We start from the raw sequence: 57,671 nt of genomic DNA, 5'->3' as shown, positions 1-57,671 counted from the left end.
AAAGAGGGTAAGATTGTAGCCCACCTTACCGATGAGTATTGTGGGTTGGGAGCCTATCTTTCTACATTTGCTCCTGCGGTGCCCACCTATTTGCATGGTACGTTATTTCAAGGGGTTTATACAACGCCATTGATTCACCTTAATGTGACTGCCCCATTTACACATACGGTGGCGGTTGATGCCTATCGGGGTGCGGGTCGTCCTGAAGCGACCTATTTGTTGGAGCGCATTATCTCAAAAGGAGCGCAGGAAATGAATATGGATCCTACGGAAATTCGATTGAAAAACTTTATTCCTCCGTTTGATGGTGTCGAACAACCCGGTTATCAAACTCAGGTAGCGTTACAATATGACAGTGGAAATTACCATGCCGTTTTAAAAAGAGGCTTGGAAATGCTCGGTTATGAAGATTTTAGAAAAGAACAGAAGGAGGCACGTGAGAAGGGAAGATTATTAGGGGTAGGATTCTCCACTTATATCGAAGGTTGCGGAATAGCCCCTTCGGCAGTTGTTGGTGCTTTGGGTGCTCGTGCCGGACTCTATGAAGTAGGGCAGGTTCGTGTGCAGCCGACCGGAAAAGTATCGGTCTATACCGGGGCCCATTCCCACGGTCAAGGCCATGAAACGGTCTTTGCACAGTTCGTAGCAGATAAGTTGGGCATTCCTATGGATGATGTTGAAATCGAACATGGCGATACCGAACAAGTTGCCTTTGGTATGGGTACCTATGGTTCTCGAAGTCTGGCCGTTGGAGGAAGTGCCATTGTAAAGAGTATTGAGAAAATATTAGAAAAAGGAGCGAAAATTGCAGCGCATAAATTGGAAGCCGCTGAAGGCGACCTGGAATACGCCGAAGGAAAGTGGACCGTGAAAGGAACCGATAAATCCGTTTCTTTTGGTGACGTATCGCTTACAGCCTATGTGCCCCATGATTATCCGGAAGGTTTAGAACCCGGACTTGATTTTTCCAGTTTTTATGATCCTAGCAATTTCACCTACCCTTTCGGTACTCATATCGCTGTGGTCGAGGTTGACCCCGATACCGGAAAAGTCGATTTAAAACGCTTTGTAGCCTGTGATGATGTGGGTAATGTAATGAACCCGATGATCGTCGATGGTCAAATACAAGGTGGTGTTGCCCAAGGAGTAGGACAGGCGCTACTCGAAGAAGTAGTGTACGATGAAGGCGGGCAAATGATAACGGGTTCGTATATGGACTATGCCATGCCAAGGGCCGATGACCTCCCGATGATAGAATCTGATCGTACGGTTACACCTTGTCCGCATAACCCGTTGGGCGTAAAAGGTGCAGGTGAAGCCGGTGCTATTGGGTCGACCCCGGCCGTAGTCAATGCGGTAGTCGATGCCTTAGCCCATTTGGGAGTTTCCGATTTGCAAATGCCGTTAACCCCACAGCGTGTTTGGAAAGCAATGCAGAATTAAAATAAAAATCTGAAGAAATGATACCATCTAAATTTAATTATATAAAAGCAACTTCGGTCAATGAGGCCGTTAGTTTGTTGGACGAGCACGGTTTTGATGCAAAAATTTTATCAGGAGGCCACAGTTTGATTCCTGCCATGAAATTGCGGTTGAACCGGCCTGAAGTGGTCATCGATATCGGGGGCATTCCGGGAATGGATGTCATTACCGAAGAGGGTGATGCCGTTGTTATTGGTGCCAATTGTACCCATCAACAGATTCTAAATTCTGAGATAATTTACAAAAATGTAAATATCTTAAAACAGACCGCAGCAACCATTGGAGATGTACAGGTACGAAATAAAGGCACTATTGGTGGAAGTTTGGCCCATGCCGACCCCTCGGCCGATTATCCCGCTACGGTGCTTGCCTGTGATGCCACAATCATCGTAGAAGGAAAAAATGGGAGTAGAACAATTGCGGCCACCGATTTCTTTCTGGGTATTTTTACCACGGCACTAGAAGATGACGAAATTATTACTGCTGTTCGCTTTCCGAAAATCGCACATGGCAATTATCACAAATTTTACCAGTCCGCATCACGATTTGCAGTCGTGGGGGTAGCGGTCGTTTTTGATGGTAGCGGGGTTAAGGTTGGCGTTACGGGAGTAGCCGACACTCCATATAGAGCCACAAAAGTCGAGGAAGCCTATAACGGCGATAGTAGTGCTGCCGAACATGCCGTTGATGGGGTAGCGGTAATGAGTGACCATTTTGCCGACGAAGCGTATCGATCACACTTGGCCAAGGTCTTTGTGAAGAGAGGGCTGGAAGCGTAACTGTCGAATAGAATTTGAAATAAAAAGGTGGATAAAAAGTCGAAACAAGCAGTCATTACGAACGCAGTGAAGTAATCTGTGTGTTGATTACTGGCAACTTAAAGATTGCTTCGTACCTCGCAATGACGTAATTCAAGACTTTTTATCCACCTTTTTAATGAACTTCTAGATTTTCCGGTTTTTTACTTTTGCATTTTCAGATAATAATCCGATGAATGTTTGCCAGACCCATAGAAAACAAAGAAGATACAAACCAATAATGTGACCGAGGCCACTAATAAATTGTTGAGGTTCATTTCTCCCAAAAAGTTAACCAGCACCGCTCCGATTAAAATAGGTAATTGGGCAATGACGGCCCAACGGGTCAATAAACCGATGACGATTAAAAAACCACCGACAAAATGGGCCGGGGCTACATAATGTAAAATTCCCATACCACCAGGCATGTTCTGAAAGGGTTTTATGACTTCTGCCAGTTGCGCCTGGTTTGACATAAAATCAACTCCTTTCATAAAGAGAAAAACGCCTAATGCTACGCGTAACAGATCAAGAGGGTAATACGTGTGGGCATTTGCCCACTTGTTTAAAGATTTAATTGTTGCCATGACGAAGAATGTATTGATTGTGCCTATTTAAGGTACTCATTTTTAGAATACTATGAAAATAAATTAAAGCGAAAAGAAGGGTTTGGCTTTTTATAAGTGATGAAGTATTCAATCATTTACCGTCTACAATTACATTATAAATGAAAAACGACTTCATTATTTCGAGTTGTCATAACTTTGGAGTAGAACGGTTTTAAAAATAAGGAAGGATGAAAGTTTTATTTGTTGGAGGTACGGGAAATATAAGTATGGCGTCAAGTCGCTTAGCTATTACTAAAGGAATCGACCTATACCATTTGAACCGGGGAAAGACAAAAGCAATCTTGTCAGGTGTGAAAACGATTCTTGGTGATATCACCAAACCCGATACATTAACTGAGTTAAAAAAACATGATTGGGATGTTGTCGTAAACTGGATTGCTTTTACAGCAGAAGATATTGAACGTGATATTTCGTTGTTTAAGGGCAAAACAAAACAGTATATTTTTATAAGTTCTGCCTCCTGTTACCAAACGCCCTTGCTTTATCCGGTAATTACGGAGTCGACCCCCTTGCACAATACGCTTTGGGATTATTCCAACGACAAGATTAAATGTGAAAATCGTTTGATGAAGGCCTATCGTGAAGAAGGTTTCCCGATAACGATCGTACGACCCTCCTTAACCTATGATACAGTTATACCTATTGCTATTGGAGGATTTAGGTATTATAACACGGCAGATCGTATACTCAAAGGGCAAGAAATCATCGTTCATGGCGATGGCACTTCGTTATGGACGGTCACCCATGCCGATGATTTGGCGAAAGGTTTTGTGGGACTCTTGGGCTTGACACAAGCCATCGGGCATGCCTTTCATATTACTTCCGATGAAATTTTAAGCTGGAATACCATTTATAAAATATTGGCCGAAAGCCTGGGTCGTGAAGCGAAAATGGTGCACATCGCTTCCGATTTTATCTGTAAAATCGAACCTTCGTACACCGGTACACTTTTGGCCGATAAAGGTGAAAGTGTCATTTTCGATAATACCAAGATAAAAACGTTTGTACCTAGCTTTAAAGCGACCATTCCATTTGCCGAAGGTATCAAAAGAACGTTGCGTTGGTTGGATGATCATCCCGAAAGAAAAATCATAGATTCCGATGAAGCTAAAAGGATTGAAAATATTTTAAGTGCGTATAAAGGGCTTTAAATATAAACTGAAAAGTATTTGATAGTTGTAAAATAATATGAAAAACACGATAGTAATCCTTATTGCCCTGATTTTTAGTGTCCAGTTAATTTTTGCTCAAAACAGTTCATTCGAAACGGAAAAACTTGCAATTACTGCTAAGATTTGGGGTTTTTTAAAATATTACCATCCTGAAGTGGCCGATGGGAAATTCAATTGGGACAAACATCTCTTCGAGATATTACCAAAAGTTAAAAGTGCTAGAAGTAAAGAACAATTAGCGCAAGTCTATTTGGATTGGATTGAAAGTCTAGGACAAGTTAAACCATGTAAAAATTGCAAACCAGCAAAAGACGTTACCTATTTTTATAAAAATTTCAATTTAGATTGGATAACGGATAACCAACTATTGTCAAAGCAGCTCTCTGAGAAGCTTAACTACATTGAAGAGAATAGGCATCAAGGGAAAAAACACTATGTAGATTATTACAGTCGCAACCTTAAAATTACCGATTTTACCAATGAGATCGACTATAAAGGGTTTAACTGGGAAGATGCAGACTTGAGGTTACTCTCATTATTTCGATATTGGAATATGGTAGAATATTTTTTCCCTGCCAAATATCAAACAGATATGGCTTGGGACGAAGTTTTAGTTAAAATGGTTCCGAAGTTTTTAAACCCAAAATCGGAAACAGATTATCATTTGGCAATGGTAGAATTAGCCGCTAGTATTGACGATGGTCACGTCAGGCTTAATACGCCAAAAACGTACCGTTATTTTGGTCATTATTATCTTCCAGTAGCATTTAAGTTAATAAATGATAAGGCAGTAGTTACCACAATTTATAACGATTCATTGGCAAAAGTAAATGATTTGAAAATTGGCGACATTATTACAAAGGCCGATAACAAGGCAATTAAAACTATATTCCAAGAGGAAGAAAAATATATAATGGGTTCAAATAGCGCTAGAAAAAGACTAAACGCCACCTACTATACACTTAATGGTGCAACGGATTCTTTGAACATAGAAGTTATAAGAAACGGTAAGAAGTATACGAAGCCGATAAAAAGGTACTTGTATAAAGATTTTAAGTACAAAAAAAATGAAGATGATACCGAAAAGTATAAAATTTTAGAAGGTAATATTGGGTATGTCGATATTGGGGCAATAACGAATGTACCTGAAATAATGGATGCTTTAAAAAATACAAAAGCCCTAATTGTTGATGTCAGGAAATCAACAAGCGAGACTCCCTACCATTTTGCAAGCTACATTACCTCTCAAAGAAGAGACTTTTACAAGGCCATATTTCCTGATTTGAATTATCCGGGTAAATTTATTTGGAGTAAAATTTATCAAAGTGGTACGAACAACAAACTAAAATATACCAAAAAGGTGGTTTTATTGGTTGATGAGAATTGTCAAAGCCAACGTGAATTTACAGCGATGTGTTTACAGGTTGGCGACAATGTTACTACGATAGGAAGCCAAACTTCTGGGGCAAATGGCAATGTAACCATATTTAATATGGTTGGCGATTACAAAACACAATTTAGTGGTGTGGGGATATTTTATCCTGATGGTACCGAAAACCAAAGAAAAGGGGTCAAAATAGACATAGAAGTTAAGAAATCTATTGAGGGGATTGCCGCAGGTCGCGATGAAATTCTAGAAAGAGCGATTAAATTTATAAATGAGTAGTGGTATTGTTGCACTACAACTCAAGAAACCAGGGTATTAGGGACTTTGTAAACGGGGTTTTGTATTTTTATAGCGTCCGAATAACCTTTGCTTGAATGTGTTGGAATAGCATTGAAAAAGAAGAAACTTAAGCATACCCTAAAAACTTATTGTTGACATCGGTTGCAGGTCGACCAGTTGAGGGGAGAGGTTATAGCCAATTAAAAAATATGGAATTAGGGTATCTAAATAGCGTTAGAAAGCAATTTGAATATTATAAATCTGTTGGAGAAAAAACATTCGATCAATTGGATGAAGGAGATTTTTTTTGGCAGTTTAATGAAGAATCAAACTCAATTGCTATCATTGTTAATCATTTATCGGGCAATATGAAATCGCGTTGGACCGATTTCCTGACTTCCGATGGGGAAAAGGAATGGCGGAATCGTGATTCGGAGTTTGAATCTGTAATACGTTCCAAAGAAGAACTTCTTATAAAATGGAATGATGGATGGAAATGCCTTTTTGAAGCATTGGATTCAATAAACCTAGAAAATTTTAAAACAAAAATTTTTATTAGAAACCAAGGCCATTCAATCGTTGAGGCCGTTAATAGGCAATTCGCCCATTACTCTTACCATATCGGACAAATAGTGTATATCGGTCGAATGCTAAAAGGCAATGCATGGAAAAGCTTGACCATACCCAAGGGAGAATCAGCGAATTTTAATACAGTAAAGTTTTCTAAAGGAAAACATGACGGACATTTCTCAGATGATTTAAAATAGAAAAAACAAACGAAAACCGTTAACGGCAAGTTTAGAATTTGTCTTGAATATGAACATTATAATTCAAAATGCGAGCTAGATTGACACAAATGGGAATCAAGATAGTCATATGCGCACAACAAAGATTGAGAACCGTTCTAAAAAAAATAAATATTTAAATATGACATTTTTCAAAACCGCTTGCATAGGTATAGCAGTTTTAGTTTTACATACTACGACTTATGCCCAAGAAAAGTACAATTTAAACTTTGATGATTTTGATTCCGAAAATGAATTTATGCCTGAAGGTTGGTTCAAATGGGGGAATTATGAAAATTTGAATGGTGAAAATTTAACTGGTGAAAAACTCGATGAAAATAATTACGTAGGAAAAGTTGTGTCAGACCAAAAGGGCAAGTTTGGATGTATCACCTATAAAATTCCTGCGCATTATGTGGGTGACACCATTCGACTTAGTGGTCGTATAAAGTACGAGAATGTAAAGGGTTTTGTTGGACTTTTGATGCGTGTTGATGGTAGTGGTAGCAATAAATCACTGGCATTTGAAAGCATGCAGAAATTGAAAATCAAAGGAACAAACGATTGGAAAGAATATACTATAATGTCACCCTATCCGGTGGGTGCCGAATCTATATATGTTGGTGGTATTTTAGCAGGAAAAGGAATAGCTTGGTTCGATGATTTTAAAATTACTATTGATGGTAAAGACATTCAAGAATTAAAGAAAACACCTAAGAATTATTTAAAAGATTATAATGCTGATAAACTTGACACGGCAATTCGAGATAATTCAAAACCTATAAATTTATCGTTGGCCGATAGTTTGTTCACCAGTTTAGACCCGTTAATAGAAAGACTCGGCAATAAAAAAATTGTCGCCATTGGTGAAAGTACCCATGGCACATCAGAATTTTATCAGATGAGGGAAATCATCACGAAGAGACTGATTGAAGAAAAAGATTTTAACCTCTTTGTGTTAGAGAGTCCATACGATGATATTGAACTTTTAAATAAAGATCTGTTAGAAAAGCCTTTAGATGGCTTGATCAAAAAACATCTGCTTTCAATTTACCAGACTAAAGAAATGAAATCGTTTTTACAGTGGTATAAAGAAAACTACTTGCGCAATGATATTAAGTTTAAGGGCTGTGACGACTCTTATTGGGTATTTTATGAGGTTTTGATTGATAATGTTGAGGATATAAATGACAAGAAATTAAACAGACTTCTGAAAGAACTAAAATCTAATATTGATAAAATCGCCATTGGTAATCTGAAGAAGGAGTATAAAAAAAATACTGCTATCTATAATAACATTTTAGATGTTGAAAGTCATTTAAAGGCTACCAATAATTTGAACGAAAAGATTGAAGAAATAATATTCAATGGAAAAAATACGTACATCAACTACGCAAACATGAAGAACAAAAAGCAATTTCAAAGTCGTGATGAAATAATGGCGGAAAGAATATCTTTTTTTGCAAAAAACAAGAGCAATAAAATCATTGTGTGGGCTCACAATGCACATATTTCGAACCAAATTATTGCAGATAACGAAATAGGGGTCATGGGTAGGGATCTAAAAAAAGAATTCGGAGAGGCTTATCATTCCATTGGGTTTTCAACACTAGAAGGTAGCTATTCTTTTATAGATGAGAAATTCATTAATGGAGACCATTTGTATACTGATGAACTTAAGAAGGCCACGCTAGAAACTACAGAAAACCATCTTTGGGAAAATGTGCTGGCTTTAAATGGAAGTGCTTTTTATTTGAATATGACAGCACTGAGAAAGGAGTCTAACCTTGATGCAGTTATCGGACCAACAAAATTGATTGGTTATAGCAAAGAAACAAATATGGATATTTATCAAACACCATTTATGAATATATTTGATTCATTGGTGTTTATTAAAAAAACAAGTGCAACGACACCGCTTGACGAATAAAAAGTGCAGTTGCCAACACCCATTAGGGCAGGGCGTTAAATGCCAATTAATAAGTTTCGGGCTTGTTCGTCAGATAATTAGTGTATGTCCTATTAAGTAAAAAACGAGCAACATCAAAACTGCAAAATACTTGCAAATGATAAAAAACTTAACGGTCTCTCTAATTGTTTTGATCCTAAGCTGTAACCACTCTATTTCTCAAGAAATAGCATCTCAAGGGCATAATCCCTACAAACTCTCACGGAAAGAAGTACAATGGATGCATCAAGCTACATTACAGCAATTAAAAGGGTGCCGGGTAAAAGGTACCAATGGCCTATGGTTGCATACTCCTGATGGGGTTGGCAATTATAAGGCCCTTTGGACACGTGATTTTTACTATATGGTCGAATATGCAGGAGATTTAATGGACCCAGCGGAAATTAGAGCAACGATTCACTACTTAATCAATGGGCAGCGCGAAGACGGTTGTATGCCCGACCGTGTGAATATTGATGGAAAGCCCGTTTACAGTCCCGGTCCGGATAATAACCCAATGGCGGACCATGCTTTGGACAACGGGCCTTTTATGGCGCTGCTTGTATGTTCTTACGCAAACCAGTTTAAAGATGGGGCTCTTTTTCGTTCGGTTGAGGAAAAGCTCCGAAAAGGTCTCGACTTTATAAATCGATCGGCGAGTGGTTTGGTGTACAATGACCCCGAAAATGCGCAGTGTGTTTACGGGTTTACCGATACTGTAAAGAAGACTGGCAACCTTTTGTTTTCATCACTGCTCTATTATAAGGCCTGTAAAGAAATGGCAGTATTATGTAGAACATACGATTTTGGAGATCCAGAGATTTACAAAGTTCGTGCTGAAAACATCAAAAAAAATATGTACACGCTGCTAGACGAAAAGTCGGGCATGTTCTGGGCCGCTGATAAAGATTGCAAACAAATTGATATTTGGGGAAGTGCTTACGCCGTTTCTATCGGAATAACGAACGGGGAACAAAGCGAAAGAATTTCGGATTACCTGATTCGGAATGCCGATCAAATTTTTATGAACGGACAAATCAGACATTTGCCCGGAAGTGATGCCGGTTGGCATAATTTATTTGTACCCATTGCAAAAGGAACCTACCAAAATGGTGCGTATTGGGCAACTCCGTTAGCGTGGGTCGTTCCGGTAATAGCTCAACAAAATAAGCCTTTGGCAAAGAAGATACTGCAAGATGTTATCGTCGATTTTCAACATAATGGAATCAACGAATGTATCAACTCCGACTATAAGAACATTCCCAATTATGTGGCCAGTGCCACCAATGTATATGGGCTTACCCGTTGATATGTATTACGTTAAAATGCCTAGTGACAAGTTATTCGGTATGGTTCAGGTCAATTGTAGAACTGGCAATTTTGACTTGATTATTTAAATAAAAAATAGATAAAGAACCTTTAAAAGGTATTCGCTATCATGAGTAAAGTAGCTATATTTATGAGTTAGTCTCAATTTTAACTACTTCTAGAATAATCAACAAAACATGACAATTCATAAATTTTTTCTTGTTATCTCGCTTCTTTCCACATTAAAATTGGCAAGTGCCTCTTTTCCTGATATTAAAACCTTTACTAGTGAGTCCTGTGATGCATTAAATCTTAGAAAAGGAGTTTACACCCACTCCTCTTTTCAAAGTAAAAGTAGGGGCAATGTAGATTTCAATGTCTATCTTCCTCCAACATGGTCTAAAGAGAATTCATCAAAATATCCGTTAATTTTATTACTTCATGGTCAAAATGGAAGTGAATATTCATTCACTAATGACCTTCCCGCAGACAGTCTGAACTATTGGATTAAAACTGATTCGATACCAGAAGTAGTTGTAATTGCATTAAAAGGTGGAGATGATACGAGTAGTATGCAATGGTATAGTGACGCTAACGTAAAGATGATTACCAGCGATGAGGACAGTGAGTTGAGGAAATATTGCAATGAAAATTTCAACACGTCAATTGAAAATTCTCAAATTTCCATAATGGGTCATTCCAGAGGAGCCGCAGGTGCACTTTATTTCGCTGTAAATTTCCCCACTAAATTTTCTTCGATTGTTTCCCTTGCCTTTGTTAGTGACTATATCATTGAAGATCTTAAACAATCTATTGATAAAAACCAGGAAAAGATAATTAGTAGTGGAATCAAGATTCAGATGTACATTGGTAATAAGGATCGGTTTGTTCTTAAGGGCAATAGAAGAGGTAGTTGGGTAATTAGTTCTTATTTAATGGAAAAAGGCATTGTGAACGAGTTAATAACATTTGAAGGAAAAACCCATGACATATGCGAGCTATTCGAATCTCCCAACAAATTGGATTATTTTAAGTTCTGCACGCAAATGTGGAAAAACCACAGCGACTAACACAACCTATAAACAATACGGGCTTCGGGCTTATCCCAGGGTTTGCGTATTTCTATGAAGTCGCAAAATCTTTTGGATTTTGCTTTTGAGCGGGACAAAGAAAATAAGAAAACAAAAAGATTTCGCCTTGTGCATGACGGAAAGCAAACGCTAGTTTGCTCCCGTAATGTTCATAGCTAAACAGTTGACGGAAATATAAAGAAACCGCAGAACACACAACAAACTTCCTAACTTCCATTAAAAAAATTGCGCAGTTAAATGATTGCGTTTATATTTGCAGTCAAATAACTGCATAATGAAATTAAGAAGAGACGTTTTCCAAGCCATAGCCGACCCAACAAGAAGAACCATTATCACATTGGTAGCGGCAAGTGCAATGACACCAAGTGCTATTGCCGAAAATTTTGATTATTCCAGACAAACCATTTCCAAGCACATTCAAATCCTTACCGAATGTGAGTTGTTAAAACAAGAACAAAAGGGAAGAGAAATATACTATGAGCTTAACCCTAATGGAATGAGACAAATAGCGGATTTTATTGAGCCTTTTAGAAAAATGTGGGATGACCGTTTCAATACACTAGAAGAGTTAATGAAATCGAAGGTTCACGAACACAAAAAATAAAATGAACAAGAAGTGAGTAAAAAATAGCAATCAAACACAAAATAATATATGGAACAGAAAACTAAAATAAATGCCCTAGAGGGCAAACAAGAATTATTCATTACTAGAGATTTTGACCTTCCAGTAGAATTAGTCTATAAAGCATATACCGAAGCAGCGTTTGTATCTCAATGGATGGGTACCAAAGTGATAAAGCTTGAAAACAGGAATCACGGAAGTTATGTGTTTGAAACCTCACATGAGGGAAAAGTAATGTTTAAGGCGAATGGAACCATACACAAGCTTATTCCCAACCAAGAGATGGTACGAACTTTTGAAATGGAAAATATGCCGATAGGCGTACAATTGGAATTCTTGAATTTTGAAAAAGTTACAGAAGACAAAAGCAAGTTAACCATTCAGATTATATACAAATCAGAAAAACACCGAGCAGAGCAGCTAAAATTACCATTTGCTTATGGCTTAAATATGGCCCATAGTAAACTTCAAGAAATCCTAGAACCTAAGATTTGATAACATAAAAATTGAAGATATTAAAAACTATCTACTTCAGAAATTTGATAAGTTACATTTAGTCGAAGCATAAAATGACCTTTTCTTAATGCACGAAAAGAATGATAAACTTCCGTTCGCAACTTTAATAACAAGGGATAATGAATATGATGCAGTATCCAATCTTAACAGAGAAGGTTTCCTTAGATTAAATTTTCCTGTTGATAAGCAGACTTTTGAATCGGTATTTAAAGAACTTCCTAACAGTAAAAAACTTGAAGCTTATATGCACCTTGGAATTGACTTCACCAATGAAGATACCCTAATGCCCCATCCAACTTATGGTTCTATGATTTGGGTGTGTATTGCTGACCCTTCAAGAAAAACGTTTGAAGCATGAATTAAGAAATATTTAAAGCAATCCTATCAAAAAATAAATTAAAATGAAAAAAAGAGACAAAATTATTTATTGGGTTCTTACCATTTTTCTTTCGTTTGGAATGTTAGCAGGTGGTATTCAGCAATTACTGCAAATTGGTGGCTATAATGAAATCATATCACAATTAGGCTATCCCTTATACTTGTTAAGTATTCTTGGCGCTTGGAAGATTTTAGGTGTAATCGCCATTTTAAGTCCGAAACAACCTTTGCTAAAAGAATGGGCGTATGCAGGTTTTTTCTTTGCAATGTCAGGAGCATTCATTTCGCATTTAGCAGTTGGTCAATCATTTGCAGAAGCAATACCTTCATTAATAGTATTGATTGTGACGGTTTTATCTTGGTATTTTAGACCTGCCAATAGAAAATTGGAAAAACAATAGATATGGCTGATTTAAAACCTAAGACTGTTGATGAGTTTATCGACATTTCACCGGAAGAATCTCGGGGAGTTATGATTAAGCTTAAAAAGTTAATTGAAGTCACAGAACCAAAAGCCGAAGGTGGCATTAGTTGGAATGTGCCAATTTATAAATACAACGGAATTCTTGCTGGGTTTTCCTTAGCTAAAAAACACGTCAGTTTTGGCATAGATTCATTAACCGAAGAAATGCGTAAAATATTGGAAGAAAAGGGGTATAAAACAGGAAAGAAAACCATTCAGATAAAGTTTGACCAAGATGTTCCTACAAAAGAATTTAAGCTACTGATTCAAGAACAGGCTAAGCTCAACGCATTATAAAATCAAATGGAAATCAAGGAACATTCAAAAAGCGGCATTAAAATCGCAGAAATTATTTCAAACGAAATTATAATTAAAACCACAGAAGATGCCTTGGATTTAATGGGAAACATCTATTATCAAGGTTTTGATAAAATCATTTTACATCAAAAAAATATTGCACCAGCATTTTTTGATTTAAGAACGAAGATGGCTGGAGATATACTTCAAAAATTTACGCAATACCGAATGCCTTTAATTATAGTAGGTGATTTTTCAATGTATTCGAGTAAAAGTCTGAAAAACTTTATCTATGAAAGCAACAAGGGTACACAAGTTAATTTTTTAAGTTCTTTAAATGAAGTACTGAACACATTGTAAACTAAAAATATGCTTAAATGGAAAAAGTAGACCAATACATCGAAAAGATAAAGAACTGGAAAGAAGAAACCATTCTCTTGCGAGAAATCTGTTTAGAATGTGGCCTCGAAGAGGATTTTAAATGGATGCACCCCTGCTATACATTTCAAGATAAAAACATTGTACTCATTCATGGTTTTAAGGATTATTGTGCCTTGTTATTTCATAAAGGAGCATTACTGAATGATGCTAATAGCCTTTTAATTCAACAAACCGAAAACGTTCAGTCAGCTCGTCAAATTCGATTCATCAACAAACAGGAAGTGATTGACTTAAAGACCATTATTAAAACCTATATTTTTGAAGCTATCGAAGTCGAAAAAGCAGGGCTGGAAGTAAAAATGAAAAAGACTTCTGAATATAAAGTACCTCACGAACTTGACGAAACATTTGAAAACAATCCTGAATTAGAAACCGCATTTTATAACCTGACCCCAGGAAGACAAAGAGGGTATTTACTCTACTTTTCACAGGCAAAGCAATCCAAAACGCGGATTTCAAGAATTGAAAAATCAATCCCTAAAATACTAGAAGGAAAGGGTTTAAATGATCGAGAAGTATAAAACATCCAATTAGATATGAAAAACTATCCTAAAGACAAATTAATACAAGCCACAACAGTTATTGAGTCGCTATTACATAAATGTGAAAAGTATATGCTAAAACTTACGGATAAAACGTCATAGCATACTTTACTAAAGAATAGAATCGAGGCTCTCAAAATTGCTTTAATATTTATAGAAAGTGAGGTTGAAAACAAATCGATAGCCAATGGAAAATAAAAAAGAACATATCAATCAAATAGACTTTTTAAGAATCCCATGTACAATTATTATTTTAGTTCTTATAAGTAGGATAGCATCAATGATTATATCCAATTGTTACCTGCAAGCTGAAAATACATCATACTAAACAACAAAATTAAAGTCTGAACAATGAAAGACATCAAATTTAATGGCGGAATTAATATCGCAATAAAAATCCCGAAATCTAAATATCAGGAAACTGTGAAATTTTATAGAGAAATCCTGAAATTGGAAGTGACCGAAAAAGAAATAAAGAACCCAACAGTTTCTAAAACTCACGAAGTGAAATTTGGAAATAATATAATTTGGTTGGATTGCGTGGACAATTATACTCATTCGGAAACTTGGTTGGAGCTGAAAACGCCAAATGTGGAAAAAGCAACAGAATATTTGAAATCCAACGGAATTGAAACTTGCGATGAATTGGAGGAAATACCAAAAGAAAACCATTGGATAATGGACCCAGCAGGAAGTGTATTTATAATCGGAAAAGATAATACGGAATATTCACTCGACTGAAAAAAGGCCAAGCAATGGCTTATATATAAACACGTTATCTGCAAACTGAATAAACCTTATGCGGATTATTCGATAGACAAAAAACATTAGTTTCGCCTAGTACCATTCCTCATAATTCTATTGGTAGGTTTTTACTTTGCCTCAGACTTAACAAATTTCTGGGTATCGCACTTTGCTCATCTTGGAGTAATGATAGTGGTCCCACTAGCGATAATTCAGTTCAATCCAAGACCATTTCCGGTCAAAAGAAAGCTTTCCTTCTCTGTTACTAATTTGTGGCAAGTTTAATGGGTGCCTTTGGACTTTTTGGACTGGGCAACTTCATTCCCGTACTTGCAACGAAGATTGCAGGAATTGATATTACCTTACCTTTAAACAGAACATTCGAAACCAGTTTTTTTGTGGCCATAATATCCCTAGCAATAATTGAAGAAATCTTGTTCCCGAGAATCTTGGCCCAAAAATTATACAACTGTCTAGGACTAAAAAAAAAGCAGTATGGACTTCTGCACTAATTTTTAGCTTGGCACATATTTTTTCCGAAACGGGTATTTTAAGTGCTTTTATCGAGGAGTTAGTTTTGCATATATTTACCTTAAAACCTACAACATCTATTCAAGTGTTATCGCCCATTTACTTTATAATGTAACCACATATCTTTTAAGCCCTTACATTGCGAACAACTATGCCATTATAAACGAATATCCGTTAACCAAATCCATTTTGTTCAGTGGCGCAGCACTTATATATGTAATGGGCAGGGTGCTGAATCAAGAAGTTAAATCAAAAATAGAAATAGCATCAGAAGATAACAAAGATGGTAATCGTTGCCCAAGCCGTTCATTCAGCAAAAGTGGATTCATATAAAACTCTTTATGATGCTTTTTTAATGCCAACTAAGAAAAGCTAATTTTATCAGCAGCTAACATTTTATAAATTAGATGCTTAAAACGTAGCCAATCTTATACAAACTCTTGTTTAGGAAGCTGAAACAACATAACTGGAATGAAAATACATACTACGAATTACGCAAATACATTTATCAAAATCGCTGAGGATTGTCCTGTGAGCAAGTCTGAAATTCCACCATTTAAAGGAGTTAAAAAATCAGTAGCCATTATGCAATTTGAAATGTTGGCTAAAAATCCATACAAATTTACTTCTGATGATGTTCTCTTTCAAGTCTTTGCGGACAGAAAAGACCTTACAAAAAAGGAATATGAAACAGAACGTGCCAAATTCTTCTCAAAAGGACAGCCTTGTTTTCGAGCCTCGCCATTGACTAAAAGATACGGCTTTGGAATTCACAGCGACGATAAAGGCAAAATTGCAATGTATGGAGTAGAAACCGAAGAATACGCGAAATTTGTAGCCGACAAATCCATCGAAAAAGTTAAGGCAATGCGCTCTAAAAGAGCTTAAACCCATCTAAACGAGATAGTGTCACAGGGTATTAAATACGGACAAAATACTTTTAAGCCCTAAAAATAGGGTAATAATCACGATGCAGATGCCCAGAACATTTTGAAACCGACCGTTGGCATAAGAGCCTAAAATCGATTTTTTGTTCGTAATCCAAAGTAAGAGTCCTGCAATTATGGGTAGCAATAGACCGTTGGTTACCTGTGCAAATTTTATAATCTCAATAGGCTTGATTCCCAACGAAGACAGTACGACCCCTAACCCCAGAATAAGCATCCAGACCCACCGAAATTTTTTTGATTTCATTCCACCGCTCCAGCCAAAACAGCCTTTGGCGACAAAAGCGGCAGCCAAGGGCGCGGTTATGGCACTTGTAACCCCTGCGGCGAATAAACCCATAGCGAGTATAAAAGTGGAATGCTTTCCAAACAGTGGTTCTAGTCCCTTGGCCAAGTCGGCAGCATCGGTAATGTTCGTTAAAGAGGTTGTTGCAGCGGTTATGATAATACTCATCGATACGATGCCACCTAAAAGTATGGCGGTAACGGTGTCGCGTTTGGCATGTTTTAAATCGGTAATTACGGTCCATTTTTCTTTGACCAGTGCTGCATGTAAAAATAGGTTATAAGGTACAACGGTAGTACCGATAAGTGCAATAATGGTCAAAACGCTCGTTTCGGGGATATTAACAAAAAACAACCCTTTTAAAATATCGGATAGGTTGGGCGTTGAAATAATAGCCGTAGTTAAAAAGGCGCAACTCATTAACATAACAAGGGCGATCAGTACTTTTTCCAGAATTTTATAGCTGCCTATATACAAGAGGATAAACGCTAGAACTCCAATGATCAGACCATAGCTATTGACGGAGAAAGTGGCTGTTTGGAACGTCAAAGGACCAAAAACTGCTTCCAATCCCAAAACGCCCCCAGTAATATTGCCGGCTTCGTAGGCTGCATTACCAATTACGATGGCCGATACAATTAATAGTAAGATAGTTGATTTTAGAATCGGGTTCTTAAGTTCCAATCGTATTATTTCCGATAGACCTTTTTGGGTAACTATTCCGAGACGGGCGGCCATTTCTTGAAGCGTAACGGTGGCCAAAATAGAGAGGGCCATTGCCCAAAGTAAGGCGTAACCAAAATGAACACCGGCCAAGGTACACACAGTAACGGTACCCGGCCCTATAAAAGCGGCGGCTATTAGCGGCCCGGGACCTATGTTCTTAAACCATTTTAACGGCAAGTAGCTATTCTTAGGGTTGTTAGGGTACTAAAATACGGTTTTACATGGTATGATTAAGTCTACCCTGTTATCAAAAATATTAATCCAAAAACTCCCTGTCAAATACAAAAGGTTGCTCCAAGTTTGGGTTTACGGTTACTTTGACAGCTTTAGGCCCAGAATCTACCTGTACGCGCAGTATGTTTCTTTCGTCATAGGGCCGGTTTTGAAACCAGATATGTCCGTCTCCCTGAACATACAAAATGGGTTTATTAAAATCTGTTGCCGTAGCCCGAAAAGAATCGGTAAAGGTTCTAAATTTCGCCGATCCGGCCTCTATCATGTTGGCATGGCCAAAAACGACCAGGGCCTCAATGTCATTTTTATGGGCATCTACCTGATCCTTGACCCAATTGGCATCATCGGTCAGGCGCTTTTCCCATTCTTCGGCGTCATGAACACTGCTGCCGACAATATTCACCCCGATAAACAGCACTTTTTTTGCTACCCAAGCAAAATTTTCGAGCCGTTCTTCCTGATAGGCCACGGTATACGGGAACGTCCAATTTTCATTGAGATGTAAAAAATATTGGTTCCATAAAGCGAAGCCTTGAACCGGGTCTTCGCAGTCATTGTATTCATTGTCGCCCAAAACAATAAAGGTCGGGGTTTCAAAGTCTTTTAAAATCGTACTTACATCTTCATAGACGCTTTCTTCACAAGGTAGGGCGCCCGGCTTAATATCGCCTACATGTACCACAAATTCTGAATTTGCCTTGGTATTATGGGTTTCGATCAACTCGATAAGGCCGGTACGCTCAGCATCATCATAGGGTACATCACCAATGACCGTAAATATTACAGAATCTAATGCTATAGCGGGAATGTCATCATCGGTGTTATCGTCATTCTTGGTTTTTGAATTGCTGGAACAGCAAACGATAAGTAAAAAGCCAAATAAGAAAATCAGCCTTTGTATGGTATTGTGATGATAAAGCGATAATGCCTGTTTTTCTTTAGTGTTTTTCATGATATTTTTTATGGGAGGTCATAACGATTGAAATTACGTTACAAATGGTAAAATAGGTTTCACATTGAGTGGAATACTCGCTAAATGTACTAAATTCTGTAGCTCTCTTGACACTGCCATGGCAAGATTGGACGAAATTCAAAAAAATCCGTTTAACACTCGTTTTTATAATTCAGGGAAAGTACATAGACGCACCCAAATTGCAGTAGGGGGCTGGCTGGTGTTAAAAGTAGCCTAAAAAGGTAATTGAACCAATAATTGTAGTAATAAAGGAAAGAACCAAACGGCTATTTTTTTAACTTCGATAAAAACTTAGAACATGCCATTTATAACAAATAAAACAGCAAAGAAGCAAGTAGATATTTTTTATGAAGATTATGGAACGGGGAAACCCGTTATCTTGATTCATGGGTGGCCGCTGAGCCGCAAATCGTGGGAACAGCAGGTCTGGAAAATCGTTGAATCGGGATTCCGCTGTATATCGTATGACAGACGCGGTTTCGGAATTTCCTCGGCACCTTGGGAATCGTATGATTATTCTGCCCTTGCAAGTGATCTTAATGAAATTATCGAGCAATTGAAATTGGAAGACTGTACCATCGTCGGGTTCTCGATGGGTGGGGGAGAAGTAGTACGATACCTAACCGATTTTGGTGACGGTAAGATTGCCAAAGCGGCCTTGATCAGTTCGATTATACCTTTGGTGAAAAAGAAAGACGATAACCCTAGTGGTGTTCCCGAAGAAGCATTGAATGGAATCAAAAAGGCATTGCAAGATGATCGTGTGGGGTTTTTAAAGAATTTCCACAAGGGATTCTACAGCTATGACAAAAATAAAGATAAAGTGAGCGAGGCCCAGCTCGACTATGATTTTAGCATCGCTTCACATGCCTCGCCGCGGGCAACGATACAAGCCGCTTTGGCGTGGATGCATACCGATTTCAGACCGGAACTGAAAAATGTGACGGTACCCACTTTAATCGTTCACGGTGATGGTGACGAAACAGTGCCTATGGCAACTTCCGCTGACCAGGCGGCCAAGGGTATTGCAGATAATATCTATAAGATTATCGAAGGGGGTCCGCATGGTTTGAATATCACACATGCCGATGAACTCAACGAAATTTTGATTGATTTCCTACAAGGCTAGGAAGTTAAGATTTAAATGATAGGTGTTTGAGAAGTGCTTTTATACGTCTTTGCGAGGTACGAAGCAAACTGTAACTTGGGGCAGTAAGCCCAGAGATTACTTCACTTTGTTCGTAATGACGTTTGGTGTGCCCTTCTCAAACACCCACTTGATACCACTACCACGAAACCTTGGCAAACACGGGTAAATGGTCTGAAATGTGTTTGTTATTTTCCATTCGGTCATCAATATGGATGTAACTTTCAACTTTAAAATTATTTACAAAAATATAGTCGATTCTACGTTTTAATTCCCTGTTGGGGTCAAAACCGTTGCTGGTACCCGTTGGTCCGTAAAAGGCTTTTCTGGTTGACATTTGCCCATCGGTCAATTGTTTTTGCAAAAATCGTATGGGTTCTTCTTCGGGAGCCAAATTAAGATCACCCATAAATGCTACAGGAAGGTTTTCCGTGTTGATGCCTTTGATTTTTTGAATGACCAATCTTGTGGAGTTCGCCCGGGCCTCTTTACCGCGATGGTCAAAATGAGTATTGAAGACCCAGAACCTTTTATGGTCTTGAAGATTCTCAAAAAGGGCATAGGTACAGATTCTTTCGAGGGATGCGTCCCAGCCTTTAGAAACTTTTTCCGGCGTTTCCGATAGCCAAAAGGTATTTGATTTAAGCACTTTTAATTTTCTTCCATCATAAAAAATGGGCGCATATTCCCCTTTGGTTTTCCCGTCGTCGCGGCCCACCCCAACATAGGAGTACTGATTAAGACTACTATCCAGATAAATGAGTTGGTTGCGTAATACTTCCTGCATTCCAACAACTTCGGCTTGGTAGTGTTTTACGAGGTCGACCATAGCTTCCTTTCGAAAATTCCAATTGTTGACCGTGTCACTTACATTGTCGTATTTGATGTTGTAGGTCATCATCTTAATATCTTGTCCGTGGCTTACGGTCAGCGTGAAGAAGGTCATTATTGCAAAAAGGCGAATGATCATATTGGATAGTGTTTGATTTGAATTGGTAATTTATGAATAATCATTTTGTCTGAATAACTTAGAATTAGAAGAAAGTGCGTGTTTGATAAGGGCATTTACCCGTTTTTGCGAGGTACGAAGCAAACTGTAACTTGGGGCAGTCAGCCCAGAGATTACTTCACTTTGTTCGTAATGACGTTTGGTGTGCCCTTCTCAAACACCCACTTAATACCACTACCACGAAACCCTGGCAAACACGGGCAAATGGTCTGATATGTGTTTGTTGTTGTCCATACGGTCATCAATGTGCCTGTAGGTTTCGACCTTAAGATTTTTTACGAAGAGGTAATCTATTTTATTGGTCAACGTGCGGTCGTCAAAGCCGTTAAATGAGCCAACGGGACCGTAAAAGGGTTTTTTGGTGATTTCTTGTCCCTCATCTAGATACTTCTTCAGCATTTTAATCGGTTCTTGATCAGGTGTAAGGTTGAGGTCGCCCATAAGCACCAAAGCTGAATTTTTGGTGTTTATTTCCTTTATTTTTTTTAGAATCAGTTTTACCGATTCTGCCCTCGCTTTTACTCCCCTATGGTCGAAGTGGGTATTGAAAACATATATTTTTTTCTTGGTTTGGAGGTCTTCGAACAGCCCATAGGTACAGATACGCTCTAAAGAGGCATCCCACCCTTTAGAGATTTTATCCGGAGTATCGGAAAGCCAGAACGTTTCAGATTTCAATAGTTTGTAACTTTTCGTATCATATAAAATAGGGGAGAATTCCCCTTTTTCCTTTCCGTCATCACGACCTACCCCTACATATTTATAAGTGGGTAACGCCGTGTCTAAATATTCCAATTGATTGATGAGTACCTCTTGCATTCCGATAATGGATGGTTCGTAGTGCTTTAAAAGTTCGACCATTTTCTCTTTGCGGTCGTTCCAATTGTTTATGGTGTCGCTCTTGTTATCATATTTGATATTGAAAGACATTAGTTCGGTCGTTTGGCCAAACGCAAAAACGGATAGGGAAAATAGGATTATAAGCGAAGAACATTTTTTAATCGGCATGTTAAGTGTTTTTTAAATCGGCCGTAATTTAGGAATAAACCTTTAATTTTAGGTTATGCAAACAAAAGGATATCTTCATCAAATACACCCCGTCTTGCCCGTTATGGACGTGGTCGAGGCGTTGGATTTTTATGTGAATCGGTTAGGGTTTAAAATCGCTTTTGCCGATGATAGCAAAAGACCCAAATACGCTGGGATTCTGAGGGACGGTATCGAAATTCACCTGCAATGGCACAATGCGACGGAATGGGAGGTCGAAGTAGATAGGCCCCTGCTTCGTATCGTAGCCCAAAATATCGAGTTGCTGTTTGAAGAATACTCGCAAAAAGATGTTTTTCACGCCCACACCTTGTTGCGTGAAACTGCTTGGGGCACCAAAGAATTTGCATTTTACGACCCGTTTAAAAATGGACTGACCTTTTATCGGGATGTGAAGTAATACGATTTGTAAATCGTTCTGTAGCCGAGCCTTCGGGAATGGTCAAATGCCATTATTACTATGACAACACCACTAAATAGGCCAAAGGATGCTATTCGGTTGGTTTTTGGTATCATTTTATTTACGAATTACAAAGGCATCCAGGTCACTAAAATGGATTGGATGATAAAAAACACGATAAACGGTATGACCAAATACCCTATCACATCGCGTGATTGAATTTTGATTCCGCTTCCCATAATCGGAAATACGAGTAATAGGTAAAAGGGCTGTAGTACATTTGACAGACTTTCGCCATACGCAATCGATAAAGAGGCTCTCGATATTATGGCCATGACTTCATTGGCTGGCAGGCCTTCGCCAATATCTTTGACGGCATTGATAATACTTGGTCCTACAACAGCAAATTCCCCACCTGCAGACGGAATGGCAAAATTCATGACTCCCCCAGTTAAATAGGCATAGAACGGATAGGAGTCAATTGTAGCAACCGATGCCAGGAGTTCTGCAAATTTTTCGCCCAAACCGGTATAGAGCATAATGCCCATAATACCCGCATAAAAAGGATATTGGTATAGAATTCCGGAGATATTATTGCTCGACCTTTTCATGGCAATCACATAGCGCATTGGTGTTTTGTGCAATGCCAATCCGAGAATCAAGAATATAAAGATCATGATGTTAAAATTCAATTGAAAACCATTGGTAAAAAAATGATAGATGATATAGGTCAAGCCCATGAGCACCATACAAATTTGAAGCAATATGCCATTATTCAATCTATCGGAAATTGATTCAACAGCTAAGTTCATGGTTGAGGCTTCATCTTTAATCGAAAGCTCAATTTTATTCGTTTTGTCGTCCAGCATATCATCCAATTGTTTGATGTGCTTCGTTTTCGGAATGAGCAAAAGTATCATCAAGGGTGAAAAGATGACATAGAGGACCATCATGGCAATGTTTAAACCAGATCCCAGTGTAACTGTTGTTGGAATAATTTCCGATAAGATTTCCGCCTCAATTAAATAATTTTTTTCCGTGCCCAACAGCAACGGAATGGAACTTGAAAGGCCTGTTACCCAACTGCCGGTGCTAAAATAGACGCAAGCCACCAAAAAAGGATAATTGACACCTTTAATACGAAGGGCCAATTCCCTTGCCAACACGCAGGTGATAACGAGCCATCCAAAACTAACCATCGCTAGTAAAACTCCGAAAAACACCACCCAAAAATACACCTGCCGCGGTGTTTTTATGTAATTGGTCAGTTTGTCAATAGCGCTTTTTACAATAGGCGAAAGAGCGATGGTAAAACCAGTGATGATGATCAATACGATTTGCATCCCGAACTCCAACAAAGACCAAAAACCGTTGTACCATCCTTTGATGATTTTCAAAGGTGTGGTATCTAACCATATCAATGCAATTAATCCAGTTAATAGCGTTAGTAGCATAGCAAAAACAAATGCATTGGGCATGTATTTTTGAAACAGGGCAGTGAATTTTTCTCCGAGTTTGGTGAGCATAATTTTTTTGGTTACTTCTTTGAGTAGGACCTAAATCGTTTCTTTATTTTCATCTTTTATAAATTTGATACCCCCGGAGAAATATGTTTCTGGGCCATCGAACCGCGAACAATGACTTCCTTTAATTTTTGTGATATCTTCTGGGTTTGACTTGACAAACAAACTTCTTTTGTCGAATTAGATAAAATAGGCTGTGCAGCGGGCATCAAAACCCAAAGCATGGCAAAGAAGGCGGGAATGTGGAAGTAAAAACTAAAATCTCCTGTACCATCAAAAAATTCGGTAAATGGTAAGGAGCATTTGGTTGGTTTCATTTTGGTTCGGTCGGTTCTCTAAATGTAATGAAATTGATTCATTATCAAGGTCTTAAATTCGATAAAAATGGAATTTAAAAGTTTCTTTAATCTTGTTTTTACCACTTGTTTTTTTACTTGGCTTTTGTTTGAAATTTATCCTTTAGAAAGTAAATCAATGTTAAAATCAGATGAATATTCCGAAGCCCAAAACTTCATTTGTTTCGGTTTTGAGTTCATGGGCAGAGCAATTTTATTATGGATAGCGATACGCCTAATTTATCTCCATGATGATTGTTTTTAGGCTGTTAAATCAGTGGAGCTTTTTAAAAGCTGGTAATCATCTTTAAAAATGTCGAATATTTCTGCCGATGGGGTCAACTCAGTTCTGGTTACGCCGCAGTTTTTGAGAATCATTCGCACGTCTTGTGCCTTTTTGTTCTTCCAAAAGGCCGCTCTGGTATAACCGATGGCACATACTTGATCGTTTTGTGTAAAGAGGTGTGTATGGTATACCCATTTGTCATCCCAACCTTCGAGTATCAATGTAACATGAAAACTAGACCACATTCTTAATGGTTTTTTATAGATGATTTTTTGGGAACCCAATACGGGGAACATCCTCTTTTTTACTGTATTGTCATATAATTTGGAGCGGAACATCTTTTCAAACCGAATGAAATCCATATAGTAGGCATACTTCGAATTCGACATATAGCGAAATGTGTCGCAATCTAAAATGTTGACCCTCCTCTTTCTAGTTTGATGCGAAATCAAATCCACTTTGCTCCAGAAAAGCCTAGAACCTATAAAAATGTAAAGTAGCTGGGACCAATAGTAAAGCATATGCTTGAAAAATAAGATTTATTTTACTTTATATACTTCCAATTCTATCTCGATCATAAATTCCGGTACTGCCAATTCTTTTACCCCAAGCCAAGAACCTGCAGGAAATTGTTTGGTATAAATTTCATTTCTGTAAGCGGCAACTTCCAAAAATTTGGGCATGTCGGTAGTAAAAATATTTTCTACGATTACATCATCAAAGGTGCATTCGTAATGCTTTAAAATTTTCTCCAGATCGGCATAGCAATTTTTCATCTGTTGTTCAAAATCACCTACAGCAGTTGCATTACCCTCGGCATCCATACTCACGGCCCCGGAAATTTTTATATTATTACCGATCCGTACTGCATGGGAATAGCCATAAGCTTTTTCTACTTCTGGACGTAAATGAAAATATTCAGGGGTTTCGGCTTCGACCGCTACTTGTTCTATTTCCTTTTCATTCCCTTTCTCCTTTTGTGGTTGGTTACACCCAAAGGCAGTGATTACAAATAGAATTGTGATAAGCCTTCTTAGCTTTAAATAGACTCTTTTCATTTTGCTATTGTTTTGTAGGTATTTATTTCTTTTCAGCGTCCGCTAACTGTTTGGTATCAACATACTGCTGGAACCCAATCACTTTTCCATCTTTGAGTTTCCAATGATGTGCTGCTTGGGCATCGACGAGAGCACCATTGCTTTTTCTTTTAGCATCATAGCGCAGCGTAGCAAGCACTTGGTTGTTCTCCATATTATGAAGTTCAATATCTTTAAGGTTAAAGTACTCGTGTTCTTCGACAAGTCGGGCAAAGACGCCGTTCAAAACGGCATCAGGGCCTATATACGGGTTGCCATCGGCTAAGGCATTCCCTTCGGCTTCGTTCCAAACAATAGTTTTATCCAATAATCCGAGTACAGAAGGAACATCGCCCTCTGCAAATGCTTTATACAAGTTTTCGATTATAGTTTTCATGCTTTTGGTTTATATGACTTTCAAAAAATGGCCAGGCCTATTTTCTGTCATTCTTACTATTTACTTTAAGTTAAGGATGCCGTGAAGTAGTATAATAGACTTCACGGCACTTGTGCTATTTCTCTAATAATGATCTGTTGAAATAAATGACTTCGGATGTTATTTTCCCATCTTCATCAAAATCATCGTTCATGTGCATGGGAAGTACTATTTCCTTTTTGTCCGCTTTTCTGATCAAATGGAAATTCCACCAAGATAAAACTGATCTGCCGTTGTCCATTTCGTATTCCAAATAATCAGGATAACCGATCATTTCTATACTTTTAATTTGAAAATCGTCCAAGAATTTTTGTCGTAAGGCCTTTACGTTTTCCTTGGTATCTGGTTTGTTAAAATCATCATTGATATTAAAAAAACGGGCGTCTTCACTGTAGTAACTGATGGCTTTTTCCAAATCTGAGTTTTCAAATGCATATACGGCTTTACGTACGGTATTTATATTGTCGTGATGGTTATAAATAGTGCCATTACTGCGATCAGAAAAACTTTGTCTTATTTCGTCAAAAATACTTTCATTAAAATAATTGATTATGGTTTTTATTTTAAGGTCTTTAGTTACGACAAACAAGCGGTGTACCGGTGACGAGAATTTTACGCCGGTTTTATTATGAATTCCGTTTAATAATTCCCAAGTTTGCACCCATACTTTGTCATCTTCATTGTCTTTTTTGTACTCAATGGCATCGGGATAGGATCCAGGAAAATCAGCTATGGAGAAATAATCAAGTTCATCGGACCAACGGAATGCATTTTTTAAAAATGCAGCCTTTTCAGTGCCCTTGGTATCGGGATTTGTGGAAACACCGTTATAGGACTTAAAATCATCGGTTAACAAACTTGCTATCTTGGTGGTATCACCACTTACAAAGGCCTCTGTAAAAGTGGCAACAACATCAATAGCAGGATGCTCCAAATAGACTGTTCCGTTTTTCTTCTGAGAGAATGCGATGAGCGTGGTCATCATAACGAGCAATAGTATAATTTTTTTCATTTACTTAATTTTTAAAAACCTAACAGGTTTCCAACCAGTTTCCCCCGAAATTTCAAGATGGATCAACCCGCCAGGTTTAATGTTTTTTTATTATTTTTTTGCCAATTCGGGCATTTCCTGATAGATTTCATCAGAATGGGTGATGACATATTTATTCCAAGTCTTTAAGAAGTTCTTTCGTTCATCTTCGCTGGGCCAAGCAGTTTCCATTAATTCAGCTTGTCTGGTGCTCGCGGCATCGATATCGTTCCAGTTGGCGTATTCCGTAGTGATTACCAGGTCACGTAAATCAGCACCGGAGATATGGTGCATTACCTTTTCACTGAGTATCTTTTCGTTCTTAAGGACCACCTTTTCCGAAAATTCTTTCATTAAATCGTTCAGTTCTGCACGGGAGCCGTCTTGCGGAATTTGTATTTTCCAGGTGGTTACCGTATAGTAATGTCCTTCTTGGGCTACACCGGCCGTTGTCATAAACAATGCGAGAATTAGAAGGGTTCCTAAAAGGGATTTGATTGTTTTCATAAAATTTAAGTATTGGTTATTAATAGTATTTTTTTGCCAAGTATTTCACTTGTGTTGCTTTGAGGTTAAAAAGTTTCTAGTAGATCATTGTCTTTAATATTGATTACCATTTATGTGTTATTCTTGATGTAAAGGTGTTGGTTCCGTTGAAAAAAAGCAGACTGGGCATGACAATAGTCTGGTCGATTCTCTTTGTGAAGTAGCTAATTCAAATCAAAATCTACTTTATACGTATGGTCATAATACTTCTTCCGAAATTTCCAGTCTGCATGTAAATCATTTTAATTTGATGCCGCATAACTCAAATCTGGTCGCATTTCTCCTGACTCAACCTCATATTTGAGTACATATTTGAACATTTCCGTGAATAACTTTTTACCTTCTTCACCGATAAGTTCATCGTTGACGGTTGATTTTTTGGCATAATCCTCTGCATTTTTAGCAGAGATGACAGCCACATAATAATCGCCCATATTACCAAACCCGTTATGGTATATGCGGTAGTACTCTTTAGCGCCTTTCTTTTGATAAAGTGCTTTGAGTTCTTTTAATTTTCCTTTAAGGTTTTGAATATTATTGGGGGCTACATGTAAAAAATGCCATTTTCTGTAGTTCTCTCCTTCGGTGGTCGTGCTGATACCTTCGGGCATATAGGTAAGTTCATTATTCAGGTACACGATATAGTCTCCATGTCTGTCATAACATTCATTGAATCTTTTAAAAATGTTGGTAAAAGCATCTTCACCCATTTTTTCCATTAGCGGAGAGAACACATTTTGGTCAAGCTCGGCCATATTTTCAATGGGCGCTATGGTCAAATATTTACCGGTAGTGGTAGTGGCGGTTGTCCAGTTAACGTCAGAGAGCTTATGGGTTTTACAAGCTTCCGCAAATTCTTTCGAAACTTGCTCATATTCTTGTATTTTAGAAGGTTTTACCTGATCCTCATGTATATAGAAGGCCTGATTTTTGCTCTCCTGTGCTTGTAAGAGCGCAAGTGGTGTCATTAATAGAAGTGCTAGGAGAAAATTTAGTTTTTTTGTTTTCATAATTGTTCGGTTTTATGGTTTTTGCTATTGCTTATTTGCGTTTAAGATCTTATTCCAGTATTGGCGGAATTAAGGAATACCCCAGTTGTTGTAAAAGCTCAAGTTCATTGTAGTACACATCTTCTTTGGCTATTTTACCCTGTTCATTGAATAATAGGGTAGAACAGCCGTTTATGTTCACCTTTTTTCCGGTTGGAGCCGATTCCCCGAAAACTCCGTTGTTCGTACCTTTAAAAATCCATTGGGCGAAGAGGTTGTTATCTTTTAAGATGATCTGCTCGATGGTAATTTCGCAATCGGGAAAGCCTTCAATAAAAATGTTCATATTGGCTTCCATTTCATTATGATGGGTGGCAACGGTAATTCCATTAAGTGTTCTAATGTAATTTTCATCGGCGATTGTCTTTACTTTTTTTATATCCCCATTATTCCATCCATTTTTAATAAAGCTTTCGAAATTGGCTTTTATAGTACTTTCCATAGTCACTCGTACGTCTGTATTCGGTTGACGTTCTTTGCAGAATACCAATAGCAATAGCAGTATTGCCGGTGCTATTACGGGTATTTTCTTTTTTACAGCGCAGAATGGGTGGTTCTGAAGAACCGTATTCTTAAAATCCATACTTAAATGAATTCATTTTAGGGCAGATTGAAAAGTGAGGTTGGACGAATGGATGTTTTTAATGTCCGAAAGCGGTATTTTACTTATCGAAGATTAATTAAATATTAATTGTATATTATACTGTTTTTCCCTAGTTAACAACCGAACCGAGTAATGGAAAGCCTTTTCCATAAAGCTGTTTTTATTCTTATCTTTTCTTTTTTGAATTGTGGGGCGGTTTTTTCCCAAATTGTCGACTTCAATCGCGAAAATACTTACAAAAGGGTCTTTGTCGATACTGATAATTTTGGGGCATCTTATTTAGATATTTTAGAAGATGCCTATCTTAAAGCACGACCTGATACGCTCCGATTTTCTCTTTTAAACGACTTGGCTTACTACTGGCATACCCGCAACTTGAACAAGGCCATGAAGTTTACTATGCAAGGACTCGCACTTACCCAATTTAAAAAAGACACTTTATGGCATGGTAGGTTTCAGATTACCGAAGGAGCGATACTATTGCGTATGGAAAAACTCGATAGCGCCCAAACCGTTCTAGAGAAAGCAAGAAATAAAGTGATGCCGATAGATCGGGCATTTTTGAATACGCAATTGGGGTATGTTTATGAGCGAAGGGGGCGTTTGCAAGAAGCTATAGATTATGCCCTTGAATCACTCAAGATCGGTGTTGAGCTGAATGATAGAAAAACCATGGCGCTTGCCTATAGTGACCTGAGCAATCTCTTTTGGAAACAATCAAAATTTGAAACAGGCCTTGAATATGGTCTCAAGTCTTTAAAGCTATTTGAGGAACGTGGTATTACCGATCTTGATTATGATTTTACACTCTATGTCGTCGGTAACAACTACTTGGCTCTAAAAGAATATGATAAAGCCCAGAAGCACTATGAACATGCCATTGTAATTGGCGAACGGTATGGTTTTTATAACAATTTAAGTGATGTATATATATCGTTGGTAGACCTTTACGCTTACCTCAATCAATTTGAAAAGGCAAGTAAAGTAGGTATGAATGCTGTTAAATATGCAGAATTGCTCGAAAATAATTTTATGGAAATGCGATCTTGGTTATCCATTGGTAAAATGCAAAATGTACAAGGTAAATATGTGTCGGCAATTGAAAGCCTAAAAAAGTGTATAACTATTGCGACAAACGACTTTGGTGATGCCTATTACTTGAGTCAGGCCTATGAAACACTAGGTAAAGCCTACGCAGGAAACCATAATTATCAAGAAGCCTATCAGGCTTTTGCTAAATACGATGCGCTAAAAAATCTAATTTTTACGGCCGAGGCCGACCAGCGTACTGCCTTGCTTCGTACGGAGTTCGATGTGGCAAATAAAGAGGGTACAATTCTAACACAGGAGACCCAGCTAAAAAAACAGCGCACAAAACAAACGTTTATCACCATTATAGCATGTTTGTTATTTTTATTATTGTTGCTTTCCTACAAAGCGATTCAGAACAATGTAAAGAAAAATGAATTATTAAAACGACAAAATGGGGAAAAGGAGTTTTTGTTAAAGGAAATTCATCATCGTGTAAAGAACAACCTTGAGATTGTTTCCAGTCTTTTGTCCTTACAAGCTGCGCAAACTCAAGATTCTGGTGTTCTAGATGCTTTTGAAGAAAGTAAACACCGTGTACACAGTATGGGTATGATTCACCAAAAGCTATATATGGGCAAGAATTTGGCTGCCATTGAAATGCGCGATTATTTTATAAATCTTGCAGAATATAGCTTAAGCGTATTTGGTGTTGAAGATCGGGTTGTCGTAACTGTCGATATGAGCCCTCTCGAGCTTGATGTTGATATGGCTATTCCTATTGGCCTCATGGTTAACGAACTATTGACCAACGCACTGAAATATGCATTTCCCGACATGGAAAATGGAAAAATTAGAATCAGTTTAAAGAAAACGGATCAAATTTTTCAACTTGAGGTGAATGATAATGGTGTGGGTAAAACGCATAAGACCCAAACTGAAGGAACGGGGTTTGGAACGCAATTGATAGCGTTGTTGACCCGGCAACTAGATGGGAAGATGACACTCAACACAGACCAGGGCACTTTGGTTTCCATTCAATTTCAATCAAACAAAGCAGCTTAATATGCATAAAATTATTCGAATATTGATCGTTGAAGATGATATGATTATCGCGGCAAATCTATCGCTCCAATTGACGAGTTTAGGATATGAGGTAACCGGCATCGAATCTCGAGGGGAAGAAGCTATAGTTCATGCTATCAAAAATACACCCGATATACTGTTGTTGGACATTAATCTAAAGGGGGAAATTGATGGTGTAGAAACCGCAAAGCGAATTCAAAAGTATCAAGATATTCCAATTATTTATCTTACGGCCAACTCAGACGAGGCCACTTTTGAAAAGGCCAAAAAAACACACCCCAGGGCATTTATAACCAAACCGTTTAATAAGTTGAACCTGCAGAGAACCGTGGCATTGGTCGTCGAAGGGTTAAAGGATGACAAGGGAAAAAATTCATACCCTCAAGAAATGGAAGTTTTAGAGGATCGAATTTTTATTCGTCAACACGGGCAAATGGTTAAACTTCTTTTGAAAGATATACAGTATATCGAGGCCGACCGTAATTATTGTACAATTGTGACCGGTAACGGTAAATATGTTTTGGCCACCACATTAAAGGTTATGGAAGATAAACTCTCACAATCTCATTTTCTTCGTGTACATCGCTCTTTTATGGTCAATCTTTCACAATTGGATGCCGTTGCCGACCATCATTTGGAAATCGGTCGAAAGGTTATTCCTTTAAGCAAATCGCATAAAGACCTTCTGCTTGACCGTATTCGTACGGTCTGATATCAGGTTTTCTGTATATTTTCGGAGAATTAACCTTCATTACAGGTACTAGCGTAAAAAAGAGTCATTTTATGAGAAATATCGGAATTTCTTTTAGAAATTTGAATCTGATAAAACATTAAAAGAATGATGAAGAATTTCTGTACCCTACTTACCCTAGTTTTTACCTTTATTTGCTCGGCTCAAAGTTCTAAAATTCCAGTATATGCTTGGATGGGAGGACCCGGTAAAGCCACAGATCAAGAGCTTGCCACCCAATTCAAAGACCTTAAGGATAAAGGAATTGACGGGCTGCTCTACAGTGGCGGACATGACCCTAAAACGTATAAAAGGGTTGGTAAGTTTGTGAAAGCTGCAGGAATGGAATTTCATACATGGATTCCGACAATGGTACAGGGCGATCCAAAACTGAACCCAGATTGGTTTGGAGTTAGCGGTCTTGGAGAGTCGGCACACGAAAAACAACCCTATGTCTCCTATTACAAGTTTTTATGCCCGAATAAAGAGGAAGTCTATGATTACCTTGCCGATATATATGGCAATGTAGCCGATGTGGCTGAGGTCGATGGTATACATTTAGATTATATTCGATACCCCGATGTTATTCTAGCCCGCGGACTGTGGGAGAAATACGGGCTGATTCAGGATCGCGAATTCCCAGAATTTGATTTTTGCTATTGTGATACTTGTACTTCTGATTTTAAAAAGAAATCGGGTATCGATATAAAAGCGGTAGAAGATCCTTCCCATGTTTATGAATGGAAACAATACCGGTATGACGTTATCACAAAACTGGTCAACCGTTTGTCCGAAATGGTTCATAAAAAGGGGAAAAAAATCAACGCTGCGGTATTTCCGGGTCCCTCGATTTCTAAAGAATTAGTTCGTCAAGAATGGAATAAATGGGATCTTGATGCAGTTTTTCCGATGAATTACAACGATTTTTATATGGGAAATACGCTGTGGATTGGCAGTGTGGTAAAAGAAGAGGCGGCTGCGGTACCGAATACGCCTGTATATAGCGGACTGTTTATTTCTCCGAGACCATGGAACAAGGCGAATGAAGAAGATCCCGAAGGCCATGGGCTATTACCCGCAGAACTTGGTGACGCTATTAGGGAATCAATGGAAAACGGCGCAAAAGGTATTTGCCTATTTACCCCAGGCCGTATGACCGATGCCCACTGGGCAGCTTTTGAAAAGGCAATACATAAAGAGTATCAGAAAAAATAAGGCCGTCTTAGCAGTTGCTAAAGCGTTCAATGTGCATTTATTTAATGATTGGTATTTTTGTTCTTAAACAGGCGTGTTTAAGTTAAGAGTCCATCCACTTCTTGAATTCTGTAGCTTTGGCTTTACTGACAATGATTCGTTCTTCGTGTTCGGGTTTGATATTGACGATAAGTTTACCATTAAAATAATATTTTATGGTGGTTATGGCATCGCGGTGTATAATAAACTGCCGATTTACTCTATAAAAATTGTTAGGGTCTAACTCATGCTCGATATCTTCTAATTTAGTCTCCAATAGATAAGATTGGCTATCTGAAGTGACTGCCTTTATTACCCCTGTATCAATATGGAAGAAAGCTATTTTTTCTGTTTTCAGTGGAATTAATTGGTCGCGCTGGTTGACCAAGAAGGTCGTTTTATAAGATTTATTTTGTGATTTAATTAGATCGAGTAAACCTTCCATTTGGGAACTGGGTTGTTTTTTTTCCGCGTTTTGGGTTTCAAATTGATTCAAGGCTTCTGAAAGTTCTTCTTCATCAATAGGTTTAAGTAAGTAGTCTATACTATTAACTTTAAAAGCTTTTAAGGTATATTGGTCGTAAGCCGTGGTAAATATTACCGGAACGTCAATGGCAACTTTATCAAAAATCTCAAATGAAAGTCCGTCGGCCAAATGTATGTCCATGAATACAAGTTCGGCATCATGGGAATGCGAAAAGAACGCTATGGAAGAGGATACCGAATCCAAAAATTTTATTACTTCAATATTTTTATCAATGGCATGTAGCAAATATACGAGGTTTTCGCTTGCGGCAATTTCGTCTTCTACGATTACAACCTTCATGGTATAGTATTTAGAGGCAGTTGAACACTAAAGATATTATTTTCCTTGCGCAGTGTGATTTCCTGCTTGCTGACCAGAAAATAGCGCTTTTTTAAATTTGTAAGTCCGTTTTTAGTACCCTCGGCAAGTGTTGTTCGAGGTCTCATCTGATTTTCTACATAAATAGAATAATCTTTCGCGCGAATGATGACTTTTAATGGATTGGTTTCTGATATTTCGTTATGTTTTACGGCATTTTCCACTAGTAACTGTAACGCTAACGGTGGAATTTCTGCCGTTAAATATTTTGCTTCTATATCAATGTCTATTATAAAACGGTCTCTGTATCGGGTGCCGATTAAGTGCGTATAGCTTTCCAAGAACTTTAGTTCATCCTTCAATGTTACCAGATCTTTATCACTACTCTGTAGAATATATCGGTACATAAAAGACAATTTTTTTACAAACTGGCAAGCTTTTTCATTATCTCGAACAAGGGCGGTCAATGTATTTAAAGAATTAAACAGAAAGTGCGGATCAATTTGATTTTTTAGGGCCGCAAGTTCATTTTGTAGGTTTTGTTGTTTTAGACGTTCATTCTCGATCATATTTTCATGCTGAATGATTTGAAGTCTTAAAATTCTAGCGACAAAGAATAAGATGATAAGAACAATGGCGCATATAAAAAACAAGAATCCCTTTTCTTGTCTAGAAATGGGGGTGCCAACCAAAGTAGGATGTAAATACTCCATTAAACCCAAGCCGCTCACCAGTACGATAATATTTGCAAAAAGCAATATGATTGTGTGGGTCAGTACGGTGAACTTAGAGGTGATATACGCCCAATTGGCATTCAGTTGTAGGGTCAACCAAGAAAAGAGGAAAAAGAAGAGAAGGCGCACAAGAAAATCCATAATCCGCTCGATGGAGAAGTCCATGTCTCCAGAACTGATCATATTATAGATGTAAATTGTTTTTGGAAGCGAGACCAAAATAGAAATCAGAAGAGAAATCTTTATTAATTGAGCCTGTGCAACCTGCTTTGCGACCACCATTGCTATCTTTATTTTTTAAATATACTGTTTTATAAGTTCGTTTTTATCTCCAGTAATTCAAATGAAAAGAATAAGCTTCCGATTCTTGCCGAAAGCCTATTCTTTCTAACGTTTTAAAAATTCTTATTTCGTGTTTTTGTGAAAATCTTTCGGGAGATAATCGGCAACTTCAAAACCGAGATTAATTTCTTCTTCCTCTTCAATGTAGTTGATGTCGTTCAGGTCAAGCTGTGCAGGACTATATGCATCAAAGCCTTCGGGCAAATAATGGGCCGTATCAAAGTTTAAAACGACATCCTCTTCCGCTTCAATAAATGAAATTTCGTTCAGGTTCAATCTCGCAGACCCATAGGCATCAAAATCCAAAGGCAAATAGCTTGAAGTGTCAAAATCCAATACAATTTCTTCTTCCGCTTCCATATAGGCTAACTCCTTAAGGGTAAACTCCATGTCCTTGTAAGCATTAAAGGCAATAGGTAGATAGATCGTAGTATCAAAATCCAATACGATTTCCTCTTCCTCTTCAATATAGACGATATTATCTAGGCTTAAGCTTTCTGCTTCCGTCCCCGGACAATTTTCATCACTCAACTGGTTGCCCATTTCGGTTTTGATTTGGTTAGCATAACTCTGGTTTTCATAACTAGAAAAGTTTGTAAATAGGGTGGTTAAAACACCTGTTGCGAATACTAGACTTAATTTTATCATTATTGTATATTTTTAGGTTATGTTGGTAATCTAGAATTGTTCCTGATTACGAGCACAAATGTAGAGCAACATAGGGGTGAAAGAAGAAGTCTTTGAGTGAAGTGGACAAATTGGCAAGTGAAACGTCTTAATCGTAAATTGAACTTACGGCCGATAAAGTGAAAAGGGGTAAGAGCGGTTCGGTTGAGAGCTGTCGAAAGGAAATACTGAGACCGTTATCGGATAGTCAATGTGATAGTCAGGGCAGGAGGCGGGCACTGTTTTTAAAAGCAGGGATTTAATCCCTGCCTCTAGATTTATTGCGGTTGTTTCTGTTGCGATTGTTTCCGCCTTTATAGTTTGGGTTTCCAGAACTGTTCTTGTTCCGATTTCGTGATCGGTTCGGGTTATGAGGTCTTCGAGGTTGTTGTAGGGTATTGTTTTCCTCGGTGTCATCATCAACAAATTGATGCTCTGGCATACGGGGAACCGCTTGCTTGATCAGTTTTTCGATGTCGCGTAGATATGGTCTTTCTTCCTTGTCGCAGAAAGATAAAGCAATACCGCTGGCGCTGGCGCGACCTGTTCTACCGATTCGATGCACATAAGTCTCGGAAACATTGGGCAGGTCGTAGTTGATGACCAGGGATAGCTCTTCGACATCAATACCACGAGCGGCAATATCAGTGGCAATCAATACTTTTAATTTTCCTTCTTTAAAAGCGCCCAACGCCTTTTGTCTTGCGGTTTGCGATTTGTTGCCATGAATAGCTGCGGACCGAATACCGGATTGGTCTAATTTTTTTACGATTTTGTTTGCTCCGTGCTTGGTTCTTGAAAATACGAGTACCGAATCGTTGGGTTTTTCCTGAAGCAGATGCACCAGAAGTTTCGGTTTGTTCTTTTTGCTGACGAAGAAAACACCCTGTTCTACCTTTTCCGCTGTGGCCTGTTCGGGTTTTATGGTTACTCTTTCAAAGTCTCCCAGCAATTTTTTCGAAAGAGTTACAATATCGTTGGGCATGGTGGCCGAAAAGAAGAGTGATTGACGCTTGGGGGGTAATTTGGCAATGATTTTCTTGATATCGTGAATAAAGCCCATATCGAGCATTTGATCCGCCTCGTCCAATACGGCAAACTCTAAATCGCGAAACGAAATAAAACCTTGGTCCATTAAATCCAACAACCGTCCTGGTGTGGCAATTAAAATATCGACGCCGTTTCGTAGGGCTTGCACTTGCCTACCTTGTTTGACACCTCCAAAAATTACGGTGTTTCGAAGTCCGGTAAACTTACCGTATGCCGTAAAACTTTCCCCAATCTGAATGGCCAGTTCCCGTGTAGGAGTAACGACCAGCGCCTTGATGTGTCTTTCGCCTTGGCTACCGTTTTTTGCGGTGTACAAATGGTGGAGGATGGGAATACCAAAAGCAGCGGTTTTTCCAGTGCCTGTTTGAGCAACGCCCAAAAGATCTTTTCCTCTTAAAAGAATGGGAATGGCTTGTGCTTGAATCGGGGTGGGGTTGGTATACCCTTCCGCTTCAACGGCTTTCAATATGGGTGCTGCTAATTCTAGGTCTTTAAATGTCATGTATAAATAAAATAAGCCGCGAAGATACGGTTAAAGTTTGGATAACCGTGAAATGTGCCTAAATGCACGGGTTTAGCTCCTCTACAACGAATTGTGCTATGGGGTTAAAGGCCAACTACAGCCGCTTCGGCGCATCTTTCACCATCCATGGCTGCCGAAACAATACCTCCAGCGTAACCGCCACCTTCGCCACAAGGGAACAGCCCCTTGATTTCAGGATGCTCTAAATTATCATTTCTAGGTATGGTTACGGGAGACGAGGTGCGTGACTCAACTCCGACTATATTGGCTTCCGAAGTATAGTAACCGTGCATTTTTTTTCCAAAGGCATCTAAACCTTGTCGCAGCCGGCTTCCGATCAATTTGGGTAAGAGCGAATGAAGGGGCGCCGATTGCAATCCCGGTTGGTAAGAGGTCGAATTCAGGTTGGGGGAAAGGTTTCCTTCCACAAAATCAGTTAAACGCTGTGCCGGGGCGGTTTGTGTTCGACCCCCCGAGGTAAATGCCAAACGCTCTAGGTTTTTTTGATATTCCAACCCTTTCAAAGCACCAAACTTATCATATTTGGGAATATCTTCATCTACATTGATCTCTACAACAATTCCCGAATTGGCAAACTGGTTGTTTCTTTTGGAAGGAGACATACCGTTGACCACAACTTCACCCGGTGCCGTGGCAGCGGGGACGATAAACCCGCCAGGACACATGCAAAAAGAATATACGCCACGGTTCTTGACTTGATGCACGAGGCTGTAGGAAGCTGCCGGAAGTGTTTCGTTGCGCACGCCATCGCAATGGTATTGAATTGAATCGATAATATGCTGCGGGTGTTCGACCCTTACCCCCATAGCAAAAGACTTCGCCTTTAGCGCTATTTTCTTTGACTCTAAAAGATAAAAGATATCACGGGCCGAGTGCCCTGTGGCCAAAATGACACGCTGAACATCCATTTCATCTTTATTGTTTAAAATGATGGATTTCAATTTATTATCATTGATTATAAAATCTGTTACTTTAACATTGAAATGAACTTCTCCACCATATCTTTGAATGGTTTCACGTATGCCTTGTACTATCTTGGGCAGTTTATTGGTGCCGATGTGCGGGTGTGCATCGATTAGAATTTGTTCGGTAGCACCGTGATGTACCAGACTCTCAAAAATGCGACGTACATTGCCGCGTTTTAGGCTACGGGTGTAGAGCTTTCCGTCGGAATAGGTGCCTGCGCCACCTTCTCCAAAACAATAATTACTATCTTCATTTACTTTGTGGTCTTGATTGATGGCTTTTAAGTCTCGGCGCCGCTCCTGTACATTTTTGCCACGTTCCAGTACAATAGGTTTGAACCCCAGTTCTAAACACCGCAAGGCTGCCCACATGCCTGCCGGTCCGAAACCAACAATATGTATAGGTTTTGCGTTTGATACATCTTGGTACTCAAAAGCGTATGTTGTCTTTTTTGGGTAGTCTTCGTTTGAATAAACAGCCAATTTGTAATTGAATATGATAGCCGGTTTTCGGGCATCGATCGACTTACGCAATACCTTTAATCGAATGGTATTCTGGGAAACGCCTAAATAGTTGGATGTCTTTTTTTTAAGAGCCCCTTCTTGAGCTTCTTCTTCAAGTGATAATCGTATCTGTAGGTTTCTGATCATACGGTAAAATTAGGTTAATTTTTAATGTTAATTTAATTGGGCCGGCCCAGAATGATTGTTACAGGTTGTGATTTTTACAGTCCAGTTGTGAAAAACGACAATTGGGAGCTTCGGTATTTTTGAAACCAAGTGGCCTTATTACATTTGGCCCTGGGTTTTGAGGTTGCAAATATTAAACCTATTTGATTGTGTTATCTTGGTAGTGATAAAAAAGTCGGATAAACTTTTTGTTAATTTTAAACGAAAGCTATAGTTAGGGGAAATGGCTATGCAATTGGTAAAGAAACTGTGAATGCGGAGGTTTGGTAAAGATTTAGGAAATGCGCTTTTGGTAGGAACGCTTATCGGTATGGTCATACTGGTAATCTTATATTTTATGGGGGAATTCGATGGGGGCGTTAACTTTCAGATATTGTGGAGGGAGTATTATGAAAACATGATTTTTTCAATAATCATCTATTTTTCAAATATTTATACCTGGAGATATTTCAATGTGCTTTTCGGCGATGATATGAGTTCCTTGAAACGTTTGTTAATAGGCGTTTTAGGTAATTTCGGCGCATCGATCGTGGCGATATTTGTATCGCGAATGGTTGTTGGGGTTGGTATTCGTCAGATTCCGCCTATAGAGTTCTTGAAAAATGAAAGCCCGGGCGACTACTATATTTCATTGATAATAGCTATGGTTGTCGTAGGTGTTTTTTATGCTTTCTACTATTATAAATACTGGCAGGAAACCAAGGTTAAGGAGCAAAAAATCATAGCTGGTACCGCTTCGGCCAAATTCGATGCCCTCAAGAATCAATTGGACCCCCATTTTTTGTTCAATAGTTTGAATGTCTTGACAAGTTTGATTGACGAGGATCCTGCGCAGGCACAACGCTTTACTACATCATTATCAAAGGTTTATCGCTATGTATTGGAACAAAAGAATAAAGACCTGATAACTGTTGATGAGGAATTGGAATTCGCCCGAACTTATATCAAACTTTTAAAAATGCGCTTTGAAGAGAGTATCGTATTTGATATTCCAGAGCGAAGCTCTGATCCTGATGTGAAGATAGTGCCACTATCTTTGCAATTGTTGCTTGAAAATGCGGTGAAACATAATGTGGTGACCGCGGATCGTCCACTGCGTATAGTGGTTTGTGAAGAGGAAGGAGTGCTGGTCATAAGTAATAACCTTCAGGAGAAATTGGTGGTTAAAAAAGGAAGTGGTGTTGGTCTGCGAAACATTCAAGAACGGTACGGCATTTTAACAGATCGAAAAATAATTATTAATAAAACGGCATCGGAATTCAGTGTGCGGCTGCCCATGCTTATAAAACAAATATCGGTTATGGAAACACAGCGGGCATTTATTGATGATAAGCGCTATCAAAAAGCGAAAGAACGTGTCGAGAGTATAAAAGGGTTTTATTACAATCTGATGACCTACTGCTTGGTCATTCCCTTTTTGGCCTATTTGAATTATCGAACGACTAGCTTTCCGTGGGTCGTTTTTCCCATTGTGGGTTGGGGCTTTGGCATTATCATGCACGGACTCGAGGCCTTTCAGTATAATCCGCTTTGGGGTAAAAGTTGGGAAGAACGGAAAATTAAGGAGTATATGGATAAAGATGAATTCTGATCTTAGATGTTGTTCGCCAAAAACTTTGTGACTTTTTGCAGCCCATCCTTCTAAAACGACACTTCGGTATTATCTTTTTAAGGATCAATAAAAGACTTACGAAATTTGAGTAAACCAATTAAAATTAAAACAATGGAAAATTTCAGCAGCGAAAATAAATATATGCGTGCAAAAGAGCGCGTAACTGCCATAAAGCGCTTCTATTCAGGGCTTATATCGTATGTTTTGTTTATTTCTTTTTTGGCCGCGCTTAACTATTGGGTCGATCAGTGGAGTTATCCCTGGTTTTTATGGGCGGCCATGGGTTGGGGTATTGGGCTTTGTTTTCAGGCAGCCAAAGCTTTTAGGTTGAACCCTTTTTTTGGCCGGAACTGGGAGGAGCGAAAAATAAAAGAATTCATGAAAGAAGATGAAAATCAAAAGCAATGGAAATAATGGAAGATAACTATAGTAAAAAACTTAAACGGGCTAAGAAGCGAGTGGAGGAAATTAAGGGCTTTTATATACATCTTTTTGTGTATCTGGCCGTGAATATCTTTATTTTGGCGGGTATATATTCTTCTGTTTCAGGTGATTGGGGTAGTTTTTGGGACATAGGGCATTTTTTTACGCCCATATTCTGGGGGGTAGGGCTGGCTTTTCATGCGGCAAAAGTGTTTGCGTTTAATCCTTTTTTCGGTAAAGATTGGGAAGAACGCCAAATTCAAAAGTATATCGAAGAGGACAAAAAGAATGCCGAAAGATTCAAATAGATAAAAGAGGTTTCGGCTCTTTCAAATGAAAACTGAATGAGACTAAAATAAGCCAGCCAATGAAAACAATTATAATAGAAGATGAAAAGCCTTCGGCAAGACGTTTAAACAGGCTTTTACAGGCTATGGGAGTCGAAGTTTCGGCCATGTTACATTCCGTGGAAGAGTCAGTTGCCTGGTTCGAACGGAATACCCACCCTGACCTTATTTTTTTAGATATTCAACTTTCCGATGGGCTTTCCTTTGAGATTTTTGACAAAGTAGATATCCAAAGCTTTGTGATTTTTACCACGGCTTATGATGAATATGCTTTACAGGCTTTTAAGTTGAATAGTGTTGATTATTTGTTAAAGCCTATTGATGACGAAGATTTAGGGAGAGCGGTCGAGAAATACCGGTCTTTACAGCCAAAGGCCAATAGGTTGACCCTTGATTTTGAGGAGGTGAAAAAATTGTTGGTCAATCCGCTAGAGCGGGAATACAAAAAAAGATTTACCGCAAGGGTGGGGCAGCATTTGAAGATTATCAATGCTTCGGATGTGGAATGTTTTTATAGTGAGAATAAGGGGACGTATGCGGCAACTTTAGATGGTCGAAATTATTTGATCGATACTACTTTGGAAAATCTGGAAACCGAACTTTCCCCAGAAATATTCTTCCGTGTAAGCCGGAAATTTTTTGTGAACGTCGACCATGTAAAAGACATAGTTTCATATACCAATTCACGACTTCAGATCAAGTTGAATCGCTTTTCTGAGGCGGAAATCATCGTGAGTAGGGAGCGGGTGCAAGATTTTAAGTTATGGTTGCAATAAATGTGTTTAATATTCTGATATAAAGCTATATGAATACTATAATAGATTTTTCTTATACTGTTAAAAAATCGTATTATTCGTCCTTTTCAACGCGATTTTCATCAAAAGAAGAGGGTAAAAGTTTCGGAATCAATTTGATGAAAATAGGTAGCAGTACCGCACCTCCAGGTAACATAAAAATGGCCAGGGAAGGAATACTTTTAAAGATGTCGAGCAATTGATTTTGTACTTTCTTTTTCTCCTCCGCAGTTAAATCCCGAAGGGTTGATTTCGATAAAAGCGCGACAAGTTCTTTGCTTTCCGAAAGCTCTTTTTGAAGCCGTTTGCTGTTTCGCAAAATAAGTTTGTTTACCACTTTGGCCATACTTTCGTAAAGCTGAACAGCTAGATTGCTATCTTTTAAATGAGGCACTTTTTTTGAATTCAACGAAAAGAAAGTAGTTACGTCTTCCAGAAATTCCAATATTTTGGTGCGCTCTATATTTAAGTCCCTGCCGATTCCGAAAATAAATTCCGACTCTTTATAGTCTAGAGACTTGTCTTCCCATACGGTGAGACAGGCCATATCTAGAAAATATTGATTTTCGGCTTTCGAATAATTATTGAGCAACTTTTCGCGGTACGAACCGTCAAAACGTTGATGTTCGACATCGATAAAAGTCAATGACGAAGCGAACAATTGGGCCAGTCTTTCGTCAGTTCTGTTTTTTTCTTTAGAATTAAGGGCGTGATAGGTGATATTTATGGCAATGAATTCCAGATTTTGGGCGTATGCTTTTACATCGGTTTCTCCCCTTAGGTATCTTTTAAAGGTTAATACATCAATAAATAAAAGTGAATTGGTTATGATGCTGTTGAATGTTTTACTGATCATATTATCTTCGAGGTATACACGTGAATCAATCAGCAATTCTAATTGTGCCGAAGTCTTTTTTCCGGTAAGTAGTTTGTTGAGGAACGATATTTTTGAAACTTCCAAGCTGTTATAGAACTTAAATAGACTATCGAGAAAGTCTGTGAAACTAGATTCTTTAAATTCAAAGCTATAGGTGTAGTAGAGCGCCGTAAGTAAATTGACCTTTGCATTTTCGTCTTCCGAAGGTCGGTGGGGAGACACAATAAATTTGGGTCCGGAAACATTGATGCCGTAAATGAATCCACTAATCTTAAGTTCTTGGTAAAGATGGTCAAAATCGGAAAAAAGATTTTTTCTCTCTTTTACTAGAGATCCGAATTTATCGATCCAACCAGATGATGATGGGTTCATATTAGAAGGTTTATTAGGCCAAATTAAAACAAAATATGGGACATCGTTATATAGGACACTATTTCAACTTATTCATTAGTCAAATATAAAGTGGAGAACGATCAAGTTTGGTAAAGGTGGTGATGCCAGTGTCTATCTTTTGTTGCCTTTTTTTCCTTCTTAAAACTTTACAAACTTAAGTCATTAACAAAATATTAACATCTAAAACCAAACCCTCAGACTTAAACCTCGTAAGTAATGGTGATAATAATCTAAAAATTTAGAAAAATGAAAAAAACAAAAATTTATTTAGGGCTGTCTGTATTGGCGGTTGTGGGGGTTGTTTTAATAGCGGCCGACCATATTGATGCACCAGGCACCACGAACACTACTGCCGATATTACCGATTTTTATGCTTTTGAACCCAGTGAGGGGTCTGACAATACGGTATTCGTGGTAGACTTGCAAACTAATGTAATGCCTGACCTGGCTTATGGCAGTTTTGATGAAAATGTACTAACAGAAATTAATATCGATACGAATAATGATCTCGAAGAAGAGTTTGTCATTCAAGCCATACCTAGGGATGGGAAAATGTATTTCTTCGGGCCTGTAGCACCTTCTCAAACAGGATTAAACGGTGAGGTAATGGTCGATTTTCCTTTAGGCTCAGTCGATATATCGGCTACCACTGCTATAGTTGAAAATACAACGGATGGAGTTGCACTCTTCGCAGGACCACGGCAAGACCCTTTCTTTTTTGATTTTGGTCAGTTCAACCAAGTAATCGGGGGCATGGCTCCAGAAGGTTTTAAGGCAGCCGATGAGGCGGTAGATACTTTTGAAGGGGCCAATACAATGTCACTTGTTGTTGAAATTCCCAATAGTATGTTGGGTGAAACAACAGGAATGAATGCATTGGGAGTGCCTGTGTACAAAACATGGGTAACCACAAATATTAAACAATAAAAACAACTTAAAAAAGACAAAATGAAATTATATAACAAATTTTTATTCTTGCCAATTTTGGCCGCCACGGTACTAGTTTCGTGTAGTGATGATGATATGGTCGGTGAAGAAATGGCAATTGCCACGTGCTCTGATGGTATTAAGAATGGTGATGAAACTGACATAGATTGTGGTGGATCAGCTTGTGAGCCCTGCGAAACTGCTGTAATGCCCGATTTTTCAGGCACCTATGCCCAAGCTGATTTTATGGGTAGACCAGGTATAAGCACTGTGTTTATCGCTGATGTAGAATCGGAAAGTTTTAGTAGAAAAGATGCTTACAATGAAAAGGTTCCAGCTGAGATGGCTGCAGCTTTTAGACCATGGTTCGAAACACGGTTAGAGGCTTACCATGATGTTTATGCCAATCTTTTGGGTGCCAATCCTGAAGATGTCAACTATGAAACCAATATTTTAGGTTTAGACATAACGGCGTTGACAGGTTATTTGGCTGCCGATGTTTTAGAGGTAGCTCCCAACCATCCAACTACCTACTTTAATCCAGGTACTGATTTTGACAATGATGGAAGAATACTCGTGCCAGACGGTGATGAGATCGGGTTAACAGGTAGAACGTTACAAGATGATGTCATCGATGTTTCGTTAATACTTCTTTTCGGAGGTATGGAAGGTGACCGTTTTAGTGGGCAAGATGATGGTAATGGCGGTATGTTGCCGCGTCTAACTTCAGATGGTGTTGCCTTTACTGCAACTCCAAGTGATAATTTCCCTTACCTAGGGGCTCCTGAGTAAGTCTATGAAAAAGGAGCATAGGGGAGGGTGATTTCACCCTCCCTTATTTTAAAAAGTAAGTAAGCTTACAGCCATTTATTTATACGACCATTTTGCAAGATTTCTTTTAGCATAAAGAGAAGAAGCCTTCAAGAACTTTACAATTAAACCTTAAAAACACTACCATGAGATATATTTTTACTTTATTGACGGTTTTCAGCCTTGTTTCATGTCAAATGGGAGGGGAGGCTACGGTCACCAACTCTGAGGATTACAATGAATTTCTAATTAATAAACCCCTTAAAACAGACTCGAAATATTTCAACCTTTGGAATTCAAAAATAAAGCCTGATAGCATTCAGTTGATGAGTTTCGGAATCGTAGCAGGGGAATACAATGATTTTTTTCAAAAAACTGGCGATATTCAGTATTTGAAAAAAGCGGAACAAGCACTGGAAAAAGCTGTCGATATTGCGGCTATTGGAAGGGCTGGTTATTACAGGGCACTGGCTAGAAACTATATATCACAACATCGATTTAAAGATGCCCTGCGAATGGCGAATGCTGCTCGAAAGAGGGGAAGTGATATTACGGACTCTCAAAGATTACTGTTTGATATTCAAATGGAACTTGGTAATTATAAGGATGCGGAAAAATATCTTGACAGCACGAAAAACATGTCTGATTTCGGTTATCTAATACGGTTGGCCAAATGGAACGACTATAAAGGTGATTTAGATACTACCATACGATTTATGGAAAAGGCCATGATGGAAGCCGAGAAAACAAACAGTAATGAACTTAAACTTTGGTCTTATACCAATTTGGCTGACTACTACGGCCATGCAGGAAAAGTAAAAGATTCGTATCGATATTATTTAAAGGCACTGAAACTTGATCCCGGCAATGCTTATGCTAAAAAAGGTATTGCATGGATTGTATTTTCCTATGAGAAAAATCCAGAAGAAGCTTTGCGAATATTAGATTCGGTGACAAAAAATTATAAGTCTCCCGACTATTATTTAGTAAAAGCGGAAATTGCCGAATTTATGGGCAATGATATAGAGAGCCTATCTAATCTGGACCTGTATTTTAAAATGGTTCAAAATTCCGACTATGGTGATATGTACAATGCATACAATGTCAATCTTTATATCGATAAAACGCAACAATATAAAAAGGCAATTCAGTTGTCGAAAAAGGAAGTTGCGAACAGGCCGACACCTGAGTCTTACAGCCTTTTGGCCTATAGTTATCTTAAGAACGGGGAAACTGAAAAAGCACGTAATATTGTTGAGTTGCATATAGAAGGAAAAACTTTTGAGCCCAACATTCTCTATCGCAATGCCGAAATTTACAAGGCGACGGGTGAAAAAGAAAAAGTCCTGTTGTTGAAAGAAGAACTTATGGGGGCTATATATGAGTTAGGTCCATCTATGGAAGACAAAATCGTTCATTTGTAGATGAGGAAAAGAAAAGGATGTAAGCTAACAGATTTTGGTCGATAATTCATTTTTTTAGGTTTGGTTGTTTTTTTGAATAATACCCCAGCTACAAAAACTGGGGTATTTTCTTAGTTTAAAGAAATAATATTCAGAATATTTTTAATTTTTTTGTAGGAACATATAACAAAAATTAGTAAACTTACGTTACGTAGTTGATAATTGTACTTTTTACACGCAAATTTTATATTTGGAATTGAACTTTTATAAATATACCGACCAACTTAAATCCCCCGATACTTTATGGAATACATCCTGTTTGCCCTGTGGATATCAGTAATGTTATTAGTTGCCGTTAAAGTGATGTCAGCCCGAAAAGCCTTGCGAAAGACATTGAAGTCCCGGAAATAGCCATTACCTTTTTTAAGCAATATTTGTTTTCGGCGTAGAAATAACGCTTCGATGACCCTGTCTATGTCGTAAGTATGATGAAATACGTTATGGCTTAAGCTTCTTATTTATTTCCTATTCGTTGGGATTAATACTTTGGTCATAACATTTTCCGAATTAATATGGGTAGTAATAAAAGGTCTAGTATTAAAGCGGTCAATAGGGTAGTACTTATTAGTAGACCAATAGTAATACTGGGTTTATGAACGGAAAACAATAAAACCATAAACCCAAAAAATAGCGTAATCGTTGTTATTATCAGTGCTCTTCCTGTTTCTAGAAATGTTTTTTCCAAAGCGGCTTCTTTGTCCAATCCTGTAGACCTACAGAGTTTATATTTTCCCAAGAAATGAATGGTGTCATCTACGGCAATACCGAATACAATGGCAAAAACGATAGAAACCGAAGCCTCAAGTGGAATGCCTAAAAAGCCCAATAATGCTCCTGCAAATAACAGCGGCATCAAATTTGGGATCAGAGATATCAGAACGAGTTTTGCATTTTTAAAGAGTATTGACATGAGTAGGGCAACCAATAAGAGTCCGAGCGATAGTCCTTGAAGCAGACTATCTCTGGCATAAATTGCATTTTTATCTAATAAAAGTCCTTTACCGGTCAATTTGAATTGTACTAAACTGGTGTCGGTTTGAGTAGCGACGAATGTGTTTATCTGGTCGTAGATATTATTTAGACTGTCTGCCCCTACATCTAAAACTCTTGAAGTTATTCGAGCTTTGGTTTCGGTAGCATCTACAAACTTTAACAATTGTCTTTTGGCGAGGCTGTTGATTTCTTTTTTGTATGCTTCGAATGTGCCTTTTTCCTTAGGCAAAGAAAAGTATTCTGATTTATTGAGATGATGAGCCCTATTAATCGTTTTGTAAATAGCGGTCACAGATTGTACATTACCAATAGCATTTATTGTCTTTAATGTATTCTCTACCTTTTCAATTTCCTGTATTAAGGCAAAATCTGTCACCTTGTGAGGTGCTTTAGCTATAACGGCTACTTCCAAAGGTCTGAAGCCTGAATAATTGTTCTGAAAGAAAGTGAAATCTTCGGCAATATCACTGCCTTCGGGCAATACTTCAGAAAATTGATAATTCGTACTGATTCTCGAAATTCCCCAAAAACAGATAAACATTAAAAGTAAGCTTCCGAATACTATGGGCCGTTGTCTTTTTTTTGTAAAAATATTTAGCTTTGCCAGAAATAGCGACCATTCGAAAGTGGTATCTCTCTTTAATAAAAGGTACCTGGGCTTGACCATCAACAATAGTGTGCTGGTTAGTAAGATGACTGTGATGTAGGCCACGCCTACACCTATTGCAGAATTGATTCCAAAATTACTAATACTCTCCAATCGAGAATATAGAAGCGACACAAAACCGATTGCGGTGGTAATCGATGTTAACAATGTCACAAGGCCTACTTCCTTAAGGGCGGTGATCAAAGCGGTTTCCCTATCTTCTCCCATCCGCATTTTTAATAAAAAGCTATCCATTATATGTATTACATCTGAAGTAGCAACAATTAAAAGTAATATCGGATAAAAGGCGGCCAAGGCGTTAAGTTCTTTTCCTAATGCCGATAAAATGCCAAGAAAAAGTAGCAAAGCCATTACAATCGAAAACAATGATATGAGCACTATGGCGATGCGGCGGTAAACCAGAAGAAGTATGAAAAAGACTAGTATCGTTGAAACAATAGTGGTTACGATTAATTCCCGTTTTTGCATCTGAACAATGGCTTCATAAAAAAAAGCACGCCCCATGAGATGGTAATCGTTTAATTTGTTTTTGGTCAACGATTGGCGTACTTCGCTCAATAATTTTAGCGATTGATTATAATTGAGTTCATCGTCTGTTTCAATTGCAATGACCATTGAAGAACCTTGCGCATCGATCAAGGTATTCAAGAAAAGCTCATTATTTTTTAATTTTTCCCAATCGGCGGCGTATTTTGTGGAATCCTGTAAATGTATAACGGGCAATCTGGTATAGCCGAAGGAGGTTTTTAAAGGATAAAATAAGGTCGTAAGCGATTGGCTTTCTTTTATATAGGAGAATTTTTTCGAATCTAATGAAAATTGATGGAACCTTTTCAAGAAACCACTATCAAAGACTGAGGGCTCATTTTCTATGGCGATTAGCAGAAAATTATCATCGCTTCCGAAATCTTTGATAAAATCGTTGTAGAAAATCAGATCTTCGTCCCCTTCCGGAAAAAATTGGCTAAAGTCAAAAGAGAATTTCAAATTTCCTAATAGTATAACCGAGAGAATGGCTAAACCAAAGAAAGTGGGAAGTATTACTTTTTTTACCGTCAGTAGTTTGGGCATAAGATTTCAGTTGTTTTTCGTAATCATGCATAATGAGGTTGACCAGGGCAATTTAAGAAACAAGTGTCTATTCGATCCCAAAGCGTATAATTAAAATCATTCGAAGTACCGCAGTCAAAAATACAGGTCATTGTATACGTATTTTCTAAGAGCTTAAGTTTGGATAAGATTAGTTTTAGTTGTTTCTGATTTTTAAGTTAATATTTTGTATATCAAAATATTATGCTATTGTTTTTTTGATATAACGCCCAAAACTTTAGCTAAACGGCAAAACCAAAGTATTTTATTTCCGTAAGTAATATACAGGTCGAATGAGACTTTTCAATTTAAATACGAATTAAATAATATACTTATGGATTATTATTTCTTTACACTCTGGATGATTTTAATGGTATTTACTTGTGTGAAAGTAATAACTGCATATTATTTCTTGCAGAAAAAAATCGAAGCTTTACAAATCACACTGAACAATAAGCCTAAACTTTAACCCCCGGTCAATATCAGTAGTAATGGTTACGTCCGCATAGTAAAGACATTTGAAGGTATTGTGCATATCGGCAAGTAATTTTATCAGACGGGGCAATGGATATATTTTAATTTCAATATTTTGCCCTCAGGTTTTCAATTTTCGCCATATCGTATTTATAATGTCAGAAAACTTGATGTGTCTATATTATTAGCCTATACATCGATTAATTGTTACTTATTTAAATGATCAAGAACACTGTATTATCAATCGCTATTATTTGCTGTTGTTATCTAACTACTGTTGCCCAAAACAAGAACAAATCAAAGCAAGACAGTACCGTCAAAAAAAATTTAAAAATCTCCGCTTTTCCGGTCGCATTCTATACACCGGAGACTGCATTTGGGTTCGGGGGTCTTGGAATAGGTACCTTTTGGTTGAACCCAGAGAATAGGGATACACGCCCTTCTTCGGTGCAGCTAGGTCTCAGCTACACGACAAAGAGTCAATTTTTACTGTATATGCCTTTTGAATTCTATAGGGATAACGAGAAATGGCGTGTTGTCGGTGAATTTGGGTTTTATAAATACTTCTATAATTTTTATGGGGTGGGTATGGATGCAAAGGAGGCAGATGAAGAAACTTATGAGGTAACTTTTCCAAGAGTTCGTTTTTCAATAGTGCGCGAGTTGTTCACCAATTTTTCGATAGGCGTGGGTTACGAATTTGACAATTTTTCGAACTTAAAAATTAAGGAGAACGGTATTTTAAGTTCTTCCGAAGTCATAGGAAAAAGAGACGGCACCATTTCAAACATCGGGTTGGTTGCCTTTTATGATGCACGGGACCATATATTTTATCCCACAAAAGGAATCTACATTCAGGGAAATGTTTTTACTTCATCTCAAATATTGGGGTCTTCGTTTTCTTACTACAAAGCCGAACTCGATACGCGGTATTATCAAAAGTTGGGCAAACGACATATCTTGGCTTCCAATCTTTTTTTGGCCCACAGTAGCAATAATACCCCATTTTATGATCTCTATTATTTGGGGTCAAAGCGCACACGTGGTATTAACAACCGTCGTTTTCAAGATAATGCCGAATTAAGTTTTGCGCTGGAATATCGCTTTCCCATTGCCGGTCGTTTCGGAGGTGCGGCCTTTGGTTCTACGGGAACGGTTGCCTCAGACCTTGCAAAGGTATTGCAGTCTTCCTATATTAATGCGGCAGGGGTCGGATTGCGATATATTATAAACAAAAGGGATGGGGTAAGGTTAAGAGTCGATTATGCTATGTCAAACGAAGGCGGTAATTTTTATTTTACCATTAAAGAAGCGTTCTGATAAAAATCAAATCGATAAGTTAACTTTTTAAGAGATATTCCCTAAACGTATCGAACCGATGTTAAAGTTCGATCCAATTGTTAAGGTCAAGGGTCCAATCGTAGTTTTTATAGGTGATATCGATGTGTTTAGTTGTAGTAATAATATCAAATTGCTTCAATATTTTTTTGACTCCTTTCTTACATCCGAAATCGCCCCTAAACCAATTGAAGAGAGCGGTGACCGCAACTTCTTTTTTGTCGACATCATATTCTGATGTGCGCTCTAAGTAATTTTTAGTGCTTTTGTTAAACTGTTCGTCAAGCTGGGCAGCACTGTAAATAGCAACTGGTGGGCAATCTTTAGCACCACAGTTCAAGGCAAAATGAATACGGTAGTCACGTTTACCAACCCTTAATTTTCGTTCAAATTTATTAGGAAACCACTTCCGTACCAAACCAAGGCCCAACGGCCATTGTGATTTACGAATTATACCGTGTTCTATCTTTTCGAACGAAATTAACCTGCCCGCAATGGGAATTTGTTCTCTTTTGAAAAAGTCTCTTTTATCCTCATAGAGGTCCGGGTTTTCGGAAAGTATGACCTGAATATAAGCATTGTAAATATTAACCCAGAAAGCCAATTTTTGTTCATCGGTTACCAAGTTTTCTTCTAAAATTTCTAAAGTAGTACCGTATAATTGTGCCCTGATGTCGCTTGTGTCATTGTTGGTTTTAATGTTATTCAAAAACCTTTCAGACAATTGATTGAAATTCATAGATGAAGTACTTTTTTTTTGTGCTTCAATAGTATATTGGGTAAACATAAAAAGCGAGAAAATAATGGATTTTATGATAACCGATTTTATTATTGTCATATTTCTTCTTTTAAACCTACTTACGTAAACGCATACGCCGGGGTTTGGATGGTTGGTCGAAAAAAAAGATAATACTATCAAAAAATAATCTACTATTAGTATAGAACTCCGAAATATTGTATCTATTTTACTACAAAATATTTCATGTAAAGAAATCCATGGAAAGAGAACAGGCTAATTACGGGCAAACAACCTATTCGCAAAAATGAACAGCATTCGTTTATGATCAGTATAATAATTCCGGCTCATAATGAGTATGATAATTTACGACCACTTTTGTTCGAATTGGCGCCTGCCACGACATTAGATGGCGTAGAAGTTATTGTTTCTTTATCTTCTTGTAGTACCGATGATTCAGAAAATATCGAGGTAGGCGAGCATATCCGCTTTTGGCGAAGCAGCGGTACAGGAAGAGCCATACAGATGAACGAGGCGGCTGACTTGGCAAAGGGCAATATTCTTGTTTTCTTACATGCAGATGTCACACCTCCGAAATCGTTTTTGTCTGATATAGAAAACACGCTTAAGGCTGGCTATGATGCAGGTTTTTTTTCATATCGATTTGATAATGAAAATGTATTTCTAAAGATTAATGCGTCGTTTACCGCCAAGGATGGTATATTTACAGGAGGCGGAGATCAGTGTCTTTTTATACGAAAATCCGTTTTCGAAAAATTAGAGGGTTTTGATAAGCACCAAATCGTTATGGAAGATTTTGAATTTTTCGAGAGAATGAAAAAGAACAATGTACGTTATAAGATTATAAAGAACGACCTGGTCGTATCGGCCAGAAAATATCAGAATAATTCATATATGAGGGTAAACCTTTCCAATCTGCTTCTTGTCATTTTGTTTAAACTCGGATACCCTGCAAATAAATTGAAAACCCTACATAACCGTCTGATACGCTCCCCCTATCAAAGTGGTTCCTAAATAGCCTATGAAAGAAATTATCAATGGTATTCAACAAATAGGTATCGGAGTGGCCGACGCCAAAGAAGTTTTTAATTGGTATCGTAAATATCTGGGGTTTGATATTTTAGTCTTTCAAGACGAAGCGACTGCGGGTCTAATGACCAAATATACTAACAATACGGCCTATTCAAGGTTGGCAATGTTGGCGCTGAATATGGTAGGTGGCGGAGGATTGGAAATTTGGCAGTATAAAGATAGAATTCCGGAAGCTTCGAAGACTCCTATTTTGTTGGGCGATTTAGGAATCAATGTGATGAAACTTCGATCCAATGCGATTGAGGAAACCTATAAAGAATTAAAAGCTCTACAACTATCATTTCTTACGGAACTTCATACTACCGAAGTTGGGCGGTCTCATTTCTTCTTTGAAGATCCATGGGGCAATTTGGTAGAGGTAGTCGCAGATAATTATTGTTTCTGTTCCTCAAAATCGGCTTCAGGCGGTGTTTTGGGCGTGGTTGTCGGAGTTTCCGATATGGATGCATCAATTGATTTTTATAAGCACTTATTAGGCTTTGATCATGTCGTCTATAACAAAAAAGGGGTGTTTCAAGATTTTTGCGATTTACCCAGTGGTAAAGCTTCTTTTCAAAGGGTGCTTCTAAAACGCAGTACTACAGCCGTCGGTGGGTTCGGAGAACTTTTCGGTCCTGCTGAAATTGAACTCATTCAGACTGAAGAGCGGAAACCCGATAAAATATACAAAGATCGACTTTGGGGTGATTTAGGTTATATACACCTATGTTTTGATGTGCATGGTATGCAGGCCCTTCGAGAGCATGCCAAAAGCCTGAACTTCCCCTTTACCGTTGATAGTGCCGATAGTTTTGATATGGGTGCTGCGGCGGGCCATTTCAGCTACGTTGAAGATCCTGATGGCACACTAATCGAATTTGTGGAGACCCATAAAGTTCCTGTATTAAAGAAATTGGGAATTTATATCGATTTAAAGAAGCGAAATCCGCAAAAACCGCTTTCAAAATGGTTAGTTAAGGCTATGCAAGTGCATCGCGTAAGAAGTGATCGCTAACTCGCGATAACACTTTTAAAGGGAACTAAAATGGCATATTTTCGGAAGAATTTTAGGGCCATCCTCATTTTCTATTTGGGTTATTAATTTTTGTATAGCGACCAGATTTTACATAAGAAAATACTTTAATTTGCAGGTGTTGTTCCAGGTGAAAAAGCAGCTGTATAGAATTTTCTTCGAAACTCTTGTACGCACCTGAGCTGGTTAAAATCAGCTGTATTTTTTTGTAAAATAAGGGAATTACTAAAGGTAAAAACACGTTGAATGGGTGAACTAACGGAAGAGCAAAAAAGACTTGAAGCACATTATTCCAAAGAAAAAGATTGGTTGAAATGGGGGCCGTATCTAAGTGAGCGACAGTGGGGTACGGTTAGGGAAGATTATAGTGAAAACGGAGATGCCTGGAATTATTTTCCGCACGACCATGCCCGCAGTAGAACCTATCGATGGGGAGAAGATGGTATTGCCGGTATCTCTGATCGGTACTGCAATATCTGCTTTAGTATTGGACTATGGAACGGCAAAGATCCTATTTTAAAAGAGCGTCTCTTTGGTTTGACAGGCCCCGAAGGCAACCATGGGGAAGACGTAAAAGAACTCTATTACTATCTAGAGAATACGCCCACACATTCGTACATGAAACATTTGTACAAATATCCTCAGAATGAATTTCCATACGACCGTTTGGTCGAGGAAAACAAAAATCGTAGTGAACATGATTTGGAGTTTGAATTGTTGGATACTGGAATTTTCGATTCGAATGATTATTTCGATGTTTTTACCGAATATGCCAAGGCTGATGGGGAAGATATACTTATAAAGATTTCAATAAGCAACCGGAGTTCAAATTCGGCAACCCTACACGTTTTGCCAACACTTTGGATAAGGAATTTTTGGAATTTCGCCAAGGTTTCAGAAAAACCTGTAATCAAAAAGAAAGGCTCAAAGGAAGTGCCTTTTGTATCAATTGCTCATAATTATGCAGGCAACTATAATTTATATTTCGAAAAACCTGCGCACCTTCTTTTTACAGAGAATGAAACGAATAAGGTTAAGGTGTTTAACGCTGTCAACGACCACCCTTTCAAAAAAGATCTTTTTCATGATGCCGTAATAAACGACAATTACACGCTTGCTGAAAGCAGGGGGCAAGGCACAAAATTCACACCTTCGTACGAACTCGTTATGGGACCTGGAGAGACCCGGGAACTGAAACTACGATTAACCACCAAAACTTTGAGTACGCCATTTGATACGGAGTTTGATGCTTTATTCTTGAAAAGGGTGAATGAATCGCAAGCCTTTCTTGATACATATGTCAACGGAAATTCTGAAGCACTTAAAGAGGTGCAAAAACAGGCTTTGGCGGGTATTTTATGGTCTAAACAATATTACAATTATGAGGTTGAACGATGGCTGAAGGGCGACCCGAACGAGCCGCCCCCACCGGTAGAGCGACTAAAAGGGAGAAATAGTGACTGGAAAACCTTACGAAACCACGATATTCTGGCTATGCCCGATAAATGGGAGTATCCATGGTTTGCTGCCTGGGATACGGCCTTTCACTGTATCACTTTTGCATTGGTCGATTCCAATTTCGCCAAGCAACAATTGCTTCTTTTTACCAAGGAATGGTATATGGCACCGAACGGACAGATTCCGGCTTATGAGTGGAACTTTAGTGATGTCAACCCTCCGGTGCAGGCTTGGGCTTCTATTCAGGTGTATGAAATTGAAAAAAAGAGAACGGGTAAGGGTGATATTGATTTCTTAAAAAGGATGTTCAACAAATTGGCCTTGAACTTTACCTGGTGGGTCAATCGCGAAGATAGTTCGAACAACAATGTTTTTGAGGGTGGTTTTCTGGGTTTGGATAATATCGGGGTGTTTGATCGTAGCAAGGGAATTCCAGGTGGGGGTGTTCTCGAACAGGTCGATGGCACCTCATGGATGGCCTTGTATTGCTTGAATATGTTGGAAATGGCCTTGTTGATCGCTATTGAAGATGAAACTTTTGAAGACATGGCACTCAAATATTTGGGACACTTTGTGTTTATAGCGGAAGCACTGAATAATATTGGTCAAGATTATGCCGGGTCTTGGGACGAGAAAGATGGTTTTTTCTATGATAGGCTTATTTTGCCGAGCGGGGAAACCCTGCCGATCAAGGTTCGTTCTATTTCTGGACTTTTGTCGATGGCTGCAGTTTTGAACATCAAAAAGGACTGGCTGGATAAATTACCCCGTTTTAGAAGAAGCATGGAATGGTTTAGAAAACATCGTATTGAAAATTCCAAATACCAAGTTATAGAAGAGTATTCAGAAGAAAAAGATGTTCTTTTGTCCTTGGTGCCGAAAAAACGATTGCAGGTGATGATAAATAGTGTATTGAGCGAAAAAGAATTTTTAGCTCCCTACGGCATACGGTCGTTGTCAAAAATTCATGAAAAATCATACACTATTTCCATTGAAGGGGTCAATTATAGCATAGATTATGAACCTGCTGAATCGAATACGGGTATTTTTGGTGGCAATTCGAATTGGCGCGGGCCGATTTGGATGCCTATGAACTATCTTTTTATCAATTCAATATTAGAGTACCATGATTATTTTGGAGACAAAGTAAAGTTCGCCTACCCGACCGGTAGTTCGAATATGCGCTCTTTAAAAGAGATAAGTGACGAGCTTGCCAAACGATTGGTTCGAATCTTCACAAAGGATGATGCCGGAAATAGGCCTGTTCATAGTCTTCACGAAGACAAATACAGCGAGGATCACTTTAAGGACCTACTTTTGTTTTATGAATATTTCCATGCAGATAATGGTCGAGGAGTAGGGGCTTCGCACCAGACCGGGTGGACGGCCTTAGTGGCAAATTTGGTTGATGGAATGTCGTAGTGATACAACCGATAGAAAATATCTTATCACTGAAGTAAGCATACTAATTTTTGTTGTGAAAGGGGATAACCTTGAAATTATAAAAGCACTTTTTAATACTTGATTTTTTACTATTATTGGGAGGGTAGCTGATGTAACTACTTCATAAGTTAGAGTTTGGGTTTTGCAACATTCTGTGCGAATACTGTCTGGTACTACAAATGGTTTTTCAATGATTATTTGTGGGATAAATGAAAACGGTTGAAATAAAAATTTAAAGGGATGTAGTAGAAGATGCCCCATATTTTTTGGAATAAGCAATATTTTATTACATTTATCTCGATGTTGACAAGAATTGAATGCTAAAAAGAACGAATTCTTAAGTTGAAAGGGTTTGACACTGCCATGTTTATCACAAATATTGTTGGAAAGCATACTACCTAGCTTTTCTTATGTTTTATTGAAATAATAGATTTTATAGTAAGTAATTAATGAATACGAACGATTCTAGAGCGGAACTTTCCCTTCGGGCGGAGGCAATTATCTGGAAAAAAATAAAGAACGGCGATACCGATGCCTTGGGTGAATTGTACGACCAATTTGTTGATACACTCTTTTCGTATGGAATGCAGCAATCACATCACAAAGAACATGTTATGGATTGTATTCATGATCTTTTCGTTGACTTGTACAAGTATCGAAACAATCTTGCACAAACAGATAATGTAAAGTTTTATTTACTCAAGTCCCTAAAAAGAAAAATTA

General features: G+C 38.3%; 56 protein-coding genes (2 of these 56 running past the window's edge). 34 read left to right on the top strand and 22 right to left on the bottom strand.

Annotated elements, in window-relative coordinates:
* Positions 1–1,443 carry the 3' portion of a xanthine dehydrogenase family protein molybdopterin-binding subunit gene (locus AACZ88_RS03340; protein WP_339706148.1) on the top strand. The gene continues 918 nt to the left of window position 1, outside the view, so only the last 1,443 of its 2,361 coding nucleotides appear in the window; its start codon lies beyond the left edge, outside the window; the stop codon is at positions 1,441–1,443.
* A 17-nt stretch (positions 1,444–1,460) separates the two neighbouring features.
* Positions 1,461–2,261 (top strand): xanthine dehydrogenase family protein subunit M, encoded by an 801-nt coding sequence (locus AACZ88_RS03335; RefSeq protein WP_339706145.1) that lies wholly within the window; start codon positions 1,461–1,463, stop codon positions 2,259–2,261.
* Between the two features lie 182 nt (positions 2,262–2,443).
* Here AACZ88_RS03335 and AACZ88_RS03330 read toward each other — a convergent pair whose 3' ends face one another.
* Positions 2,444–2,866, bottom strand: coding sequence for a DoxX family protein (locus AACZ88_RS03330; RefSeq protein ID WP_339706142.1), 423 nt, complete (start codon positions 2,864–2,866; stop codon positions 2,444–2,446).
* A gap of 209 nt (positions 2,867–3,075) precedes the next feature.
* Between AACZ88_RS03330 and AACZ88_RS03325 the strand changes: the two genes are divergently transcribed.
* The 15 genes from AACZ88_RS03325 to AACZ88_RS03255 all read left to right on the top strand — a co-directional run bounded on the left by AACZ88_RS03325 (position 3,076) and on the right by AACZ88_RS03255 (position 16,300).
* Complete coding sequence (locus AACZ88_RS03325) at positions 3,076–4,059, top strand: NAD-dependent epimerase/dehydratase family protein (protein WP_339706139.1); 984 nt, start codon at positions 3,076–3,078, stop codon at positions 4,057–4,059.
* A gap of 37 nt (positions 4,060–4,096) precedes the next feature.
* On the top strand, positions 4,097–5,746 hold the full coding sequence (locus AACZ88_RS03320; RefSeq protein ID WP_339706136.1) for a S41 family peptidase: 1,650 nt from the start codon (positions 4,097–4,099) through the stop codon (positions 5,744–5,746).
* Positions 5,747–5,955: 209 nt separating this feature from the next.
* Positions 5,956–6,513: a DUF1572 family protein gene (locus AACZ88_RS03315; protein ID WP_339706134.1), complete on the top strand. Its 558-nt coding sequence runs from the start codon at positions 5,956–5,958 to the stop codon at positions 6,511–6,513.
* Positions 6,514–6,673: 160 nt separating this feature from the next.
* Positions 6,674–8,461, top strand: a complete 1,788-nt coding sequence (locus tag AACZ88_RS03310) for an erythromycin esterase family protein (RefSeq protein ID WP_339706132.1) — start codon at positions 6,674–6,676, stop codon at positions 8,459–8,461.
* A 136-nt stretch (positions 8,462–8,597) separates the two neighbouring features.
* Positions 8,598–9,788, top strand: coding sequence for a hypothetical protein (locus AACZ88_RS03305; protein WP_339706129.1), 1,191 nt, complete (start codon positions 8,598–8,600; stop codon positions 9,786–9,788).
* Between the two features lie 196 nt (positions 9,789–9,984).
* On the top strand, positions 9,985–10,857 hold the full coding sequence (locus AACZ88_RS03300) for an alpha/beta hydrolase-fold protein (RefSeq protein ID WP_339706126.1): 873 nt from the start codon (positions 9,985–9,987) through the stop codon (positions 10,855–10,857).
* Positions 10,858–11,152: 295 nt separating this feature from the next.
* The gene (locus tag AACZ88_RS03295; protein WP_339706123.1) at positions 11,153–11,482 is read left to right on the top strand and encodes a metalloregulator ArsR/SmtB family transcription factor; all 330 of its coding nucleotides are present in this window, start codon (positions 11,153–11,155) and stop codon (positions 11,480–11,482) included.
* 48 nt (positions 11,483–11,530) lie between these two features.
* Positions 11,531–11,995 carry an SRPBCC domain-containing protein gene (locus AACZ88_RS03290; protein WP_339706120.1) on the top strand — a complete coding sequence of 155 codons (465 nt, stop codon included), beginning with the start codon at positions 11,531–11,533 and terminating at the stop codon, positions 11,993–11,995.
* A gap of 88 nt (positions 11,996–12,083) precedes the next feature.
* Positions 12,084–12,374, top strand: a complete 291-nt coding sequence (locus AACZ88_RS03285) for a DUF6194 family protein (RefSeq protein ID WP_339706118.1) — start codon at positions 12,084–12,086, stop codon at positions 12,372–12,374.
* Positions 12,375–12,417: 43 nt separating this feature from the next.
* A complete protein-coding gene (locus tag AACZ88_RS03280) occupies positions 12,418–12,795 on the top strand; it encodes a DoxX family protein (RefSeq protein ID WP_339706116.1) in 378 nt (125 codons plus the stop codon).
* A gap of 2 nt (positions 12,796–12,797) precedes the next feature.
* Positions 12,798–13,154 carry a DUF1801 domain-containing protein gene (locus AACZ88_RS03275; RefSeq protein ID WP_339706113.1) on the top strand — a complete coding sequence of 119 codons (357 nt, stop codon included), beginning with the start codon at positions 12,798–12,800 and terminating at the stop codon, positions 13,152–13,154.
* A gap of 6 nt (positions 13,155–13,160) precedes the next feature.
* Positions 13,161–13,514 (top strand): DUF4180 domain-containing protein, encoded by a 354-nt coding sequence (locus AACZ88_RS03270; RefSeq protein ID WP_339706110.1) that lies wholly within the window; start codon positions 13,161–13,163, stop codon positions 13,512–13,514.
* 17 nt (positions 13,515–13,531) lie between these two features.
* Positions 13,532–14,116: a YdeI family protein gene (locus tag AACZ88_RS03265; protein ID WP_339706107.1), complete on the top strand. Its 585-nt coding sequence runs from the start codon at positions 13,532–13,534 to the stop codon at positions 14,114–14,116.
* Positions 14,117–14,488: 372 nt separating this feature from the next.
* Complete coding sequence (locus AACZ88_RS03260; RefSeq protein WP_339706104.1) at positions 14,489–14,878, top strand: hypothetical protein; 390 nt, start codon at positions 14,489–14,491, stop codon at positions 14,876–14,878.
* Between the two features lie 1,005 nt (positions 14,879–15,883).
* The gene (locus AACZ88_RS03255; protein ID WP_339706102.1) at positions 15,884–16,300 is read left to right on the top strand and encodes a DUF6157 family protein; all 417 of its coding nucleotides are present in this window, start codon (positions 15,884–15,886) and stop codon (positions 16,298–16,300) included.
* A 21-nt stretch (positions 16,301–16,321) separates the two neighbouring features.
* Here the strand turns inward: AACZ88_RS03255 and AACZ88_RS03250 are convergent, their stop codons facing one another.
* Together AACZ88_RS03250 and AACZ88_RS03245 are read right to left on the bottom strand one after the other, a co-directional pair.
* Positions 16,322–17,548, bottom strand: coding sequence for an Nramp family divalent metal transporter (locus AACZ88_RS03250; protein WP_339706099.1), 1,227 nt, complete (start codon positions 17,546–17,548; stop codon positions 16,322–16,324).
* 79 nt (positions 17,549–17,627) lie between these two features.
* Positions 17,628–18,557 carry a metallophosphoesterase gene (locus AACZ88_RS03245; RefSeq protein WP_339706096.1) on the bottom strand — a complete coding sequence of 310 codons (930 nt, stop codon included), beginning with the start codon at positions 18,555–18,557 and terminating at the stop codon, positions 17,628–17,630.
* A 319-nt stretch (positions 18,558–18,876) separates the two neighbouring features.
* Here AACZ88_RS03245 and AACZ88_RS03240 point away from each other — a divergent pair, with 319 nt between their 5' ends.
* Positions 18,877–19,707 (top strand): alpha/beta hydrolase, encoded by an 831-nt coding sequence (locus AACZ88_RS03240; RefSeq protein ID WP_339706093.1) that lies wholly within the window; start codon positions 18,877–18,879, stop codon positions 19,705–19,707.
* A gap of 157 nt (positions 19,708–19,864) precedes the next feature.
* On the opposite strand, the gene AACZ88_RS03235 is transcribed toward AACZ88_RS03240, so the two are convergent.
* The gene (locus AACZ88_RS03235; RefSeq protein ID WP_339706090.1) at positions 19,865–20,695 is read right to left on the bottom strand and encodes an endonuclease/exonuclease/phosphatase family protein; all 831 of its coding nucleotides are present in this window, start codon (positions 20,693–20,695) and stop codon (positions 19,865–19,867) included.
* A gap of 213 nt (positions 20,696–20,908) precedes the next feature.
* Positions 20,909–21,742, bottom strand: coding sequence for an endonuclease/exonuclease/phosphatase family protein (locus tag AACZ88_RS03230; protein WP_339706087.1), 834 nt, complete (start codon positions 21,740–21,742; stop codon positions 20,909–20,911).
* Between the two features lie 55 nt (positions 21,743–21,797).
* On the opposite strand from AACZ88_RS03230, the gene AACZ88_RS03225 reads away from it, so the two are divergent.
* Positions 21,798–22,181 carry a glyoxalase superfamily protein gene (locus tag AACZ88_RS03225; RefSeq protein ID WP_339706084.1) on the top strand — a complete coding sequence of 128 codons (384 nt, stop codon included), beginning with the start codon at positions 21,798–21,800 and terminating at the stop codon, positions 22,179–22,181.
* A gap of 128 nt (positions 22,182–22,309) precedes the next feature.
* Here the strand turns inward: AACZ88_RS03225 and AACZ88_RS03220 are convergent, their stop codons facing one another.
* The 9 genes from AACZ88_RS03220 to AACZ88_RS03180 all read right to left on the bottom strand — a co-directional run bounded on the left by AACZ88_RS03220 (position 22,310) and on the right by AACZ88_RS03180 (position 29,045).
* Entirely contained in the window at positions 22,310–23,707 is a 1,398-nt protein-coding gene (locus tag AACZ88_RS03220) for a TIGR00366 family protein (protein WP_339706081.1), read from the bottom strand.
* A gap of 56 nt (positions 23,708–23,763) precedes the next feature.
* The gene (locus tag AACZ88_RS03215) at positions 23,764–24,021 is read right to left on the bottom strand and encodes a hypothetical protein (RefSeq protein ID WP_339706078.1); all 258 of its coding nucleotides are present in this window, start codon (positions 24,019–24,021) and stop codon (positions 23,764–23,766) included.
* A gap of 279 nt (positions 24,022–24,300) precedes the next feature.
* Positions 24,301–24,846 carry an acyl-CoA thioesterase gene (locus AACZ88_RS03210; protein ID WP_339706075.1) on the bottom strand — a complete coding sequence of 182 codons (546 nt, stop codon included), beginning with the start codon at positions 24,844–24,846 and terminating at the stop codon, positions 24,301–24,303.
* Between the two features lie 18 nt (positions 24,847–24,864).
* Positions 24,865–25,383, bottom strand: a complete 519-nt coding sequence (locus AACZ88_RS03205; RefSeq protein ID WP_339706073.1) for a RidA family protein — start codon at positions 25,381–25,383, stop codon at positions 24,865–24,867.
* A gap of 22 nt (positions 25,384–25,405) precedes the next feature.
* The gene (locus AACZ88_RS03200; protein WP_339706070.1) at positions 25,406–25,798 is read right to left on the bottom strand and encodes a nuclear transport factor 2 family protein; all 393 of its coding nucleotides are present in this window, start codon (positions 25,796–25,798) and stop codon (positions 25,406–25,408) included.
* Positions 25,799–25,913: 115 nt separating this feature from the next.
* Positions 25,914–26,849, bottom strand: coding sequence for a nuclear transport factor 2 family protein (locus AACZ88_RS03195; protein ID WP_339706067.1), 936 nt, complete (start codon positions 26,847–26,849; stop codon positions 25,914–25,916).
* A gap of 90 nt (positions 26,850–26,939) precedes the next feature.
* Positions 26,940–27,374 (bottom strand): hypothetical protein, encoded by a 435-nt coding sequence (locus AACZ88_RS03190; protein ID WP_339706064.1) that lies wholly within the window; start codon positions 27,372–27,374, stop codon positions 26,940–26,942.
* Between the two features lie 281 nt (positions 27,375–27,655).
* Positions 27,656–28,423, bottom strand: a complete 768-nt coding sequence (locus AACZ88_RS03185) for a hypothetical protein (RefSeq protein WP_339706061.1) — start codon at positions 28,421–28,423, stop codon at positions 27,656–27,658.
* A 49-nt stretch (positions 28,424–28,472) separates the two neighbouring features.
* The gene (locus tag AACZ88_RS03180; RefSeq protein ID WP_339706058.1) at positions 28,473–29,045 is read right to left on the bottom strand and encodes an ester cyclase; all 573 of its coding nucleotides are present in this window, start codon (positions 29,043–29,045) and stop codon (positions 28,473–28,475) included.
* A 153-nt stretch (positions 29,046–29,198) separates the two neighbouring features.
* On the opposite strand from AACZ88_RS03180, the gene AACZ88_RS03175 reads away from it, so the two are divergent.
* The 3 genes from AACZ88_RS03175 (at position 29,199) to AACZ88_RS03165 (ending at position 33,126) form a co-directional block, all read left to right on the top strand.
* Positions 29,199–31,160: a histidine kinase dimerization/phosphoacceptor domain -containing protein gene (locus tag AACZ88_RS03175; RefSeq protein ID WP_339706055.1), complete on the top strand. Its 1,962-nt coding sequence runs from the start codon at positions 29,199–29,201 to the stop codon at positions 31,158–31,160.
* 1 nt (position 31,161) lies between these two features.
* Positions 31,162–31,893, top strand: a complete 732-nt coding sequence (locus tag AACZ88_RS03170; RefSeq protein ID WP_339706052.1) for a response regulator — start codon at positions 31,162–31,164, stop codon at positions 31,891–31,893.
* A 126-nt stretch (positions 31,894–32,019) separates the two neighbouring features.
* Positions 32,020–33,126, top strand: coding sequence for a hypothetical protein (locus AACZ88_RS03165; RefSeq protein WP_339706049.1), 1,107 nt, complete (start codon positions 32,020–32,022; stop codon positions 33,124–33,126).
* A gap of 82 nt (positions 33,127–33,208) precedes the next feature.
* Here the strand turns inward: AACZ88_RS03165 and AACZ88_RS03160 are convergent, their stop codons facing one another.
* From AACZ88_RS03160 to AACZ88_RS03140, 5 genes are all read right to left on the bottom strand, one after another.
* Complete coding sequence (locus AACZ88_RS03160) at positions 33,209–33,970, bottom strand: LytTR family DNA-binding domain-containing protein (RefSeq protein ID WP_339706046.1); 762 nt, start codon at positions 33,968–33,970, stop codon at positions 33,209–33,211.
* Positions 33,967–35,004: a histidine kinase gene (locus tag AACZ88_RS03155; protein WP_339706043.1), complete on the bottom strand. Its 1,038-nt coding sequence runs from the start codon at positions 35,002–35,004 to the stop codon at positions 33,967–33,969. The genes AACZ88_RS03160 and AACZ88_RS03155 overlap by 4 nt, the downstream gene beginning before the upstream one ends.
* A 123-nt stretch (positions 35,005–35,127) precedes the next feature.
* Positions 35,128–35,712, bottom strand: coding sequence for a hypothetical protein (locus AACZ88_RS03150; RefSeq protein ID WP_339706040.1), 585 nt, complete (start codon positions 35,710–35,712; stop codon positions 35,128–35,130).
* 277 nt (positions 35,713–35,989) lie between these two features.
* Positions 35,990–37,282 (bottom strand): DEAD/DEAH box helicase, encoded by a 1,293-nt coding sequence (locus tag AACZ88_RS03145; RefSeq protein WP_339706037.1) that lies wholly within the window; start codon positions 37,280–37,282, stop codon positions 35,990–35,992.
* Positions 37,283–37,386: 104 nt separating this feature from the next.
* Positions 37,387–38,940: an FAD-dependent protein gene (locus AACZ88_RS03140; protein WP_339706034.1), complete on the bottom strand. Its 1,554-nt coding sequence runs from the start codon at positions 38,938–38,940 to the stop codon at positions 37,387–37,389.
* A 292-nt stretch (positions 38,941–39,232) separates the two neighbouring features.
* Here AACZ88_RS03140 and AACZ88_RS03135 point away from each other — a divergent pair, with 292 nt between their 5' ends.
* The 4 genes from AACZ88_RS03135 (at position 39,233) to AACZ88_RS03120 (ending at position 42,137) form a co-directional block, all read left to right on the top strand.
* Complete coding sequence (locus tag AACZ88_RS03135) at positions 39,233–40,570, top strand: 2TM domain-containing protein (protein ID WP_339706031.1); 1,338 nt, start codon at positions 39,233–39,235, stop codon at positions 40,568–40,570.
* Positions 40,571–40,702: 132 nt separating this feature from the next.
* Positions 40,703–41,005 (top strand): 2TM domain-containing protein, encoded by a 303-nt coding sequence (locus tag AACZ88_RS03130; RefSeq protein WP_339706028.1) that lies wholly within the window; start codon positions 40,703–40,705, stop codon positions 41,003–41,005.
* A complete protein-coding gene (locus AACZ88_RS03125; protein ID WP_339706025.1) occupies positions 40,996–41,322 on the top strand; it encodes a 2TM domain-containing protein in 327 nt (108 codons plus the stop codon). Before AACZ88_RS03130 ends, AACZ88_RS03125 begins: the two co-directional genes overlap by 10 nt.
* 59 nt (positions 41,323–41,381) lie before the next feature.
* Positions 41,382–42,137, top strand: coding sequence for a LytTR family DNA-binding domain-containing protein (locus AACZ88_RS03120; RefSeq protein ID WP_339706022.1), 756 nt, complete (start codon positions 41,382–41,384; stop codon positions 42,135–42,137).
* Between the two features lie 73 nt (positions 42,138–42,210).
* On the opposite strand, the gene AACZ88_RS03115 is transcribed toward AACZ88_RS03120, so the two are convergent.
* On the bottom strand, positions 42,211–43,404 hold the full coding sequence (locus tag AACZ88_RS03115; RefSeq protein ID WP_339706019.1) for an LETM1-related biofilm-associated protein: 1,194 nt from the start codon (positions 43,402–43,404) through the stop codon (positions 42,211–42,213).
* Positions 43,405–43,671: 267 nt separating this feature from the next.
* Between AACZ88_RS03115 and AACZ88_RS03110 the strand changes: the two genes are divergently transcribed.
* From AACZ88_RS03110 to AACZ88_RS03100, 3 genes are all read left to right on the top strand, one after another.
* Positions 43,672–44,352: a DUF4331 family protein gene (locus tag AACZ88_RS03110; protein ID WP_339706016.1), complete on the top strand. Its 681-nt coding sequence runs from the start codon at positions 43,672–43,674 to the stop codon at positions 44,350–44,352.
* A 21-nt stretch (positions 44,353–44,373) separates the two neighbouring features.
* Positions 44,374–45,144 carry a hypothetical protein gene (locus AACZ88_RS03105; protein ID WP_339706013.1) on the top strand — a complete coding sequence of 257 codons (771 nt, stop codon included), beginning with the start codon at positions 44,374–44,376 and terminating at the stop codon, positions 45,142–45,144.
* A gap of 164 nt (positions 45,145–45,308) precedes the next feature.
* A complete protein-coding gene (locus tag AACZ88_RS03100) occupies positions 45,309–46,586 on the top strand; it encodes a tetratricopeptide repeat protein (protein ID WP_339706010.1) in 1,278 nt (425 codons plus the stop codon).
* 529 nt (positions 46,587–47,115) lie between these two features.
* Here AACZ88_RS03100 and AACZ88_RS03095 read toward each other — a convergent pair.
* Positions 47,116–49,356, bottom strand: coding sequence for an MMPL family transporter (locus tag AACZ88_RS03095; RefSeq protein ID WP_339706007.1), 2,241 nt, complete (start codon positions 49,354–49,356; stop codon positions 47,116–47,118).
* A gap of 711 nt (positions 49,357–50,067) precedes the next feature.
* Between AACZ88_RS03095 and AACZ88_RS03090 the strand changes: the two genes are divergently transcribed.
* Positions 50,068–51,168 carry a BamA/TamA family outer membrane protein gene (locus tag AACZ88_RS03090; protein ID WP_339706004.1) on the top strand — a complete coding sequence of 367 codons (1,101 nt, stop codon included), beginning with the start codon at positions 50,068–50,070 and terminating at the stop codon, positions 51,166–51,168.
* A gap of 61 nt (positions 51,169–51,229) precedes the next feature.
* Here the strand turns inward: AACZ88_RS03090 and AACZ88_RS03085 are convergent, their stop codons facing one another.
* On the bottom strand, positions 51,230–52,024 hold the full coding sequence (locus AACZ88_RS03085; RefSeq protein WP_339706001.1) for a DUF547 domain-containing protein: 795 nt from the start codon (positions 52,022–52,024) through the stop codon (positions 51,230–51,232).
* A 222-nt stretch (positions 52,025–52,246) separates the two neighbouring features.
* Here AACZ88_RS03085 and AACZ88_RS03080 point away from each other — a divergent pair, with 222 nt between their 5' ends.
* From AACZ88_RS03080 to AACZ88_RS03065, 4 genes are all read left to right on the top strand, one after another.
* The gene (locus tag AACZ88_RS03080) at positions 52,247–52,957 is read left to right on the top strand and encodes a glycosyltransferase (protein WP_339705998.1); all 711 of its coding nucleotides are present in this window, start codon (positions 52,247–52,249) and stop codon (positions 52,955–52,957) included.
* A 7-nt stretch (positions 52,958–52,964) separates the two neighbouring features.
* Positions 52,965–54,029: a VOC family protein gene (locus tag AACZ88_RS03075; protein WP_339705996.1), complete on the top strand. Its 1,065-nt coding sequence runs from the start codon at positions 52,965–52,967 to the stop codon at positions 54,027–54,029.
* A 264-nt stretch (positions 54,030–54,293) separates the two neighbouring features.
* The gene (locus AACZ88_RS03070; protein ID WP_339705993.1) at positions 54,294–56,927 is read left to right on the top strand and encodes a glucosidase; all 2,634 of its coding nucleotides are present in this window, start codon (positions 54,294–54,296) and stop codon (positions 56,925–56,927) included.
* 470 nt (positions 56,928–57,397) lie between these two features.
* Positions 57,398–57,671, top strand: the 5' end (the start) of a protein-coding gene (locus tag AACZ88_RS03065; RefSeq protein ID WP_339705990.1) for a sigma-70 family RNA polymerase sigma factor. Its footprint extends 344 nt past the window's final position; the window shows 274 of its 618 coding nt (coding positions 1–274); it begins with the start codon at positions 57,398–57,400; its stop codon lies beyond the right edge, outside the window.

Origin of the sequence: uncultured Kriegella sp. (genome assembly GCF_963975415.1) — a bacterium.
Classification (GTDB): Bacteria; Bacteroidota; Bacteroidia; order Flavobacteriales; family Flavobacteriaceae; genus Kriegella.
The sequence above is the reverse complement of the archived record's forward strand: the minus strand, read 5'-3'. Positions and strand labels throughout refer to the sequence as shown.

Excerpts from the sequence above, each read along its gene's own strand:
- AACZ88_RS03140 (WP_339706034.1), bottom strand. The coding sequence starts at position 38,940 with ATGATCAGAAACCTACAGATACGATTATCACTTGAAGAAGAAGCTCAA.
- AACZ88_RS03190 (WP_339706064.1), bottom strand. The coding sequence starts at position 27,374 with ATGAAAACAATCAAATCCCTTTTAGGAACCCTTCTAATTCTCGCATTG.
- AACZ88_RS03155 (WP_339706043.1), bottom strand. The coding sequence starts at position 35,004 with ATGGTGGTCGCAAAGCAGGTTGCACAGGCTCAATTAATAAAGATTTCT.
- AACZ88_RS03130 (WP_339706028.1), top strand. The coding sequence starts at position 40,703 with ATGGAAAATTTCAGCAGCGAAAATAAATATATGCGTGCAAAAGAGCGC.
- AACZ88_RS03260 (WP_339706104.1), top strand. The coding sequence starts at position 14,489 with ATGAAAGACATCAAATTTAATGGCGGAATTAATATCGCAATAAAAATC.
- AACZ88_RS03110 (WP_339706016.1), top strand. The coding sequence starts at position 43,672 with ATGAAAAAAACAAAAATTTATTTAGGGCTGTCTGTATTGGCGGTTGTG.
- AACZ88_RS03245 (WP_339706096.1), bottom strand. The coding sequence starts at position 18,557 with ATGAAAAACACTAAAGAAAAACAGGCATTATCGCTTTATCATCACAAT.
- AACZ88_RS03280 (WP_339706116.1), top strand. The coding sequence starts at position 12,418 with ATGAAAAAAAGAGACAAAATTATTTATTGGGTTCTTACCATTTTTCTT.
- AACZ88_RS03300 (WP_339706126.1), top strand. The coding sequence starts at position 9,985 with ATGACAATTCATAAATTTTTTCTTGTTATCTCGCTTCTTTCCACATTA.
- AACZ88_RS03080 (WP_339705998.1), top strand. The coding sequence starts at position 52,247 with ATGATCAGTATAATAATTCCGGCTCATAATGAGTATGATAATTTACGA.
- AACZ88_RS03215 (WP_339706078.1), bottom strand. The coding sequence starts at position 24,021 with ATGAAACCAACCAAATGCTCCTTACCATTTACCGAATTTTTTGATGGT.
- AACZ88_RS03310 (WP_339706132.1), top strand. The coding sequence starts at position 6,674 with ATGACATTTTTCAAAACCGCTTGCATAGGTATAGCAGTTTTAGTTTTA.
- AACZ88_RS03220 (WP_339706081.1), bottom strand. The coding sequence starts at position 23,707 with ATGCTCACCAAACTCGGAGAAAAATTCACTGCCCTGTTTCAAAAATAC.
- AACZ88_RS03180 (WP_339706058.1), bottom strand. The coding sequence starts at position 29,045 with ATGGATTTTAAGAATACGGTTCTTCAGAACCACCCATTCTGCGCTGTA.
- AACZ88_RS03145 (WP_339706037.1), bottom strand. The coding sequence starts at position 37,282 with ATGACATTTAAAGACCTAGAATTAGCAGCACCCATATTGAAAGCCGTT.
- AACZ88_RS03100 (WP_339706010.1), top strand. The coding sequence starts at position 45,309 with ATGAGATATATTTTTACTTTATTGACGGTTTTCAGCCTTGTTTCATGT.
- AACZ88_RS03325 (WP_339706139.1), top strand. The coding sequence starts at position 3,076 with ATGAAAGTTTTATTTGTTGGAGGTACGGGAAATATAAGTATGGCGTCA.
- AACZ88_RS03225 (WP_339706084.1), top strand. The coding sequence starts at position 21,798 with ATGCAAACAAAAGGATATCTTCATCAAATACACCCCGTCTTGCCCGTT.
- AACZ88_RS03075 (WP_339705996.1), top strand. The coding sequence starts at position 52,965 with ATGAAAGAAATTATCAATGGTATTCAACAAATAGGTATCGGAGTGGCC.
- AACZ88_RS03170 (WP_339706052.1), top strand. The coding sequence starts at position 31,162 with ATGCATAAAATTATTCGAATATTGATCGTTGAAGATGATATGATTATC.
- AACZ88_RS03150 (WP_339706040.1), bottom strand. The coding sequence starts at position 35,712 with ATGATAAAATTAAGTCTAGTATTCGCAACAGGTGTTTTAACCACCCTA.
- AACZ88_RS03290 (WP_339706120.1), top strand. The coding sequence starts at position 11,531 with ATGGAACAGAAAACTAAAATAAATGCCCTAGAGGGCAAACAAGAATTA.
- AACZ88_RS03255 (WP_339706102.1), top strand. The coding sequence starts at position 15,884 with ATGAAAATACATACTACGAATTACGCAAATACATTTATCAAAATCGCT.
- AACZ88_RS03185 (WP_339706061.1), bottom strand. The coding sequence starts at position 28,423 with ATGAAAACAAAAAAACTAAATTTTCTCCTAGCACTTCTATTAATGACA.
- AACZ88_RS03295 (WP_339706123.1), top strand. The coding sequence starts at position 11,153 with ATGAAATTAAGAAGAGACGTTTTCCAAGCCATAGCCGACCCAACAAGA.
- AACZ88_RS03275 (WP_339706113.1), top strand. The coding sequence starts at position 12,798 with ATGGCTGATTTAAAACCTAAGACTGTTGATGAGTTTATCGACATTTCA.
- AACZ88_RS03265 (WP_339706107.1), top strand. The coding sequence starts at position 13,532 with ATGGAAAAAGTAGACCAATACATCGAAAAGATAAAGAACTGGAAAGAA.
- AACZ88_RS03195 (WP_339706067.1), bottom strand. The coding sequence starts at position 26,849 with ATGAAAAAAATTATACTATTGCTCGTTATGATGACCACGCTCATCGCA.
- AACZ88_RS03175 (WP_339706055.1), top strand. The coding sequence starts at position 29,199 with ATGGAAAGCCTTTTCCATAAAGCTGTTTTTATTCTTATCTTTTCTTTT.
- AACZ88_RS03115 (WP_339706019.1), bottom strand. The coding sequence starts at position 43,404 with ATGAACCCATCATCATCTGGTTGGATCGATAAATTCGGATCTCTAGTA.
- AACZ88_RS03085 (WP_339706001.1), bottom strand. The coding sequence starts at position 52,024 with ATGACAATAATAAAATCGGTTATCATAAAATCCATTATTTTCTCGCTT.
- AACZ88_RS03120 (WP_339706022.1), top strand. The coding sequence starts at position 41,382 with ATGAAAACAATTATAATAGAAGATGAAAAGCCTTCGGCAAGACGTTTA.
- AACZ88_RS03200 (WP_339706070.1), bottom strand. The coding sequence starts at position 25,798 with ATGAAAACTATAATCGAAAACTTGTATAAAGCATTTGCAGAGGGCGAT.
- AACZ88_RS03165 (WP_339706049.1), top strand. The coding sequence starts at position 32,020 with ATGATGAAGAATTTCTGTACCCTACTTACCCTAGTTTTTACCTTTATT.
- AACZ88_RS03305 (WP_339706129.1), top strand. The coding sequence starts at position 8,598 with ATGATAAAAAACTTAACGGTCTCTCTAATTGTTTTGATCCTAAGCTGT.
- AACZ88_RS03210 (WP_339706075.1), bottom strand. The coding sequence starts at position 24,846 with ATGCTTTACTATTGGTCCCAGCTACTTTACATTTTTATAGGTTCTAGG.
- AACZ88_RS03160 (WP_339706046.1), bottom strand. The coding sequence starts at position 33,970 with ATGAAGGTTGTAATCGTAGAAGACGAAATTGCCGCAAGCGAAAACCTC.
- AACZ88_RS03230 (WP_339706087.1), bottom strand. The coding sequence starts at position 21,742 with ATGCCGATTAAAAAATGTTCTTCGCTTATAATCCTATTTTCCCTATCC.
- AACZ88_RS03105 (WP_339706013.1), top strand. The coding sequence starts at position 44,374 with ATGAAATTATATAACAAATTTTTATTCTTGCCAATTTTGGCCGCCACG.
- AACZ88_RS03235 (WP_339706090.1), bottom strand. The coding sequence starts at position 20,695 with ATGATCATTCGCCTTTTTGCAATAATGACCTTCTTCACGCTGACCGTA.
- AACZ88_RS03135 (WP_339706031.1), top strand. The coding sequence starts at position 39,233 with ATGCGGAGGTTTGGTAAAGATTTAGGAAATGCGCTTTTGGTAGGAACG.
- AACZ88_RS03270 (WP_339706110.1), top strand. The coding sequence starts at position 13,161 with ATGGAAATCAAGGAACATTCAAAAAGCGGCATTAAAATCGCAGAAATT.
- AACZ88_RS03240 (WP_339706093.1), top strand. The coding sequence starts at position 18,877 with ATGCCATTTATAACAAATAAAACAGCAAAGAAGCAAGTAGATATTTTT.
- AACZ88_RS03335 (WP_339706145.1), top strand. The coding sequence starts at position 1,461 with ATGATACCATCTAAATTTAATTATATAAAAGCAACTTCGGTCAATGAG.
- AACZ88_RS03285 (WP_339706118.1), top strand. The coding sequence starts at position 12,084 with ATGCACGAAAAGAATGATAAACTTCCGTTCGCAACTTTAATAACAAGG.
- AACZ88_RS03125 (WP_339706025.1), top strand. The coding sequence starts at position 40,996 with ATGGAAATAATGGAAGATAACTATAGTAAAAAACTTAAACGGGCTAAG.
- AACZ88_RS03070 (WP_339705993.1), top strand. The coding sequence starts at position 54,294 with ATGGGTGAACTAACGGAAGAGCAAAAAAGACTTGAAGCACATTATTCC.
- AACZ88_RS03205 (WP_339706073.1), bottom strand. The coding sequence starts at position 25,383 with ATGAAAAGAGTCTATTTAAAGCTAAGAAGGCTTATCACAATTCTATTT.
- AACZ88_RS03315 (WP_339706134.1), top strand. The coding sequence starts at position 5,956 with ATGGAATTAGGGTATCTAAATAGCGTTAGAAAGCAATTTGAATATTAT.
- AACZ88_RS03320 (WP_339706136.1), top strand. The coding sequence starts at position 4,097 with ATGAAAAACACGATAGTAATCCTTATTGCCCTGATTTTTAGTGTCCAG.
- AACZ88_RS03330 (WP_339706142.1), bottom strand. The coding sequence starts at position 2,866 with ATGGCAACAATTAAATCTTTAAACAAGTGGGCAAATGCCCACACGTAT.
- AACZ88_RS03090 (WP_339706004.1), top strand. The coding sequence starts at position 50,068 with ATGATCAAGAACACTGTATTATCAATCGCTATTATTTGCTGTTGTTAT.
- AACZ88_RS03095 (WP_339706007.1), bottom strand. The coding sequence starts at position 49,356 with ATGCCCAAACTACTGACGGTAAAAAAAGTAATACTTCCCACTTTCTTT.